This window comes from Polynucleobacter sp. UK-FUSCHL-C3 (assembly GCF_040409815.1).
Lineage (GTDB): Bacteria > Pseudomonadota > Gammaproteobacteria > Burkholderiales > Burkholderiaceae > Polynucleobacter.
In genome coordinates this window covers 805,028-862,698 of the sequence record NZ_CP099959.1, presented here as the reverse complement: position 1 = coordinate 862,698, position 57,671 = coordinate 805,028, and the positions used below count along the sequence as shown (strand labels likewise).

Annotated in this window: 58 protein-coding genes (2 of these 58 running past the window's edge); 22 read left to right on the top strand and 36 right to left on the bottom strand. The window is 48.7% G+C overall.

Annotated elements, in window-relative coordinates; genetic code table 11:
• The 3 genes in view from NKE59_RS04245 to NKE59_RS04235 are tightly spaced (at most 31 nt apart) and all read right to left on the bottom strand, a layout consistent with a single transcriptional unit that may run on beyond the window.
• On the bottom strand, positions 1-674 hold the 5' portion of the coding sequence (locus tag NKE59_RS04245; RefSeq protein ID WP_353439750.1) for a c-type cytochrome. It extends 415 nt beyond the left edge of the window; only the first 674 of its 1,089 coding nucleotides appear in the window; the start codon lies at positions 672-674; its stop codon lies off the left edge, out of view.
• 10 nt (positions 675-684) lie between these two features.
• Positions 685-2,058 carry a sulfite dehydrogenase gene (gene soxC / locus NKE59_RS04240; RefSeq protein WP_353439749.1) on the bottom strand — a complete coding sequence of 458 codons (1,374 nt, stop codon included), beginning with the start codon at positions 2,056-2,058 and terminating at the stop codon, positions 685-687.
• 31 nt (positions 2,059-2,089) lie between these two features.
• The gene (locus tag NKE59_RS04235; RefSeq protein ID WP_353439748.1) at positions 2,090-2,476 is read right to left on the bottom strand and encodes a metalloregulator ArsR/SmtB family transcription factor; all 387 of its coding nucleotides are present in this window, start codon (positions 2,474-2,476) and stop codon (positions 2,090-2,092) included.
• Positions 2,477-2,652: 176 nt separating this feature from the next.
• Between NKE59_RS04235 and modB the strand changes: the two genes are divergently transcribed.
• Complete coding sequence (gene modB / locus NKE59_RS04230) at positions 2,653-3,303, top strand: molybdate ABC transporter permease subunit (protein WP_353439747.1); 651 nt, start codon at positions 2,653-2,655, stop codon at positions 3,301-3,303.
• Positions 3,296-4,420, top strand: a complete 1,125-nt coding sequence (locus NKE59_RS04225; RefSeq protein ID WP_353439746.1) for an ABC transporter ATP-binding protein — start codon at positions 3,296-3,298, stop codon at positions 4,418-4,420. The genes modB and NKE59_RS04225 overlap by 8 nt, the downstream gene beginning before the upstream one ends.
• Positions 4,421-4,427: 7 nt before the next feature.
• Here the strand turns inward: NKE59_RS04225 and NKE59_RS04220 are convergent, their stop codons facing one another.
• From NKE59_RS04220 to NKE59_RS04110, 23 genes are all read right to left on the bottom strand, one after another.
• Positions 4,428-5,633 (bottom strand): O-succinylhomoserine sulfhydrylase, encoded by a 1,206-nt coding sequence (locus tag NKE59_RS04220; RefSeq protein WP_353439745.1) that lies wholly within the window; start codon positions 5,631-5,633, stop codon positions 4,428-4,430.
• Positions 5,634-5,704: 71 nt separating this feature from the next.
• Entirely contained in the window at positions 5,705-7,243 is a 1,539-nt protein-coding gene (gene purF, locus NKE59_RS04215) for an amidophosphoribosyltransferase (RefSeq protein WP_353439744.1), read from the bottom strand.
• A gap of 2 nt (positions 7,244-7,245) precedes the next feature.
• Positions 7,246-7,800, bottom strand: a complete 555-nt coding sequence (locus NKE59_RS04210) for a CvpA family protein (protein WP_353439743.1) — start codon at positions 7,798-7,800, stop codon at positions 7,246-7,248.
• On the bottom strand, positions 7,800-8,558 hold the full coding sequence (locus tag NKE59_RS04205; RefSeq protein ID WP_353439742.1) for an SPOR domain-containing protein: 759 nt from the start codon (positions 8,556-8,558) through the stop codon (positions 7,800-7,802). The genes NKE59_RS04210 and NKE59_RS04205 overlap by 1 nt, the downstream gene beginning before the upstream one ends.
• Positions 8,559-8,561: 3 nt before the next feature.
• On the bottom strand, positions 8,562-9,866 hold the full coding sequence (gene folC / locus NKE59_RS04200) for a bifunctional tetrahydrofolate synthase/dihydrofolate synthase (protein ID WP_353439741.1): 1,305 nt from the start codon (positions 9,864-9,866) through the stop codon (positions 8,562-8,564).
• A 3-nt stretch (positions 9,867-9,869) separates the two neighbouring features.
• Positions 9,870-10,772 (bottom strand): acetyl-CoA carboxylase, carboxyltransferase subunit beta, encoded by a 903-nt coding sequence (gene accD / locus NKE59_RS04195; protein WP_353439740.1) that lies wholly within the window; start codon positions 10,770-10,772, stop codon positions 9,870-9,872.
• Positions 10,773-10,794: 22 nt separating this feature from the next.
• Positions 10,795-11,592 carry a tryptophan synthase subunit alpha gene (gene trpA / locus NKE59_RS04190; protein ID WP_353439739.1) on the bottom strand — a complete coding sequence of 266 codons (798 nt, stop codon included), beginning with the start codon at positions 11,590-11,592 and terminating at the stop codon, positions 10,795-10,797.
• Positions 11,593-11,597: 5 nt separating this feature from the next.
• Positions 11,598-12,791 carry a tryptophan synthase subunit beta gene (gene trpB, locus NKE59_RS04185; RefSeq protein WP_353439738.1) on the bottom strand — a complete coding sequence of 398 codons (1,194 nt, stop codon included), beginning with the start codon at positions 12,789-12,791 and terminating at the stop codon, positions 11,598-11,600.
• Between the two features lie 40 nt (positions 12,792-12,831).
• Positions 12,832-13,506 (bottom strand): phosphoribosylanthranilate isomerase, encoded by a 675-nt coding sequence (locus tag NKE59_RS04180; protein ID WP_353439736.1) that lies wholly within the window; start codon positions 13,504-13,506, stop codon positions 12,832-12,834.
• A gap of 17 nt (positions 13,507-13,523) precedes the next feature.
• On the bottom strand, positions 13,524-14,348 hold the full coding sequence (gene truA / locus NKE59_RS04175) for a tRNA pseudouridine(38-40) synthase TruA (protein ID WP_353439907.1): 825 nt from the start codon (positions 14,346-14,348) through the stop codon (positions 13,524-13,526).
• Between the two features lies 1 nt (position 14,349).
• A complete protein-coding gene (locus NKE59_RS04170; RefSeq protein WP_353439734.1) occupies positions 14,350-15,720 on the bottom strand; it encodes a FimV/HubP family polar landmark protein in 1,371 nt (456 codons plus the stop codon).
• Between the two features lie 2 nt (positions 15,721-15,722).
• A complete protein-coding gene (gene asd / locus NKE59_RS04165; protein ID WP_353439733.1) occupies positions 15,723-16,886 on the bottom strand; it encodes an aspartate-semialdehyde dehydrogenase in 1,164 nt (387 codons plus the stop codon).
• 29 nt (positions 16,887-16,915) lie between these two features.
• The gene (gene leuB / locus NKE59_RS04160; RefSeq protein WP_353439732.1) at positions 16,916-17,986 is read right to left on the bottom strand and encodes a 3-isopropylmalate dehydrogenase; all 1,071 of its coding nucleotides are present in this window, start codon (positions 17,984-17,986) and stop codon (positions 16,916-16,918) included.
• Positions 17,987-18,050: 64 nt separating this feature from the next.
• Positions 18,051-18,698 (bottom strand): 3-isopropylmalate dehydratase small subunit, encoded by a 648-nt coding sequence (leuD, locus tag NKE59_RS04155; RefSeq protein ID WP_353439731.1) that lies wholly within the window; start codon positions 18,696-18,698, stop codon positions 18,051-18,053.
• Positions 18,699-18,908, bottom strand: coding sequence for a hypothetical protein (locus NKE59_RS04150; RefSeq protein WP_353439730.1), 210 nt, complete (start codon positions 18,906-18,908; stop codon positions 18,699-18,701).
• Positions 18,909-18,928: 20 nt separating this feature from the next.
• Positions 18,929-20,335, bottom strand: coding sequence for a 3-isopropylmalate dehydratase large subunit (gene leuC / locus NKE59_RS04145; protein WP_353439729.1), 1,407 nt, complete (start codon positions 20,333-20,335; stop codon positions 18,929-18,931).
• A gap of 35 nt (positions 20,336-20,370) precedes the next feature.
• Positions 20,371-21,684, bottom strand: coding sequence for a citrate synthase (gltA, locus tag NKE59_RS04140; protein ID WP_353439728.1), 1,314 nt, complete (start codon positions 21,682-21,684; stop codon positions 20,371-20,373).
• A 35-nt stretch (positions 21,685-21,719) separates the two neighbouring features.
• Complete coding sequence (locus NKE59_RS04135; protein ID WP_353439727.1) at positions 21,720-21,980, bottom strand: succinate dehydrogenase assembly factor 2; 261 nt, start codon at positions 21,978-21,980, stop codon at positions 21,720-21,722.
• Complete coding sequence (locus NKE59_RS04130; RefSeq protein ID WP_353439726.1) at positions 21,977-22,681, bottom strand: succinate dehydrogenase iron-sulfur subunit; 705 nt, start codon at positions 22,679-22,681, stop codon at positions 21,977-21,979. Before NKE59_RS04130 ends, NKE59_RS04135 begins: the two co-directional genes overlap by 4 nt.
• A gap of 16 nt (positions 22,682-22,697) precedes the next feature.
• Positions 22,698-24,473, bottom strand: a complete 1,776-nt coding sequence (gene sdhA / locus NKE59_RS04125; protein ID WP_353439724.1) for a succinate dehydrogenase flavoprotein subunit — start codon at positions 24,471-24,473, stop codon at positions 22,698-22,700.
• Between the two features lie 3 nt (positions 24,474-24,476).
• The gene (gene sdhD, locus NKE59_RS04120; RefSeq protein WP_353439723.1) at positions 24,477-24,842 is read right to left on the bottom strand and encodes a succinate dehydrogenase, hydrophobic membrane anchor protein; all 366 of its coding nucleotides are present in this window, start codon (positions 24,840-24,842) and stop codon (positions 24,477-24,479) included.
• 15 nt (positions 24,843-24,857) lie between these two features.
• Positions 24,858-25,283, bottom strand: a complete 426-nt coding sequence (sdhC, locus tag NKE59_RS04115) for a succinate dehydrogenase, cytochrome b556 subunit (protein ID WP_353439722.1) — start codon at positions 25,281-25,283, stop codon at positions 24,858-24,860.
• A gap of 174 nt (positions 25,284-25,457) precedes the next feature.
• Positions 25,458-26,192, bottom strand: a complete 735-nt coding sequence (locus NKE59_RS04110) for a GntR family transcriptional regulator (RefSeq protein WP_353439721.1) — start codon at positions 26,190-26,192, stop codon at positions 25,458-25,460.
• A 114-nt stretch (positions 26,193-26,306) separates the two neighbouring features.
• Here NKE59_RS04110 and NKE59_RS04105 point away from each other — a divergent pair, with 114 nt between their 5' ends.
• Both NKE59_RS04105 and NKE59_RS04100 read left to right on the top strand, forming a co-directional pair.
• Complete coding sequence (locus NKE59_RS04105) at positions 26,307-27,296, top strand: malate dehydrogenase (protein WP_353439906.1); 990 nt, start codon at positions 26,307-26,309, stop codon at positions 27,294-27,296.
• Between the two features lie 25 nt (positions 27,297-27,321).
• Entirely contained in the window at positions 27,322-27,702 is a 381-nt protein-coding gene (locus tag NKE59_RS04100; protein ID WP_353439719.1) for a hypothetical protein, read from the top strand.
• A gap of 1 nt (position 27,703) precedes the next feature.
• Here the strand turns inward: NKE59_RS04100 and NKE59_RS04095 are convergent, their stop codons facing one another.
• Genes NKE59_RS04095 through NKE59_RS04085 form a run of 3 tightly spaced genes read right to left on the bottom strand, consistent with a single transcriptional unit; the run spans position 27,704 to position 31,065 of the window.
• Positions 27,704-28,915, bottom strand: a complete 1,212-nt coding sequence (locus NKE59_RS04095) for a DUF2863 family protein (protein WP_353439718.1) — start codon at positions 28,913-28,915, stop codon at positions 27,704-27,706.
• 30 nt (positions 28,916-28,945) lie between these two features.
• Entirely contained in the window at positions 28,946-29,725 is a 780-nt protein-coding gene (gene yaaA, locus NKE59_RS04090) for a peroxide stress protein YaaA (RefSeq protein WP_353439717.1), read from the bottom strand.
• A gap of 50 nt (positions 29,726-29,775) precedes the next feature.
• Positions 29,776-31,065 carry a SulP family inorganic anion transporter gene (locus NKE59_RS04085; RefSeq protein ID WP_353439715.1) on the bottom strand — a complete coding sequence of 430 codons (1,290 nt, stop codon included), beginning with the start codon at positions 31,063-31,065 and terminating at the stop codon, positions 29,776-29,778.
• Positions 31,066-31,170: 105 nt separating this feature from the next.
• Between NKE59_RS04085 and NKE59_RS04080 the strand changes: the two genes are divergently transcribed.
• Genes NKE59_RS04080 through NKE59_RS04065 form a run of 4 tightly spaced genes read left to right on the top strand, consistent with a single transcriptional unit; the run spans position 31,171 to position 34,452 of the window.
• Positions 31,171-32,349, top strand: a complete 1,179-nt coding sequence (locus tag NKE59_RS04080; protein WP_353439905.1) for a pyridoxal phosphate-dependent aminotransferase — start codon at positions 31,171-31,173, stop codon at positions 32,347-32,349.
• Between the two features lie 53 nt (positions 32,350-32,402).
• Positions 32,403-33,113 carry a glutathione binding-like protein gene (locus NKE59_RS04075; protein WP_353439904.1) on the top strand — a complete coding sequence of 237 codons (711 nt, stop codon included), beginning with the start codon at positions 32,403-32,405 and terminating at the stop codon, positions 33,111-33,113.
• A 2-nt stretch (positions 33,114-33,115) separates the two neighbouring features.
• A complete protein-coding gene (locus NKE59_RS04070; protein WP_353439713.1) occupies positions 33,116-33,973 on the top strand; it encodes a 3-hydroxybutyryl-CoA dehydrogenase in 858 nt (285 codons plus the stop codon).
• A 5-nt stretch (positions 33,974-33,978) separates the two neighbouring features.
• Positions 33,979-34,452 (top strand): DUF3429 domain-containing protein, encoded by a 474-nt coding sequence (locus NKE59_RS04065; RefSeq protein WP_353439711.1) that lies wholly within the window; start codon positions 33,979-33,981, stop codon positions 34,450-34,452.
• Positions 34,453-34,457: 5 nt separating this feature from the next.
• On the opposite strand, the gene NKE59_RS04060 is transcribed toward NKE59_RS04065, so the two are convergent.
• A complete protein-coding gene (locus NKE59_RS04060) occupies positions 34,458-35,000 on the bottom strand; it encodes a TIGR00645 family protein (protein ID WP_353439710.1) in 543 nt (180 codons plus the stop codon).
• A 78-nt stretch (positions 35,001-35,078) separates the two neighbouring features.
• Between NKE59_RS04060 and NKE59_RS04055 the strand changes: the two genes are divergently transcribed.
• From NKE59_RS04055 to NKE59_RS04010, 10 genes are all read left to right on the top strand, one after another.
• Entirely contained in the window at positions 35,079-36,398 is a 1,320-nt protein-coding gene (locus tag NKE59_RS04055) for a replication-associated recombination protein A (RefSeq protein WP_353439709.1), read from the top strand.
• Positions 36,399-36,452: 54 nt separating this feature from the next.
• Entirely contained in the window at positions 36,453-36,899 is a 447-nt protein-coding gene (umuD, locus tag NKE59_RS04050; protein WP_353439708.1) for a translesion error-prone DNA polymerase V autoproteolytic subunit, read from the top strand.
• Between the two features lie 2 nt (positions 36,900-36,901).
• Positions 36,902-38,197, top strand: coding sequence for a Y-family DNA polymerase (locus NKE59_RS04045; RefSeq protein ID WP_353439707.1), 1,296 nt, complete (start codon positions 36,902-36,904; stop codon positions 38,195-38,197).
• 40 nt (positions 38,198-38,237) lie between these two features.
• Complete coding sequence (locus NKE59_RS04040; RefSeq protein ID WP_353439705.1) at positions 38,238-38,813, top strand: peptidylprolyl isomerase; 576 nt, start codon at positions 38,238-38,240, stop codon at positions 38,811-38,813.
• A 5-nt stretch (positions 38,814-38,818) separates the two neighbouring features.
• Entirely contained in the window at positions 38,819-40,627 is a 1,809-nt protein-coding gene (locus NKE59_RS04035; protein ID WP_353439704.1) for a chorismate-binding protein, read from the top strand.
• Positions 40,624-41,178: an NUDIX hydrolase gene (locus tag NKE59_RS04030; RefSeq protein WP_353439703.1), complete on the top strand. Its 555-nt coding sequence runs from the start codon at positions 40,624-40,626 to the stop codon at positions 41,176-41,178. The genes NKE59_RS04035 and NKE59_RS04030 overlap by 4 nt, the downstream gene beginning before the upstream one ends.
• A 16-nt stretch (positions 41,179-41,194) precedes the next feature.
• Positions 41,195-41,932 (top strand): leucyl/phenylalanyl-tRNA--protein transferase, encoded by a 738-nt coding sequence (gene aat, locus NKE59_RS04025; protein ID WP_353439701.1) that lies wholly within the window; start codon positions 41,195-41,197, stop codon positions 41,930-41,932.
• On the top strand, positions 41,929-42,690 hold the full coding sequence (locus tag NKE59_RS04020; protein WP_353439700.1) for an arginyltransferase: 762 nt from the start codon (positions 41,929-41,931) through the stop codon (positions 42,688-42,690). Before aat ends, NKE59_RS04020 begins: the two co-directional genes overlap by 4 nt.
• Positions 42,683-43,711 carry a quinone-dependent dihydroorotate dehydrogenase gene (locus NKE59_RS04015; protein ID WP_353439699.1) on the top strand — a complete coding sequence of 343 codons (1,029 nt, stop codon included), beginning with the start codon at positions 42,683-42,685 and terminating at the stop codon, positions 43,709-43,711. The genes NKE59_RS04020 and NKE59_RS04015 overlap by 8 nt, the downstream gene beginning before the upstream one ends.
• 101 nt (positions 43,712-43,812) lie before the next feature.
• Complete coding sequence (locus NKE59_RS04010) at positions 43,813-44,619, top strand: IclR family transcriptional regulator (protein ID WP_353439698.1); 807 nt, start codon at positions 43,813-43,815, stop codon at positions 44,617-44,619.
• Between the two features lie 2 nt (positions 44,620-44,621).
• On the opposite strand, the gene NKE59_RS04005 is transcribed toward NKE59_RS04010, so the two are convergent.
• The 3 genes from NKE59_RS04005 to NKE59_RS03995 form a co-directional block, all read right to left on the bottom strand.
• Entirely contained in the window at positions 44,622-45,656 is a 1,035-nt protein-coding gene (locus NKE59_RS04005; protein ID WP_353439696.1) for a serine hydrolase, read from the bottom strand.
• Between the two features lie 73 nt (positions 45,657-45,729).
• Positions 45,730-46,626, bottom strand: coding sequence for a DMT family transporter (locus NKE59_RS04000; protein ID WP_353439695.1), 897 nt, complete (start codon positions 46,624-46,626; stop codon positions 45,730-45,732).
• Between the two features lie 3 nt (positions 46,627-46,629).
• Positions 46,630-47,559 (bottom strand): histone deacetylase, encoded by a 930-nt coding sequence (locus NKE59_RS03995; RefSeq protein WP_353439694.1) that lies wholly within the window; start codon positions 47,557-47,559, stop codon positions 46,630-46,632.
• A gap of 168 nt (positions 47,560-47,727) precedes the next feature.
• On the opposite strand from NKE59_RS03995, the gene NKE59_RS03990 reads away from it, so the two are divergent.
• A complete protein-coding gene (locus NKE59_RS03990) occupies positions 47,728-48,279 on the top strand; it encodes a phasin family protein (RefSeq protein WP_353439692.1) in 552 nt (183 codons plus the stop codon).
• Positions 48,280-48,351: 72 nt separating this feature from the next.
• On the opposite strand, the gene lpdA is transcribed toward NKE59_RS03990, so the two are convergent.
• Genes lpdA through aceE form a run of 3 tightly spaced genes read right to left on the bottom strand, consistent with a single transcriptional unit; the run spans position 48,352 to position 54,199 of the window.
• Entirely contained in the window at positions 48,352-50,139 is a 1,788-nt protein-coding gene (gene lpdA / locus NKE59_RS03985; RefSeq protein WP_353439691.1) for a dihydrolipoyl dehydrogenase, read from the bottom strand.
• 9 nt (positions 50,140-50,148) lie between these two features.
• Positions 50,149-51,495, bottom strand: coding sequence for a dihydrolipoyllysine-residue acetyltransferase (aceF, locus tag NKE59_RS03980; protein ID WP_353439689.1), 1,347 nt, complete (start codon positions 51,493-51,495; stop codon positions 50,149-50,151).
• Between the two features lie 7 nt (positions 51,496-51,502).
• Positions 51,503-54,199: a pyruvate dehydrogenase (acetyl-transferring), homodimeric type gene (gene aceE, locus NKE59_RS03975; RefSeq protein WP_353439688.1), complete on the bottom strand. Its 2,697-nt coding sequence runs from the start codon at positions 54,197-54,199 to the stop codon at positions 51,503-51,505.
• 194 nt (positions 54,200-54,393) lie between these two features.
• Between aceE and NKE59_RS03970 the strand changes: the two genes are divergently transcribed.
• The 3 genes in view from NKE59_RS03970 to folD are tightly spaced (at most 8 nt apart) and all read left to right on the top strand, a layout consistent with a single transcriptional unit that may run on beyond the window.
• A complete protein-coding gene (locus NKE59_RS03970; protein WP_353439687.1) occupies positions 54,394-56,970 on the top strand; it encodes a PAS domain S-box protein in 2,577 nt (858 codons plus the stop codon).
• Complete coding sequence (locus NKE59_RS03965) at positions 56,933-57,565, top strand: response regulator transcription factor (RefSeq protein ID WP_353439685.1); 633 nt, start codon at positions 56,933-56,935, stop codon at positions 57,563-57,565. The genes NKE59_RS03970 and NKE59_RS03965 overlap by 38 nt, the downstream gene beginning before the upstream one ends.
• 8 nt (positions 57,566-57,573) lie before the next feature.
• On the top strand, positions 57,574-57,671 hold the beginning of the coding sequence (gene folD / locus NKE59_RS03960) for a bifunctional methylenetetrahydrofolate dehydrogenase/methenyltetrahydrofolate cyclohydrolase FolD (RefSeq protein WP_353439684.1). 772 nt of this gene lie beyond the right edge of the window; the window shows 98 of its 870 coding nt (coding positions 1-98); it begins with the start codon at positions 57,574-57,576; its stop codon lies beyond the right edge, outside the window.

Sequence of the window (57,671 nt, the reverse complement as noted above, 5' to 3'; positions counted from 1 at the left end):
GAGCCAATCGCAACGTGTTGAGCGCAGTTACTCATACAAGGAGTATTTTTTACATCCCCAACACCCTTCACGGTCCATAAGCCATGTTTTTGGGTCATGCCATTTCGGTTGGGCATGAGTGCTTGTGTGGCAGCGATATTTTTATTGGAGAGCACAAAGTCATCGGGCACCACTTCACCCAGATTAAGAATGAACGCCACCAGTGCATAGGTATCATCGGCCGATAATGAGCGTGGTGCATTCCAAGGCATTGCACGATAAATGTAATCCCATAGGGTGGAGATCGTGGCAACCTTCATCAGCGTGGTGCGTTGTGGTTGCTTATCGCTCATAAGGGATGCAACCTTACCGGTCTTAATATCATCCTTAGTAGTTCCACCCGCGATGGGTGTAAAAACTTCATTGGACTCACCAAAGGTCCCGTGGCAACTAGCGCATTGCTTCTCCCAAAGATCTTGGCCTTTGGCTACCGAGCCAGATCCAGCGGGGAGTCCTTTAAAGTCTGGGCGCACATCAATATCCCACGCGGCTACTTCTGCAGGGGTGGCATTACGACCGATATTTAAATATGTAGGCTTTGCCTTTGCTGCAGGCGCACTTTGCGCAATCGCACTGGTCTTCGCAGAAACTGCGAGTGCAACAAACAGGAGAGTACCCAGGATTGATCTAGACATTGTGATTGCATTAGCCGACTTGAACATTGCTGACCTCGCCATTGGTATCAACCTTCCACGATTGAATTGCATTGTTGTGATAGATCGAGCGCGTACCGCGTACTGCCCTTAACTGTCGTATGGTCGGTTGTACATAACCGGTCTCGTCAATTGCGCGGGATTGCAAGATGGTCGGTGAACCATCCCAGGTCCAATCGATATTAAAACGGGTAAGCGCTTTGGTAAGCACAGGGGTCTCTAAACGAGCAGTACGCCAGTTATTGCCACCGTCAACAGAAACATCCACCCTCTTAATCTTGCTACGTCCTGACCACGCCAGACCACTAATGTTATAGAACCCTTTGTCCAGGAGTTGTTGGCCACCCGATGGTGTGGTGATAACCGATTTACATTCTTGAATCGAGGTGTATTGACGATGCAGGCCATCGGGCATGAGATCGATGTAATGAATCGCCTCGTCCTTCGCGGCATAGGGCATATCGCCGACTTCAATACGGCGCAACCACTTCACCCAACTCACGCCTTGCACACCAGGCACCACTAAGCGCAATGGGAATCCATTCTCAGGGCGCAGCATCTCACCGTTCATACCCCACGCAACAATCACATCGTCCAAGGCCATTTCCATCGACATGGTTCGGGTCATGCCAGAGCCATCGCCGCCCTCTGCCAAAACATACTTCCCTTTTTTAAGATCTGCACCGCAGATATCGAGGAGTGTAGAGAGTGGGACGCCTGTGAACTCACAGCACGACAACATACCGTGGGTGTACTGCACAGTCGGTACGGCAACATTGCCCCATTCCAAACCGGTATTGGCTCCACACTCAATGAAGTGAATACGCGAGACCGACGGTAGGCGCATCAGGTCATTCATGGTGAATACCTTTTCGTTCTTCACCAAACCATTAATCATCAAACGGTGTTTATTTGGATCAAGGTTGTACCAACCCTGATGGTGACGCTCAAAATGCAAACCATTGGGGGTGATGATGCCAAAGAGTCCTTGCAAAGGTGTGAAAGCAACCGATGCTGCCGATACGCGTGTCAGACCAGGCGACTCTCGACGAACTAGATTCTTCTCATAGACCGATGGCATTCCATAAGGATCTGTTGCTACGTTTTTACCAAGCGTGGTTTGCCATTCTTGTTTCTCCAAAATAGCGGGATCGCCTTTGGGGTTCGCCATGGCCAGACCACCACCCATGGCACTGGCTCCACCAAGGGCTGCAACAAAACTTTTGCGCAAGAATCCACGACGTTCCTCGTTAGCACCATGCTGAGTAATGTCTGCAATGGCGTCTTGCGAGAGGAAGTTCTCGGGGGCCTTCTGAATACGACTAAAGGACTCAAGGGCCTGGGTGTTGGGGGAAGTTTTGTTCATTGCAGTATGGGGGATAGAAATTAAATGGGGATTAACTCTTTTCAGAAAAAAGTTCTTCGGCAATGCGCGCACAGATGTTTTGGCAGATCTCTAAGGTCGCTCGGTCTTCAATGGCATAAAAGACCGTTGTGCCAACCTTACGGCGGTTTAATATTTTGGCTTGATGTAATGCAGACAAATGGCGCGATACATTGGCCTGACTGGAGCCGCACGCCTCAATCACTTCAGTCACAGATTTTTCGCCTTCACATAGCGCGTATAAGATACGCAGGCGAGATGGTTCTGATAAGGTTGAGAAAAATTGCGATACGCCCACAAATAGAGATTCCATTTGCTGCTTGCTCAATTGTTTTTTTACAAACGCCTCACTGATCTCCAAGGATGGAGTCTTTTTTGAGGTCTTTGGAAGGCTAGCCATAAATATGCGTATTTGCGTATATTACACGAAATATTTGTCATTATGCATATACAGAGATACCCTAATCAGCATCCCGAAAGATCAACCCACAAGCATCGCCTAGAGCCTAAAATAGCCCATTATCCTAAATAACATATTTCTTAAGTAACTGATTTAATTAAATTAAATAAAGTAAATTGCTAGATACCCAAGCGATCGCCCTCTCACTAACATTGGCCTTTTGGACCTTAGTCCTTCTGATTCCATTAGGGATCTGGGTAGCGCATCGTCTTGCCGATGCGGGTCCCTGGAAATCTTGGGCTGAGGCTGCGCTTGCCCTGCCCCTAGTCTTACCTCCTACGGTCTTGGGCTATTACTTTATTGTGGCTTTTGCTGGTAAAAGTTTATTTGGCGAGCCCTTGGTGTTTTCGTTCACGGGCTTATTGGTAGCCTCTCTGATCATCAATCTACCGTTTGCGATTCAGCCAATTCAGCGTGCCTTTGAGGCAATCCCCCCAGAAATCAAGGAGGCCGCTAAGGTTAGCGGTCTCAATACCTGGCAACGCTTTCGTTTAATTGAATTACCACTGGCTTGGCGCGGTATTCTCAGTGGTGCTGCCATGACCTTTGCTCACACCTTGGGTGAGTTTGGTGTGGTGCTGATGGTGGGTGGTGCTATCCCTGGGGAGACCAAAACAGCCTCCATCGCAATTTATGACAAGGTCCAGACCTTTGATACGGCAGGTGCAGGATCCTTGTCTTTGATCTTGTTGCTGATCTCTCTCATTGCGATTGCGATCTCGTATGGTGTTCTCGGAAAACCCAAAGCAGGATCTCATCGTGCTTAAGTTACATATTCAGCAGACTGTACCCAATCCACTCTCTATTCATTTAGAGGTGGACTATGGCGAGATCCATGCATTGGTAGGACCTTCGGGGAGTGGCAAAACAAGTGTTCTGCGCTCGATTGCAGGATTGCATCACCCCGAGATGGGCAGCATCGAATGCGCTAATACAGTATGGCTAAATCGGGATCCTGCCCGCGGCCCTCGCATAGTCCAAGACGCCTCGGTACGATCATGTGGATTTTTATTTCAGCAATATGCTTTGTTTCCGCACCTAAGTGCTTTAGAGAACGTTCGTATTGCTCTGCATAACAATGGTGAAAGTCGTGCTGAGCAAATACGGTGCGCTTACGAATGGCTGGCGCAACTTAATATTGCTGAGCTTGCTGACCGCCTGCCTAGGCAAATTTCCGGAGGACAGCAACAGCGTGTTGCCCTTGCCCGCGCATTAGCGCGCTCTCCCAAAATCTTATTGCTCGACGAGCCCTTCTCTGCGATTGATATACCAACCCGACAAACTCTCTACCAGACACTTGCCGAGTTACGCAAGCAATTGCATATTCCGATTGTGTTGGTGACCCATGATCTGCGTGAGGCGCATTTGCTCGCTGATCGCATTACCGTGATCGATCAAGGAGTGGGTTTGCAAACAGCCAACGCAAATGATTTATTTGCGAAGCCCCGTAATCCGAGAGTTGCTCAATTGGTAGGTATCCCCAATCTGTTTCAGGGGGTATTTAATGCGGGGCGATTACAGTGGGGATCGAGCCCCTGGGCTTTCCAGATCACCGACAAGGGCAAGATCCCGCCGCAATCGCAAGTAGCTTGGGTCATTCCGCAAGCGGGCTTAAGTGTCCATTCCAATCGACTCGATGGACGCATTCCCTGTCGAGTAAAGCAAATAAGTACTCTCGGACAAATTGCAGTAATTGAATTTGTGATTGAAGCCATTACGGAAACACTTACCTGGGAAGCTTCAGCTGCTGAAGTTAGACGCCTTGGTTTAGAGCAAGATGCTTTGGTCTATTTAGAGTTCAACCGAGATTTAATCCACATCATGCCTCTACGCCCCATTAATGATCCACGTCGCTTTATGAGCGCAGCGAATGCGGCGCCCTAGCAGCTCATTATTTTTTGAGGCCGGCTTGTAAATCGTTTTTGAGATCTTCGATGTTCTCAAGCCCTACCGCAATCCGCACTAAGCCATCAACAATACCCGCCTCTTTTCTGGCTTGCGGTGTAATGCGACAGTGCGTTGTCGTTGCGGGATGGGTAATGGTTGTGCGAGTGTCGCCCAAATTAGCTGTGATCGAACACAGGCGTGTTTTATTAATGAGTTGGTAGGCCGCCTTCTTGCCACCCTTTAAGACAAAAGACACAATCGGACCACCAGCTTTTTGCTGACGCTTTGCCAAAGCATGTTGCGGGTGTGACTTTAATCCCGGATGAAATACCTTCTCTACTCCAGCTTGTTTTTCTAACCACTGTGCAAGTGCGAGTGCATTACTACTTTGCGCCTTCATCCGCAAATCGAGGGTCTCCAAACCTTTTAGGAATACCCAAGCATTAAAGGCTGAAAGTGTTGGGCCCGCAGTACGCACGTAGGGAAATACTTTACCCATCACAAAATCTGTACTGCCCACAATCGCACCGCCCACGACACGACCTTGTCCATCAAGATACTTGGTTGCCGAATGAATTACGACATCAGCGCCCAACTCTAATGGCTTTTGCAATGCAGGCGTACAGAAACAGTTATCCACCACGAATAAGGACTTTGCTTTCTTGGCCACTTTAGCAATTGCTGCAATATCAGCAATCTCAGTTAAGGGATTAGATGGGGTCTCTAAGTAGAACAAGCGAGTATTTTTTTGGACTGCTGCCTGCCACGCCTTGACATCATGAATCGCCACATAGGTCGTAGTAATCCCAAAGCGACCCAAGATCGATGAGAACAGTTGCGTAGTTGCCCCAAAGACAGACTTGGAGCAAATGACATGATCGCCCGCCTGAAGGTGGGACATTGCAGTTGTTAAGATTGCAGACATACCCGATGAGGTTGCAATACACGCCTCACCACCCTCGAGTGCGGCTAATCGATCCTGAAACATACTCACGGTTGGGTTTGTGAAACGTGAATAGATAAAGCCCTGATCAGCGTGGGCAAAACCATGCTTGGCTTCTTCGGCGGAGTTAAAGCAGAAACTCGAGGTTAAGAACATAGCTTCAGAATGCTCTTGATAATCCGAGCTGCGACGCGTCCCGGCCCGAACCGCAATGGTCTCAGGCGCCAGGGTGTTCATATTGGGTTTGGCGCGGATGGTTTTTTTCATAAGAACTCTAGTTTGACAGGGAATTACCGAACTGTCACCTCAGCGTGCCACACAAACCACAATGAGGAGGATTAGTCTCCGTTTGCTAATTGCAAATGCAATTGTGAGCGAGCAAAATCACTCGGATCACTCTTACGGTCTTCTTCGGTATTGGCAATATTGCGGGCCGCCTCGAGAGCATCCAAGTAAGCCTCGGTAATATCACCACTAATATAGACACCATCAAAGCAAGAGGACTCAAAGTTCTTAATGCTTGGGTTAATGTCTTGTACAGCTTTTTTCATATCCTCGACACTTTGATAGATCAGCTGATCAGCCCCAATTAATTGATTGATCTCATCGTGAGTACGACCATAGGCTACTAACTCACTACGAGTTGGCATATCAATGCCATACACATTGGGGAATCGCACTGGGGGCGCAGCCGAAGCAAAGATTACTTTCTTGGCACCCGACTCTCTAGCCATTTGCACAATCTCATACGAGGTCGTGCCACGCACAATCGAGTCATCCACAATTAATACCGTTTTATCTTTGAACTCGATGCGCATTGCATTCAGTTTTTGACGAACCGACTTCTTGCGCACTGCTTGTCCGGGCATGATGAATGTCCGACCAATGTAACGGTTCTTGAAGAAGCCCTCGCGATACGAAATCCCTAAACGTTTGGCAACCTGCATTGCTGCAGGACGACTCGAATCCGGGATCGGCATCACCACATCGATTTTGCTAACGTCGGCCTCTGCTCGGATTTTCTCTGCCAAGTAATCACCCATGCGCATACGCACGTTATAGACCGTGACCCCATCAATAGTGGAGTCTGGTCGAGCAAGGTAGACATACTCAAAAATACAGGGGTTAAGCGATGCATTACTTGCACACTGTCTAGAATGGAAATTACCATCCATATCAATATAGATCGCCTCACCCGGTTGCACATCGCGCACGACGGTGAACCCTAGGCCTTCCAATGCCACAGATTCAGAGGCCAGCATCCACTCGGGTCCTTGCGGTGTATCGATCCGACCAATACATAGTGGGCGGATACCAAATGGGTCTCTGAATGCTAAAAGCCCAAAGCCCGCAATTAAGGCCACGACTGCATAAGAGCCCTTAACCCGTTTATTAAGTCCTACTGCGGCCTTAAAGATCGAGTCATCGTCTAATGCAGCACTATTGGTTTCTTTCTGAAGCTCATCGGCCAAGACATTCAGTAGCACTTCAGTATCTGAGTTGGTGTTGATATGACGACGATCGCGGTAGGCCATCTCGCTGCGTAATATCGGTGCGTTAGTTAAATTGCCGTTGTGAGCGAGGATGATTCCAAATGGAGCGCTGACATAAAAAGGTTGCGCCTCTTCTTCACTGCTCGCTGAACCGGCCGTGGGATAACGTACCTGCCCAATACCAGCGTTTCCAACAAGACTGCGCATATTACGGGTTCTAAAGACATCGCGTACTAGACCATTGGCTTTATGCATCGCAAAGGAGTTACCGTGCATGGTTGCAATACCTGCTGCATCCTGACCGCGATGCTGCAAGAGCAAAAGTGCATCATACAAAAGTTGATTTACTGGTTGATGCGAGATTGTTCCAACCACTCCGCACATGTTTAGCTCCCCGGCGACCGAGTTGAATCGGTCATTGATATTGCATTTAACTGCTTAGCCCAGCTCTCTGGCAACCATGAGCGTATTAAGCCAGTTCCTTTTTCAAGGGTAGGCCGAATCGCGGCTGCTTGCCATGCTTGGGTTTGTTGTGCACCCGTTAATGCGCCTAATGTTGCTAGAACTACCAGAACCACTATGCCCCGTGCAAAGCCGAAAACGAGGCCAAAGAAACGATCAACTAAGGTTAAGCCGGCGCTTGATAATACTTTTTGCAGAGCTCTAGCCAATAAACCAAGACTGATGAGAACAATCACAAAGATTAACAAGAACGCTGAGGCTAAGCGGGCGGTTGCATTGGGTATGAAGGCAGACAGCCACTCACTCGCCAAATAATCACAGTAATGATAAGAAAGCCATGCAGCAATGAACCAAGAGGCTAATGCAATCACCTCTCTAAATAATCCACGCCATACGCCCACCGCTGCCGAGATCACCAAAATACCGAACGCAAAGTAATCGAGGGTGGTCAGGTGAATGGCGCTGAGCTGTTCCATCATTAATTCTTATTGAGTTCTACGATTCGAGGACTGAGCCCCAATGCCTTGATACGTTTCTCAGCTGCTTCTGCTGCTTCGCGCTCTACAAATGGGCCAGCACGCAAGACAAACAATTTGGTTCCCTCAGCATTATTGCGAGTGAGTACGTAATACGGAATCTTGTTATCTTTGAGTTTTGCAACCCAACCATTGGCGCGCTCTTCCGATGCAAACGCCCCAATCTGAATCACAAACTTACCATTGGCTGCGGCCTTCATCTCACCGCTAGCAGCTGCATCCTTACTAATCACAACCAACTCTTCACCAGGGGCAAGGCCAAAACCCTTATTCGCTGGATTAGTCCCTGGGGGTGGTGTTACGGGCTTGGTCTCGGGTTTGAGGTCAGGTTTTGGTTCAGCCTTGGTCTCGACCTTTGTCTCTAGTTTTGGCTCGGGGTTTGCTTTCTTGTCTGGCTCTGGGTTCAAGATACCGGCGGCAGGATTCGGGATGCTACTCACAATCTGCACCGTAATGTCATTAACAACGGGCTTGGGTTTTTTATCCAAGATCTGAGGTAAACCAATGACTGCAATCAGCACCAAAGTCGCTGCACCAACCAAGCGATGGCGCGCACGTTGTTTCTCGGGATCTTCGGTTAAGGCTGGATCTTCAGCCGGATCTTCATTGGCTCTGGTGCGTTTAGTAATTGGGCGCCTAGCGAGGGGCTCAATTTTTTGAGGGTCGGATTTACGTCGAAATAGATTCGATATGAAGGTCATGGATCAATGTGCCTGGTTATTTCGATAAGCCATTACGCCCGCAACTGTATAAAAGGATCCGAAGACCACAATTCTATCACCCTCACCCGCTTTATCCAAAGCCATTTGATAAGCGCTACCCGCCCCAGAAAATACCTCTGCCTCTTTACCCAGTCCCTGAATCTGTTTGGCGAGATCTATCCCTTTCGCTGCGCGCGCTGTTGGCAAATCGGTGCAATACCAATAATCCACCAAATCCATCATCGGCTTGAGCACCCCCTCAATATCTTTATCAGCCATGGCACCAAATACTGCATAGGTATAGGGGTGATAACCCATCTTATCCAAACTTTGTGCGAGGGTAGCAGCCGCATGCGGATTGTGTGCCACATCTAAGACGATGCTTGGCTTACCGGGTAAGACCTGAAACCGTCCTGGTAACTCTACTAAGGCAAAACCATTGCGTATATCTTGTGCACTCACTGGTAAACGATCGTGCAAGGCCATTAAGGCAGCAATTACGGCAGAGGCATTGAGTAATTGATTGGCACCTCGTAATGCTGGATAAGCCAAACCACCAAAGCGCTTTCCTCGTCCGGACCATCCCCATTGCTGCTGATCGCCCTCAAAACCAAAATCCTTGCCGATCAGCCATAGATCGGTACCCAAAGCCTTAGCGTGATCAATCAAACTTTGGGGCGGTACTGGATCACCACAAATGGCACTTGCGTTCTTGCGGAAGATGCCAGCTTTCTCAAAAGCGATGGCCTCGCGGGTGTTCCCCAAATACGCCATATGGTCAAGATCAATACTGGTCACAATGGCGCAATCCGCATCCACAATATTGACTGCATCCAAGCGACCGCCCATCCCTACTTCCAAAATCGCCACATCAATCCCAGCATTGGCAAAGAGATCCATGATGGCTAAGGTGGTGAACTCAAAATACGTTAAGGTCGGAGCATTCTCAATCCGACACCGTGCTTGCTCTACCCGATTGAAGGATTGCAAGAGCTCAGCATCCGTTGCTTCACGACCATGAATCCGAGCACGCTCATGAAAACGCAGCAGATGAGGGGAAGTATGGCAAGCGACTTTATAGCCGGCTGCTAAGAGAACACTCTCTAGAAATGCACAGGTGGAACCTTTACCGTTGGTACCGCCCACGGTAATGACGGGGCAGCAGAAACGCAAGCCTAAGGACTCTTTCACCTGATTAATACGGGTGAGTCCCATATCTATCCCGACTGGGTGGGCGGTCTCTAAATACGTTAACCAGTCATCTAGATTGGTAAAGAGAATGGCTTTGTTCTGGCTGTTCTCCGGCACGACTTAGCTCGAACCGCTGGAGTTGAGTAATTGCTTGGGGAGTTTATCGGCTGGAATACTTTGTAATAGAGCCAATAGGTGCGCAATTTCTTTACGCATCTCTCGACGATCCACAATCATGTCGATACCGCCCTTTTGCATTAAGAACTCTGAGCGCTGAAAGCCTTCGGGTAATTTCTCACGCACCGTTTGCTCGATCACGCGTGGACCGGCAAATCCGATTAAGGCCTTGGGCTCGGCCATCACTACATCACCCATGAAGGCAAAGCTAGCAGAGATGCCTCCCATGGTGGGATCCGTTAATACGCTGATGTAAGGTAGACCTGCTTGCGAGAGCTTGGTCAACATCGAATTGGTCTTGGCCATCTGCAAGAGCGAAAGTAGACTCTCTTGCATACGGGCGCCACCTGTTGCTGTAATGCAAATGAACGCGCATTTTTTATTAATCGCTTCTTGTACACCCCGCACAAAGCGCTCACCCACTACAGAGCCCATCGAGCCACCCATGTACTCAAACTCAAAGCAGGCAACTACAGCGGGGATTGACTCAATCTTGCCGGCAATCACTACAAGTGCTTCGGACTCTCCAGAAGCATCATTGGCTTGCTTCAAACGATCAGGGTATTTTTTACTATCTTTAAACCTGAGAGCGTCAACAGGAAAAACGGTGTCACCAATCTCGGTACGCGGTTTGGGATCCAATAAATGATCTAAGCGTTTGCGCGCATTAATGCGCATATGATGACTGCACTTAGGGCAGACCGAGAGATTGGCTTCGATATCGGTGTTATAGAGAACCGCTTCACAATCGCCGCACTTTACCCACAAGCCCTCGGGCACAGTCTTGCGATTAGCCGGATCACTTTGTTGGATCTGGGGCGGAAGAATTTTATCAATCCAGCTCATGGCGCTATTGTAACGATCTTAGTTAGTGATCTAATGCGTGGCGGATTTCATGAATAAAGCGCTCTAGAGAAGCAAGCTCTTCTCCTGGTTTGGCCTCCTCCAAGAGTTGCACAATCCGACTGCCAATGACCACCGCATCGGCGGTTTGCGAGACCGCTTTGGCACTCGCCGCATCCCGAATCCCAAAACCAACCGCTACGGGGATCGAAGTTTCTTGACGGATTAACGGTAGGACGCTGGCAACATCACTGGTATTTAGTGTATTGGCACCCGTTACGCCTCGCAAGGAGACGTAATATATATAGCCTGCTGCAATGTGCGCTGCATGTGCAATCCGTTGCTGATTGGATGTTGGCGCTAATAAGAATATGGGATCGATGCCATTGCTTCGCATTTGCTTAGCAAACTCTTCGCACTCCTCAGGCGGGTAATCCACAATCAACACACCATCTACACCCACAGCCTTCGCTTCTTTAGCAAACTCCGCATGACCCATTTGTTCAATCGGATTAGCGTAGCCCATGAGCACTACTGGGGTTTGCTGATTTTGGATCCGAAAGGTTTTAACGTTGTCTAAACATTGGCGTAGCGTAACGCCTTGGGCCAGCGCCCGTTCGGATGAGCGTTGGATCACAGGTCCATCAGCCATGGGGTCAGAGAACGGAACGCCTAACTCGATGATGTCAGCTCCGCCTTTTACTAAGGCATGCATCACATCCACGGTCATCTTAGGATGCGGGTCTCCAGCCGTTACAAAAGGGATCAAACCTTTTTTACCTTGTGCCTTCAGGGCTGCAAATACTGCTGCAATCTTCGACATGGTGTTTAGCCTTCAGAACCTGTTGCTTGTGCCACCGTATGCATATCCTTATCACCACGACCAGACAAGTTCACTAAGATCACTTTATCCTTAGGTAAGGTTGCTGCAAGTTTGCAGGCATAAGCAATTGCGTGAGAAGACTCCAAGGCAGGAATAATGCCCTCAATTTGGCAGCAATCATGAAATGCTTTTAAGGCATCCGCATCCGAGATCGCCACATACTGAGCTCGACCAGAATCCTTTAACCATGCATGCTCGGGTCCCACACCGGGATAGTCCATACCTGCAGAGACCGAGTGGGTCTCAGCAATCTGTCCGTTCTCGTCTTGCAAGAGATAAGTGCGATTGCCATGGAGTACGCCTGGCTTACCCGCACACAAGGCGGCTGAGTGCTCGCCAATGGTCATGCCACGGCCAGCTGCTTCTACTCCCACGAGCTGCACATTAGGAAGATCAATATAGGGATAGAAAATGCCCATGGCATTAGAGCCGCCGCCCACGCAAGCCATGACATAGTCGGGTTGACGTCCCACCATCTCAGGCATTTGGGTTTTGCATTCTTCACCGATCACACTCTGAAAATCTCTGACCATCATGGGGTAAGGATGTGGGCCTGCGACCGTACCAATGATGTAGAAGGTGTTCTCCACATTGGTGACCCAATCGCGCATCGCTTCGTTTAATGCATCTTTTAAGGTTTTGCTACCAGACTCAACGGGCACAACTTTGGCACCCAGAAGCTTCATGCGATAGACGTTTTGTGCTTGACGCGCCACATCGACCGATCCTTGATAGACCGTGCAGTCCAAACCAAAGCGTGCACAAATCGTTGCAGTTGCCACACCATGTTGTCCAGCGCCGGTCTCCGCAATGATGCGGGGCTTGCCCATGCGTTTGGCAAGCATTGCTTGGCCAATTACATTATTAATCTTATGGGCACCGGTGTGATTAAGATCTTCTCGCTTGAAATAAATCTGCGCACCACCGTGTTGCTCGCTCATGCGCTTTGCATGATAGACCGGGGATGGTCGTCCAACAAAATGTTTGAGCTCGTACCGGAACTCTTCTAAGAACTCTGGGTCATGTTGGTATTTAGCATAGGCTTGCTTGAGTTCTTCAAGCGCAAACATGAGTGTCTCTGAAACAAAAATACCGCCATAGGGACCAAAGTGTCCACGCGCATCTGGCTTATCGTACATAGGAACCTCGACTTAATTAAAACCTTGGGTTATTCAATGATTACGAATGACTATTACGATCAGCCACTCGTACAGCATCCACAAACTGCTGGATTAATGCTGGATCTTTTACACCCTTGCTAATTTCAACTCCACTGGAGATATCAAGCGCGCAGGGGTGCAGACGTGCAATCGCCTCGCCGACGTTGTGCGCGTTCAATCCACCACTCAAAACGACCCGATGCGCGTTTTCGTTTGCCCATGCTGTTGGTATTAGGTCCCAATTAAAGGTTGTGCCACCCCCGCCATAGCCCTCGATCAGGGCATCTAGCAAAAAGCCGGCTGCATCCCTATATTGTAGGGAAAATTCAGGGAAGTTGAAGGATTTCCCAATTCGGGCTGCTTTTAGCCATGGTAAACCGCCCGCCAAGCGTTTACATTGCTCTGGGGTCTCATCCCCATGAAACTGCCACATCGTAATAGCCGCATTCGCCCTAATCTCCTCAATCTGATTGGGGGTCGGGTTCACTACCAGGCCCACGGCATCAATCCCTTTGGGGAGTTGCCCAATCAGGGCGCCGGCATCTTCGGGCTTAATAGCGCGGGGGCTTGGAGGGTAAAAGACCAAGCCGATGGCATCAACATTGGCTTTAACTACTGTTTCGATATCAGCAGGTGTGCGTAGACCGCAGATCTTTATTCTGCTGGTATTGGGGGTGTAATCGAGTAATCCCATTGTTTTGTTCGTCTACCTTATACCGAAAGCATAAGCTCTTTTGGCAACCATGCATTTTGCCAATGGGGAGTTGGAATGGCTAGGTCCTTGGGGTAGCCCACTTCCATTAAATACAAACCATCGGGTGCAAAGGTGGGTGCTGCTAACTCCCGATTTTTTGCTTGCAAGATCGTCTTGATCCACTCGGGCTTTTGTTTGCCTTGGCCAACGACCAAGAGACTGCCCACGATATTACGCACCATATGATGCAAGAAGGCATTGGCGCGTATCTTGAAGTAGAGGAATGGTTGCTCGCTGGTGATACTGCATTCATATAAGTGTTTCATGGGTGTTTTACTCTGACACTCGGATGCCCGAAACGATGAGAAATCCTGCTCACCAATTAAATAGTCTGCAGCAATTTGCATCGCACTGGCATCAAACCACTGGCCACTGGGCATCATGTGATAGCCCACCCGTTTTGCTAATGTGGGTGACCGGGTTGGGCCTGCGACGATGGCATAGATATAGGTGCGCTCGTGGGCGGTAAAGCGGGCATCAAAATCCGGGGGCACTACCTTTGCCCAATTGACAACAACATCATTGGGTAAGAAGGTATTAATCCCCCTCACCCACGACCATGGATCGCGCTCAACATCGGCATCAAAGTGCACGACCTGACCAAGCGCATGAACACCGGTATCGGTACGACCGGCAGCAGTAACTCTCACCAGTTCTTTCTTGCCGATAAATTGTTGAATGGCTTGCTCAAGCGTGTTTTGAACCGTCGCTTGATCCGGCTGGATTTGCCAACCACAGTAAGCACTGCCATCATATTGCACACCCAAGGCAATGCGCATGATACTAAGAACTGCTACGTTGATTAATCTCGGACAATAAGCTCTTCGCAGAAATCGTCATTTGTGGGTCCACTTGATTACTCACGAGCAATATCTCTTCAATCGACTTACGAGCTGCGGCATAGTCTTCGATCGTAATATAGGCTTTGGCTAAATTGAGCTTGACCCGCAGCGACTCAGGGGCTGGCGTTTCTGTGGGTGGGCTTGACTCGAGATTGAGATCTAAATCCGCCAGAATAGCGGCGGCTCTTTGCGGTATCTCTCCCCCACCAGTTTGGGTATTTGGTTCACCCATTGCAGTTTCTGTTATAGCATCCGATGAAGCTTCACCACGTCTTGCATAACGCGCCAAGGCGAGCAGCAAAATACCAGTAATCGAGATAAATACCAATCCCATCCCAATGGTCGTCCACTGATCATTGCTTATCTTGGTCCCCGTACTGACTTCAGAGGAAGCGCTTTGTTTGCGAGCATCTAATAATTTTTGGAGGTCTGCAATATTCTTTTCTAGCTCAGCAAGTTTTGCTTTGGTCTGTGCAAGCGCCCGTTCTTGAACTACAATCTCTTCAATATAGCGGCGCGTGTCTGCATCAGGGCCCGCTCCAGGGCCAATTTTGAGGCGGTCGTCACCGCCCTTAGAGGTTTTACTAGCTGCCCCACTCGGTGCAGATCCCTGTCCTAGCTCTCCTTGTTGCTTAAGCCACGTTTGATTCGACTCCAGCACAAACTCTTTGGCCTCAGCGGATGTGATTGAACGAAGAATGCTAGCGTCGGGTTTCGTTAACTCGGCTCCAGCAATCAGACGATGAATACTCCCTCCAATGAATGCATCCGGATTTGTTTTATACAGGGCAAGGATTGCTTCGTCCATGTCCGCACCGCTGAGTTGTGGGGTCATTTGCAAGGCAATCTCGCTGAGGGTTTGGCCAGGCTTTACGACCACCTTGGTGACGTCACCAACCATCAGGGTGTATGGTTTTGCAATGGCTCCGGAGGCCCACTTCAATCCAATAATGATGTCGATGAAGGGATCTTGATCGACCACGATCGCCGTATCGGCATCGATCGTAATAATCTGTTGCCCTGGGCTTACTTTGCGTAAAGAGATGCTTGGTTTGTAATCCAATATCTTGCTAGAGATGCCCAAGCGTTCGTACTCCGATTTGGGAACCAGATCAATACTTAAGGTCTCAAGAATATTTTTATCATCTGCTTTGGCTTTGACCGGGATCTCGACTTTGAGAGGCTCACCGGGTTTTGACAACATCATCGGTGATCCCAGCGTTACTGCATGGACCGTGGTCCACATAAAGCAACTCACAATGGCGAATACGAGCCAATGGAATAGCGTTTGCAGATTACGAGACCGGGTCATTTTTATCTTTCTAGCAAAATCCGTAACATGCGACGCAATGGCTCAGCAGCACCCCACAATAGTTGATCACCTACTGTGAATGCTCCTAAATAATCAGGGCCCATCGCTAATTTATGCAAGCGCCCAATCGGTATGGTCATCGTACCACTTACCGCAGCAGGCGAGAGCTCTCGTTCTGTAGTCTCACGATCATTGGGCACCACTTTGACCCATTGATTATCCGCAGCAAGCATCGCCTCAATCTCGGGCAAAGGAATGTCTTTCTTGAGCTTGATGGTGAGACCTTGCGAGTGGCAACGCATTGCACCTACGCGGACACAGATCCCATCAATGGGGATACTACCGGGCGATCTAAATGGGGGGTTACCCATAATCTTGTTGCACTCAACTCCGGCTTTCCACTCTTCTTTGGTTTGGCCGTGCTCCACCGGCACATCAATCCACGGAATTAAGCTACCAGCTAAGGCAGTGTTCCTAAAGTTTGTTTTTGGGAACTGCGCCGAGCGCATGGTTTGCGCTACTTTGCGATCAATATCCAAAATCCAGGATGCGGGGTTGGCTAAATCACTGGCAACGCTCTGATGCAAGCTACCCATTTGCTCAAGGAGCTCACGCATATTGGCTGCACCTGCGCCCGATGCCGCTTGATAGGTCATGGCACTAATCCACTCAACCATTCCACTCTTTAAGAGGCCTCCCATTGCTAACATCATCAAACTGACAGTGCAATTGCCACCAATCCAGTTCTTACCGCCCGCCTTTAGCGCTTGATTAATCACGGGTCGATTAATTGGGTCTAACACGATCACTGCATCGTTCTCCATCCGCAGGGTGCTAGCTGCATCAATCCAATGACCTTGCCAAGCCTGTTGACGTAATGCCGGATAAATCGCTTTGGTGTAATCGCCTCCTTGACAGCTTAGGATCACATCGCAACGAGCGAGCGCCTTGAGATCATTAGCGTCTTGCAAACGGGTCTCTTGTTTAGATACCTTCTTACCATTAATAAGGGGTACTTCACCACCAGCATTACTGGTGCTAAAGAACACGGGTTCAATATAAGCAAAGTCGTCTTCGTCTTGCATGCGTTGCATCAAGACGCTGCCCACCATGCCGCGCCAACCAACTAGGCCAACTACAGGATTTACGAGAGGAGTGTGTGCCATAAAATGTGTACTTATCGATTAATCAATGACTACCCTAATGCTTTTACAACTGCATCGCCCATCTGCACAGTCGATACTTTTTGCGTACCTTCGGTATAAATATCAGCGGTTCGCAGGCCTTGTGACAAAACCTTCTGCACTGCGGTCTCAATCCGCTCCGCTTCTTTTGGAAGATTTAGTGAGAAACGCAACATCATTGCAGCCGACAGAATCGTAGCCAAAGGATTAGCAATCCCTTTGCCAGCGATATCGGGTGCAGAGCCATGACTGGGTTCATACAAGCCCTTATTGTTCTTATCTAAGGAGGCAGATGGCAACATGCCAATGGAGCCAGTAAGCATCGCCGCCTCATCCGACAAAATATCCCCAAACAAATTACCGGTCACGATCACATCAAAGGACTTTGGTGCCTTGACCAATTGCATCGCGGCGTTATCGACATACATATGGCTGAGCTCAACATCGCTGTACTCTTTGGCAATGCGGGTCATCACCTCGCGCCAGAGCTGTGAGGTCTCCAGCACATTTGATTTATCGACGCTGCATACTTTGCGATGACGCTTACGTGCTGCCTCAAATGCCACATGCGCAATCCGCTCAATCTCGGGTTCGCTATAGCGCATGGTGTCAAAGCCCTCACGGGCACCAGCAAACAATCCATCGGGTGCATTGCGGATTCCTTTGGGGGAACCAAAATAGATATCGCCGTTGAGCTCGCGCACAATCAAGATATCCAATCCACCCACAATCTCGGGCTTTAGGCTCGATGCTGCAGTGAGTTCTTTATAACAAATGGCGGGTCGGAAGTTAGCAAATAGAGCCAAGTGTTTGCGTAATCCCAAAATTGCTTGCTCGGGTCGCAGCTCACGTGCCAGGGTGTCATATTTCCAGTCACCCACCGCACCAAACAAAATTGCATCGGCGGCTTTGGCTAAATCTAAGGTTGCTGGTGGCAAAGGATGGCCTGCCACGTCGTATGCAGCCCCACCGACTGGTGCGGATTCCATAGTGAGTGGTAATTGAAGAGCTTTGAGAACCTTAACAGCCTCAGCCACAATTTCCGGGCCGATACCATCGCCCGGGAGTACTGCGATATTCATAAATAACCTTTGTTCATAGTGCTGTGATGAAGCATTAGCGCTAGCCCGCCACGGCTACAACAACTTAGGGTAGCTGGGTTGCAAGCCATGGCATTCGCAATAAGCGTTCTGCCTCAAAAGTCTTTATTTTATCGGCATGTCGTAGGGTCAGACCAATATCGTCTAGACCATTGACCAGGCAATACTTTCTAAAGGGGGTTACTTCAAACGAATAGCTTTGGTTATCCGGAGCAATGACCTCTTGACGCTCAAGATCAATAGTCAGCTGGTACCCAGGGAAGGCCTTGGTCTCATTAAAGAGGTGATCCACTTGCTGTTCGGTCAGAACGACGGGCAATAGGCCATTCTTAAAGCAATTATTGAAGAAGATGTCTGCAAAACTGGGGGCAATAATGGCACGAAAGCCAAACTGCGAGAGTGCCCAAGGGGCATGCTCACGCGAGCTACCGCAGCCAAAGTTCTTACGAGCCAAGAGAATACCGGCGCCCTGATAGCGGGTCTGGTTCAGAACAAAATCAGGGTTTACTGGGCGCTTAGAACAATCTTGCCCCGGCTCACCGTGATCCAGATAGCGTAATTCATCAAATAGGTTCTGCCCAAATCCAGTCTTCTTGATCGATTTCAGAAACTGCTTCGGAATAATGGCATCGGTATCGACGTTCTCTCGATCCAATGGGGCAACTAAGCCCTTGTAGACTGTAAATGCATCCATTTATTTAACCGGTGTGATCGTTACGTCTTTGTTGGGATTTGTGCTGGGTGTTCCAGAACTGCTATTGGGCGCGGTCTCTACGGGCTTTGCCTGTGGATCCATTTTCTTGCCAATTTCTTGTAAATCTTTTCCAACACCCGTCATGGTGTTTGAGCAAGCAACTAGAGATCCTGCGATGACGAGAGAAAGAATAAATGGGCTAGTTTTCATATGAACCTATTGTATAAAGATTAGGCTATCTTCCGAATATCGACAAAGTGGCCTTCAATCGCAGCAGCAGCAGCCATTGCCGGACTCACCAAATGGGTTCGACCGCCTGCACCCTGACGACCCTCGAAATTACGGTTTGAGGTTGAAGCGCAACGCTCTTGAGGTTCCAAGCGATCAGCGTTCATAGCTAAGCACATCGAGCAACCTGGCTCGCGCCACTCAAAGCCAGCTGCTTTAAAGACCCGATCTAATCCTTCACGCTCTGCCTGCACTTTGACAAGTCCAGACCCAGGCACCACTAAGGCCTGCTTCACGCTGCTGGCTACTTTCTTGCCTAATCGCTCAACCACTTTAGCTGCAGCGCGTAGATCTTCAATCCGACTGTTGGTGCATGAGCCAATAAATACCTTATCTACATAAATAGTATCTAAGGGCATATTGGGTTCAAGGCCCATGTATTGCAAGGCACGTTCCATCGCTTGGCGCTTGTTGGGATCGCGCTCGCGCTCTGGATCAGGAACCCTGCCGCTAATCGGCAAGACCATCTCGGGCGATGTGCCCCATGTCAGTTGCGGCACAATCTCTTCAGCCCGCAACTCAACCACTTGATCAAAGTGTGCATCGGCATCAGAATGCAGCCCTCTCCAGTATTGCAAGGCAAGGCGTAATGCCTCTCCTTTTGGAGCGTAGGGGCGTCCCTGAATGTATTCAATGGTGATCTCATCTACCGCCACAAGACCGGCACGCGCACCCGCTTCAATCGCCATATTGCAGATGGTCATACGCCCTTCCATCGATAAATGACGAATGGTCTCACCAGCAAACTCGATGGTGTAACCCGTACCACCAGCGGTACCAATCTTCCCAATCACCGCTAAGACAATATCTTTTGCTGAGGAGCCAGGTTGCAAACGACCTTCAACTCGCACCAACATGTTCTTGCTTTTCTTCATCAGTAAAGTTTGGGTAGCTAGTACGTGCTCCACCTCCGAGGTACCAATCCCAAATGCGAGAGCACCAAAAGCACCATGCGTACTGGTATGCGAATCACCGCACACAACGGTCATACCCGGTAAGGTAGCGCCCTGCTCAGGGCCAATGACATGCACAATACCTTGGCGCAGATCGTTCATCTTGTATTGGGTAATCCCATAACGATCGCAGTTTTGATCTAAGGTATCCACTTGCAGTTTTGATACGGGATCGGCAATACCCTCGCTACGATCGGTCGTTGGAACATTGTGATCAGAAACCGCTAAGTTGGCCGAGGTTCGCCACACGGGGCGCGTTGCCAAGCTCAAGCCCTCAAATGCCTGTGGGCTGGTTACTTCGTGCAGTAGTTGACGGTCAATGTATAGAGTCGCTGTGCCATCCTCTTCCGAGTGCACCACATGCTCATCCCATAGTTTGTCGTAAAGCGTACGCATTCAAAGTCCCTATCAACCCAAATCCATTAAAAAGCTTATTTTCGCTCAGAAATGGCTGGCACCTTGCGTGGCGTTGCGCCGGCAAATAATTGGCGGGGGCGACCGATCTTGTACTCGGGGTCAGTAATCATCTCTTCCCATTGGGCAATCCAGCCTACGGTTCTTGCCAAAGCAAAAATACAGGTGAACATTTCTGTGGGGATGCCAAGAGCACGTTGCACGATTCCTGAGTAGAAATCCACATTGGGATAAAGCTTACGTCCCACAAAGTAATCATCTTCTAAGGCGATCTTCTCAAGGGTCATGGCTAGCTTGAACAGAGGATCGTTCTCTAAACCTAACTCTTTTAATACCTCATGACAGGTCTCGCGCATTAACTTAGCGCGGGGATCGAAGTTTTTATAAACGCGATGACCAAAACCCATCAAGCGCACATTCGAGTTTTTATCTTTCACTTGAGCAATAAACTCACCAATCTTCTCAACCCCACCATTTGCCTGAATCGAGGTCAACATCTCAAGGCAGGCTTCGTTGGCACCGCCGTGGGCTGGGCCCCAGAGACAGGCAATACCAGCAGAAATTGCTGCAAATGGATTCGTGCCCGAAGAGCCGGCTAAGCGAACCGTCGAGGTGGATGCATTTTGTTCGTGATCTGCATGTAAGGTAAAGATGCGATCCAAGGCCTTTACTAATACTGGGTTAACTTTGTATGGCTCGCATGGGGTTGCAAACATCATGCGCATAAAGTTAGCGGTGTAAGACAAACTATTGTCTGGATACATAAAGGGCTGTCCAATCGAATACTTATAGGACATCGCCACCAAGGTAGGCATCTTTGCAATTAAGCGGATCTGAGCAATCTCGCGCGCCTTTGGTTCGCTGTAATCAATTTCGTCATGGTAGAACGCAGCCATTGCACCAATCAAGCCCGTTAATACGGCCATTGGGTGCGCATCGCGTCGAAAGCCACGCAGGAAGAACTGCATTTGCTCATGCACCATGGTGTGATGCATCACCAGATCTTCAAAATCAGTCTTTTGCTTAGCGTTTGGGAGTTCGCCACCAATTAAGAGTTGGCAGACCTCTAAGAAGTCGCATTTTGTAGCAAGCTCTTCAATGGGGTAGCCCCGATAGAGTAACTCGCCCTTATCGCCATCGATGAAGGTAATCTTTGAACTGCAAGAGGCCGTAGACAAGAACCCTGGGTCATAGGTGAACTTACCGGTCTGACCATACAACTTCCGAATATCAATAACATCTGGACCTTGTGTGCCCTTGTAAATTGGTAACTCGATATCGGGAGTGCCGTCCGAGAACGAGAGCTTGGCTTTGATATTCGATTCAATCATGATTCTGTCCTAATATCGATTAATTATTAATACATTCATTGTCGCTGACGCAACATACTCAACACCGCCCTACTTGTCTCTGTGTCTAGGTCTGGGTTTAACTCTTTCCTAGCGAGCAGCAAGTCGAGTAAATCGTTGTCATCTAGCTTTAACAACTCAGACAATGCTGCCCCTAAATCTTCATTCAACTCTGAGGCATAACGCTGAAAGAAACGTTCTAGTATTAAATCGTTTTCCAACAAACCGCGGCGTGCTGCACTACGAAGTTGATACAACTGTTTAGCATCTAGGCTCATACCGCCCGACGCACCATCAACTCTTTAATCTTACCAATTGCTTTAGTGGGGTTGAGATGCTTAGGGCATACATCAACACAGTTCATGATGGTGTGGCAACGGAACAGACGATACGGGTCTTCCAAATTATCCAAACGCTCGCCTGTTGCGTGATCACGACTATCAGCAATGAAGCGATAGGCTTGCAAGAGTCCCGCAGGTCCCACAAATTTATCGGGGTTCCACCAGAACGATGGGCAGGAGGTGGAACACGAGGCACACAAGATGCACTCATATAAACCATCTAACTCCTCGCGCTCAGCCGGACTTTGCAAGCGCTCTCTCTCGGGTGGCGGGGTCTCATTAATTAAATACGGCTTGATGGATAGATACTGCTTAAAGAACAAGGTCATATCCACAATCAGATCTCGCACTACAGGCAAGCCTGGTAATGGGCGCAATATGATCTTCTTAGGCAATGAGCGCATATTGGTTAAGCACGCTAGGCCGTTCTTCCCATTGATGTTCATAGCATCTGAACCGCATACACCTTCACGACAGGAGCGACGATAGGTAATGCTCTCATCAATTTTCTTTAAGGAGATAAGTGCATCTAAGAGCATGCGTTCGCCTTTGAGCTCGAGCTCATAGGTCTCCATCCGTGGTGCCTTATCGACATCTGGGTCATAACGATAGATTTCAAAGATACGGGTATCACTCATAGTGTTTATCCAAATATTAGAACGTACGCTCTTTGGGTGGTACAGAGTCCACCGTTAAGGGTTTTAGTTGAACGGGTTTGTACTCCAATTGATTACCTTCGTACCACAGGGTATGTTTCATCCAATTAGCATCATCCCTCTTTGGATACTCGTGGTGGGAGTGCGCACCACGACTTTCGGTACGCGCTGCTGCAGAGATCATCGTGGAATTAGCGGTCTGTATTAAGTTATCAATCTCCAAAGCCTCAATCCGTGCGGTATTGAAGATCTTTGATTTATCTTTAAGCCAAACATGCTTGGCACGCTCGGTGAGCTCAGCCATTTTGCGCACACCATCGGCGAGCAACTCTTGATTGCGGAACACACCCGCATAGGTTTGCATGGTCTTCCGAATATCGTTTGCGATATCTTGTGCGTTCTCACCGGAGCTACTTGTGTCTAGCTTGGCAATACGTTCCATCGTGTATTCACCGGCATCGACTGGTAAAGGCTTATGGTCTCTTGCTTTGAGATTAGCTTGCACCACATGGTTACCAGCGGCACGACCAAATACCAATAGATCTAATAGTGAGTTAGTACCCAAACGATTAGCGCCATGCACCGATACGCAAGAGCACTCACCGATTGCATAAAGACCTTCTACAACCGTGTTGGGGTTACCATTTTTGGGGACCACGACTTGCCCATGAATGTTGGTAGGAATACCGCCCATCTGATAATGAATTGTGGGCACTACTGGAATAGGCTCTTTGGTGACATCCACGTTAGCAAAGTTCATACCGATCTCGTAGACCGATGGCAAACGCTTCATGATGGTTTCAGCACCAATGTGGGTCAGATCCAGAACAATGTAGTCACCATTTGGACCACAACCACGGCCCTCTTTAATCTCTTGATCCATCGAGCGCGATACAAAGTCACGCGGTGCAAGATCTTTTAAGGTTGGCGCATAGCGTTCCATAAAGCGCTCACCATTTTTATTGCGCAGAATGCCGCCTTCACCGCGACATCCTTCGGTCAGCAAGACGCCAGCACCTGCAACACCGGTGGGGTGGAACTGCCAGAACTCCATATCTTCTAAGGGAAGGCCTGCGCGCGCAGCCATACCCATGCCATCACCTGTATTGATATAGGCATTGGTGGATGCAGACCAAATCCGTCCTGCTCCACCGGTTGCCATCAAGGTAATCTTAGCCTCAAGAATATAAACTTCACCGGTCTCCATCTCGAGCGCAGTGACACCAACCACATCACCCTGCGCATCCCGGATTAAATCGAGTGCTAACCACTCTACAAAGAAATGGGTTTTTGAACGAATGTTGCGCTGATACAGCGTGTGTAACATCGCATGTCCTGTGCGGTCTGCAGCAGCACATGCTCGTTGTACAGGTTTCTCACCATAGTTGGCGGTGTGACCACCGAAGGGACGCTGGTAGATCGTGCCATCGGCGTTACGATCAAAGGGCATGCCAAAGTGCTCTAACTCATAGACAACCTTTGGTGCTTCACGACACATGAACTCAATTGCGTCTTGATCGCCTAACCAGTCTGAGCCTTTGACTGTGTCGTAGAAGTGATAGTGCCAATTGTCTTCACTCATGTTTCCAAGCGATGCGCCAATACCACCCTGCGCAGCAACGGTGTGCGAGCGGGTTGGGAACACCTTACTAAGAACAGCAACACTTAAACCAGCCTCTGATAGCTGCAATGCAGCGCGCATACCAGAGCCACCTGCCCCCACAATCACCGCATCAAAGCGCCGGCGTGGAAGTGATTTTTTAATGGCTGTCATTCCTTACACTTTCCATAAGATTTGAATGGCATACGCAGCGCAACCTACAAGCCACAATACTGTGAGCACTTGGAGCGTTAAACGAATACCAACCGGTTTTACATAATCCATCCAGATATCGCGCACCCCAATCCAGGCGTGATAGAAAAGACTTAAGAGAGCTAAGAGGGTTAAGACCTTCATGAGCTGATTTGCAAATAAGCCTGCCCAACCATCGTAGCTGGGGTTGCCGTTCACGATGTAGGCAATCAGTAGCACGATGGTGAAAACCACCATTACTATGGCGGTTATCCGCTGAATCATCCATTCTTTTAAACCGTAATGCGCTCCAACCACTAAACGCTTTGGCCCAATATTATGTTTTGACATGTTCTGATCCTCTCCTTAGAACACACCAAAGAGGCGCAGACCCAAGATCGCGGTCAATGCCAAACTAACAATCATCACACTAATCGCTGAACGATTAGCGGCAGCTTTATCAACACCCATCTCAAGATCTAAGAAAAGATAGCGGATGCCAGCACAGAAATGATGGATAAATCCCCAGATTAATCCCAGACAAATTAATTGAATGATGGGATTGCCCATGAGATTAGCAAAGTAAGCAAAGCTCACTTCAGAGGCTAGGCTCTTATCGAATAAGAACAAAATAAATGGGAGAAACAGAAATAAAGCGGCACCGGAGATGCGATGCAGAATCGACACTTTGCCAGGCCAAGGGAGGCGATATTGCGCTAATTGTGTGATGCCAATATTACGGAAGACCGGCCGAGGCTGGGCTGTATTTGCGTCCTGATGGGAGTCACTCATAGCTGGTTGTAATCCTGACTTAATAAGGCCAAATTGTTAATTATTGCTGTGTTGCAACATATTCTAGTAGAAACGTAAGGTGAAGTGGACATTTTTTCAGTTGCGATCGTTAACATATTGATTCTATAGCTATTTATATTTTGTACATTAGGTATTTATGCGTAGTAATTAGCCCTAATTGAGGTCATTGGCATAGTGCAAATCCTTGGTCTCATAGTGCGCCAACCGAATCTCAACGGTCTTATTGCCATAGGTAAAGGTTCTACGCTCCACCTGTAATACGGGGGCTGACTCTTCGAGCAAAAGATGCTGAGCCACTAGCGGGTCGGCGCCTAGTGCTTTGATGCTTTCTTCTGCGCGCACCATATGGGTTGCAAACTCTGTTTCGTAAAAGCCATACAAGGGACCAGGCCAACTGGTGAGACGCTCAAGCGTAATACCTTTAAAACGCGTAGCTAGTAGATAAATTGACTCATAGACAACGGGCCTGCCTTGGAAGGACTGCACGCGCTTGATCAGAATAAGTGGATCTTTGTGCTTGATATTAAATTGCTTCGCAAGGCTTTCATTGGCAGGCACTTCCTTGCAACTTAAGAACTTGCTCTTTAGGATTAGTTCCTTGGCATCGTCCGGCACTAATCGTAAGAAGCGGTATTGCACTGCCTCTTCGCGATGGCTGGCTACAAATGTGCCTTTACCTTGATGACGCACTACTAGGTTTTCTGAGGCTAATGCGTCGATGGCCTTGCGGACCGTTCCCTGACTCACCTTATAGCGCTCTGCTAAGTCCATTTCACTCGGAATGGCTTGACCGGGTTGCCACTCACCAGCCTGCAAGCTTCCTAAAATCAGTTCTTTGATCTGCTGGTAAAGGGGGCTAAAACTAGCGGATTGCTCAAACGGTCGCATGATGAAATATTTTAATCATTTATCTTATAGAAGACTTAGTGCAAGTGTAAATGTAAACTACTGTTTTTGAGCGGTTCTGTTTCTCTTTTTAACGTTATTTATCCGGAGTTTGTAATGGCAAAAGCCCCTAAGCGTGTCGCTGTGACTGGTGCAGCTGGTCAAATTGGTTATTCCCTTTTATTTCGTATTGCCAATGGCGATATGCTGGGCAAAGATCAACCCGTTATCTTGCAGTTATTAGAGATTGCCGATGAGAAAGCGCAGAAAGCTCTTAAGGGCGTCATGATGGAAATCGAGGACTGTGCCTTTCCATTGCTAGCGGGTATGAGCGCGCACAGCGATCCAATGACCGCATTCAAGGATATTGACGTTGCCCTTCTGGTCGGCGCCCGTCCTCGTGGCCCCGGCATGGAGCGCAAAGATTTGCTCTCTGCCAATGCACAGATCTTTACAGCGCAAGGCAAGGCCTTAGACCAAGTTGCTAAACGTACTGTCAAGGTCTTAGTGGTTGGCAATCCAGCTAATACCAACGCATACATCGCCATGAAATCAGCGCCTAGCTTGCCTTCTAAGAACTTCACTGCCATGTTGCGCCTCGATCACAATCGTGCCTTATCGCAGTTGGCTAGCAAGACCAACAAAGCCGTTGCTGATATCGAGAAACTCATTGTTTGGGGTAATCACAGCCCTACGATGTATCCCGACTATCGCTTTGCAACGGTCAATGGCCAGTCGGTCAAAGACATGATTAATGATGCTGCGTGGAATAAAGATGTCTTTATCCCAACAGTTGGTAAGCGTGGTGCAGCGATTATTGAAGCGCGCGGCCTCTCCTCTGCAGCGTCTGCTGCGAATGCCGCCATCGATCATGTAAGGGACTGGGTCTTAGGTACCAATGGTAAGTGGGTCACGATGGGTATTGCTTCACATGGTGATTATGAGATCCCTGCCGAGGTTATTTATGGGTTTCCGGTTACCTGCGCCAATGGTGAATACACCCTGATTAAGGGCTTGGAGGTTGATGCGTTCTCACGTGAGCGTATGACCCTTACCTTAAATGAATTACTCGAAGAGCAAGCGGGAGTAAAGCACCTTCTGAGTTAAGATAGATTGGTCTAAGGGAGGTTCCATGCGTTTATTACCAAGCAAGTTTGTAAGCGGTCTAGGCCTTTGCCTTGCGCTGTGTTCACCAAGCTTGGTTCTGGCGCAAGAGAGCTCCCTGACCATTCCGCATATTTGGAGTTGTAGTAACAATGAACGCTTCATTACCAGTGGACCTGTCAATAAATTACAGGTGCAATGGCGCTCCAAGTCCTATGAGATGCAGAAAGAAATATCTTTACCTGGCAGCATGCGATTTAAACACCATGACAGCGGTCTCGATTTAGTTGTAATTGGTCCTAAGGCAATGCTCTTTAATATCAAAACCGGTAATCGACTCGCCGATGAATGCAAGACCGTAGCAATGAAAGAAGGTAAAGAAGCGCACCTTCTAGCGCTTGAGAAATAAATTAATGAAATAACGGTTGTTGCGAGGGGCTATCTTCTGGCATCTCAGCATGAACCACTTCACCCTGCCGATCTGGAAACAGCGGCGCCCCACAATCATCACACAGCTCTGGTGAGAACAATACAGCGTGACGAAATACATCTTCTACGCCAGCATCATGCAAGGCATCACAAATCCGTTTGATCGGACTCTCCTCATCTGATACATCACTCAAGCCATCGCTTGAGACGGTCTCGCGATCATAGAGCGGCCAGATCACTCCATAAATGACCTCAGAAGATCCTTTAAGACTAAATGCAATACGGTACTCATCGGCCTGCTCTTCCCCAAAAGCACCAACGACAGCGGATAAGCCAGCTGGTAGAACGCCGAGCGTGGATTCGAGGAAGTTGATAGCAGCCCGAATACTGAGTGGGCGCACGTGTTTATCTGCTAAACGACAGTTCGTGAAGTAAGCCTCGGGCAGAAGTAATTCAAACTCACAGCCAGGCAGTAAGCTCACCAGCGGCTCATACATCGCGGTCTGCCACTCAATCAAACTCACGCCCCGTTCTTGACGTTGTGGTCCATCCATTTGCCAACGGAAGATTGGCTGATCTTTAGGCGCTACGATCACTGCCAGAATAAAACGCGGGTCTGCTAATACAGCAATAGTCTCAGACATATCGCGCAACTCTAATTTCATATCACCACCCGATACGGCGGCGTTTGCTAAGGTCTCTAAGAGTGAGCGAGTTTGAGTATGCGAGTGCGGCATCTGGTCGATGCTATAGAGCCAAGGGATGATGGCGAGTTGTGTTCCCTCTGCCGCAATCGACTTTTGCATTGCCGCTGCCGCTGCCTCTACGATGCTTACTGGTAGGGGCCCCGATGGAATTTGATAACGCGTGTGTGCCACGATGGGCATCGCTAACAATAAGGCATCCCACGTTTTACCATCATGCTCAAGACTCATCGACTCCGCGAGGGTCTCTGCAGTATCAGCAAGAACCTCAAAGGCAACCGTATTAATCCGAAAGGTTTGATCAAGCGCTGTATCAATAATATTTTGATGATGGCTTTTTAAGAGCTTGAGTAAGCGATTGTGCAAACGCTCTTCCCAAAAGCGATCCTCGAGCTGACTACCCGAGGCTGCCAATGAGATGGAGTCAGCCACCAAGCGCTCAGACTCAGGAGAAATACGTTGTACGGATTTAGAACGGTGGACTGCCATAGCGTAATTACTCTCTTCGAAGAATCTACTTTACTTCTTTTGCTCTGCCCGACGAAATACGGGCTTATCGGGCTTAGACTCCGCAGCACTATAGCGATAGCCCTCGGTCTTGAAGTTCTTGAGATCGGCCGGATCGGTAATGCGGTTCTCCACTACAAAACGGGCCATCAAGCCGCGTGCGCGTTTGGCATAAAAGGAGATGATTTTGTATTTACCGTCCTTCGCATCCTGAAAGACCGGCGAGATCACGGGGTATCCAAGCTCATTGGCTTGCAGTACCTTGAAGTACTCTTCCGATGCTAGATTAAGTAAGAACGGTTTCTTTTGTTTCTTGAGGTCTTTATGAATTGCTTTGGTAATACGATCACCCCAAAAGGCATATAAATCCTTACCACGAGCGTTCTTGAATGCCGTGCCCATCTCAAGGCGATAGGCTTGCATTAGGTCTAAGGGGCGCAGTACTCCATAGAGACCCGACAGAATACGAACATGCTCTTGGGCAAAATCAAGGGCCTTGCTATCTAAAGACTTGGCATCAAAACCTTCATAGACGTCCCCATTAAAAGCGAGCAAGGCAGGACGGCTATTGCTACTCGTAAATGTTTTGGACCAATCCCGATAGCGACCAACGTTTAGAGCAGCGAGTGGGTCAGAGATGCCCATCAGTTTAGAGACCTGTTGCGGTGATAGCTTTTTAAGGTCAGCAATTAATTTGGCGGACTCTGCCACAAAATCTGGCAAGGTATGTTTCTTGGTAGAAATGGGCGACTCGTAATCGAGTGACTTCGCAGGCGAGAGAACAATCAACATAAATCAATCTTCATCAAAATGGGTAGACACCCTATTCTAGTCATCTGCGATTATTTTGCAGATTGGGGCCAGCGCTTAGCAATCGCAGCCACACAAATACCTACCAGCACAGCCCACTCCAGAGAAATCAGGATCGTGCCAAGCCCAGTAATCAACATGGGTATCCATTCGCGTGGCCCAGACCTAATCTCATGCCGAATTTGTTGTACATCAATCAAGTTCCAAGCCACTGCCAGCAGTAACGCTGCAACGACTGCATAGGGCAAGTACTCAGCCAAAGGAGATACGAAGGCTAAGATAATCACCAAGAACAAGGCGGCAGCGATTGCAGATAGTGGCGTTTGGGCATTAGCGGCAAGGTTTACACCCGTGCGATTAAAGGAGCCGCTCGATGGATAGGCGGAGAAGAAAGAACCGGCCACATTGGCAAAGCCCTGCCCAATGAACTCTTGATTAGCATCAAACGAATCATTACGTTTTAGTGCCATTGCGCGCGCAATGGCCATGGCTTCGGTTGATGCCAATAAGGTCATCACTAAGACGGGTCCAAAGAGAAGTTGAAGATGGTCGAGCGTTAGTTGTGGGAACGACAGTGGAGGTAATGCCCCTGGTATTGCGCTCACCCGCCGGATTTGATCAAAGACCGGAAAATATTTTTCGAGAACGAGAAGTGCTACGCTGCCCACAATCACCGCTACCAACATCGCAGGCACCCATTTGTTCAGTGGTTTCCATAAGCGCATCGCAACTAAGGTGATGAGCACCAGCAACAAAACCTCGGGGCGCCACTGGCCGTGCTGTATGGAGGTGAAAGTTTTGCTAATGGTATCGATCACCTTGGTACCACGCTCAATATCAATGCCTAGCAAAGTCCCCACTTGACTATTAATAATCAAGACCGCGGCACCAGCAGTAAACCCCACAATCACGGAATGCGGCACCTTCTCAACCCATTTCCCTGCCCCACCCAATCCTAATGCAATCTGTATTGCGCCAATCAAGAAACTCAGGGTGAGCACCAGCGCTACGTAGTGTTGACTCTCTGGAATGGCAAGAGGCGCGATCAAGGCCATGGTGGTGAGAGAAATAGCATTAGCAGGGCCGGTCACCATCAAACGGCTTGAACCAAATAAAGCAGCGATGATGCAAGGGACCATGGCGGCATAGAGCCCGTAGTGCGGAGGCATTCCTGCCAATAAGGCAAAGGCAATCCCTTGGGGCAAGACCACGATTGCACCCGTTAGTCCTGCCAATAGATCAGTGCGAACCACTCCAGGGCGTTGATACTCGGGTAGCCAGCGCAGAAATGGCAAGAAGGTGAAACGGCTCTTTACAGACAATTTATCAACGATCCTAACTCGTGAGCCTCTGCATGGCACAATTTAGCCATGCATCAGCAAGCAACACAGACCCCTCATTCTAGCGACAGTACTCGCGGGGGAGCCATGTTTCCGTCCAAGTTGCCCCATATCGGCACCACCATCTTCACAACCATGTCAGCTCTTGCACTGGAGCATGGGGCAATTAATTTGGGTCAGGGCTTTCCGGACTTCGCTTGCGAGCCACGTTTGCTCGATGCCGTCAACGATGCCATGCAGGCTGGTCATAACCAATATCCGCCTATGGCTGGCGTTCCAGAATTACGCCAAGCAATCTCCCATAAGATTGAGTCACTGTATGGTCATCACTACGACCCCAATACCGAGATAACCGTCACTGCGGGTGCAACGCAAGCAATCTTTACCACCATTCAAGCCTGCGTTGGTCGTGATGATGAAGTGATTGTGATCGAGCCTGCCTTTGATAGTTATTTACCCGCCATTGAATTAGCGGGTGGCAAAGCGATCTCCATACCGATGGAACTCATTCGGGATAGTAATGGTCAAGTGCAGTCATACGCTTTACCTTGGGCTACGATTGCAGCAGCGATTAATCCAAAGACACGTTTGATCCTAACGAATACGCCCCACAATCCAACGGCTAGCATCTGGACTGCAGAGGATCTTGAGACCCTCTACGATCTTGTGAAGAAGACGTCGATTTTGATATTGAGTGATGAGGTCTATGAACATATGGTGTATAACGGCGAGCCGCATCAGAGTATTGCCCGTCATGCAGAACTTCAGAAACGCAGTTTTTTGATCTCCAGTTTTGGTAAGACCTTTCATGTCACAGGCTGGAAGGTTGCTTTTGTGGCAGCACCTGCCGCTCTCATGACTGAATATCGTAAGGTGCATCAGTTCAATGTATTTACAGTTAATACCCCGATGCAATATGCCCTGGCTAGCTATATGCAAGAGCCCCAGCACTATCTCAACTTACCACGTTTTTATCAAACCAAGCGGGATCTCTTTAGAGAAGGTTTGGGGTCGACTAAGTTAAAACTACTACCCTGCACCGGTAGTTACTTTCAGTGTGTGGATTACTCAGCCCTACCTATAGCTGAGGCAAGGTTATCCGAGGCGGAGTTCTGCCGCTGGCTCACCATTGAGCTCGGTGTAACGGCAATCCCGAACTCTGCCTTTTATGCCAAGCAGAACGAGTCTGGGGTTGTGCGCTTCTGTTTTGCTAAGCAAGAGCAAACCTTACGAACTGCCCTAGAGCGTTTACAAGCTCTATCCTAAATAATTAACACCATTCATGACCAGAGACCAAGATGAGTAAACAAGATAAAGCAATGATTGATGTGTACAGTTGGGCAACACCGAACGGTCATAAGATCCACATCATGCTCGAAGAATGTGGCTATCGTTTAGATCGCGATTGGCGGGCAATCCCTGTTGATATTGGTAAAGGCGATCAGTTCAAGCCTGAGTTCTTAAAGATTAGTCCCAACAATAAGATCCCCGCCATAGTTGATCCGCAGGGTCCAGATGGAAAGCCTATTCATTTATTTGAATCCGGCGCCATCTTGTTGTACTTAGCGAATAAGACAGGTCGCTTCTTGCCCAAATCAATCCGGGGTAAGTACGAGACCCTGGAGTGGCTGATGTTCCAAATGGGGGGCTTAGGTCCGATGTTGGGACAAAACCATCACTTCCGCTTGTATGCTCCGGAGCAAGTCGATTATGCAATTAAGCGCTATACCAATGAAGCAAAGCGTTTGTACGGTGTGTTAGATCAACGTCTCGAGAAGAACAAATACATCGTTGGTAATGAATACACCATTGCTGATATGGCGATCTTTCCGTGGACACGCCGTTGGGATAAACAAGGAATGGACTTGGCCGACTACCCACACTTCAAACGTTGGTTCGAGATGATTGGGAAACGCCCTGCTGTTAAACGCGCTGTTGAGATCTTAACTAACTTGCGCAAGCCCGAGATGGACAAGAAAGATAAAGAGCAGCTCTTTGGTGCTAGCCAATACAAACGCAGAAAGAGTTAAGTATGGAAATACGATCAATCGGTATTATTGGTGCGGGCACGATGGGTAATGGTATTGCTCAAGTGGCTGCCGGCGCAGGTTTTGATGTCATTCTTTTGGATATCAACGATGCTGCCTTAGAAAAAGGTTTAGCGGCATTAAGTAAGAGCTTAGATCGTCTCATCAAGAAAGAATCGACTACCTCAGAGCAAAAAGCACAGACCTTGGCTCGTATTAAGACCACCACACTCTATACCGATCTTGCCGCGGTCTCATTGGTGATTGAAGCGGCGACCGAGAATCAAGCCATTAAAGAAAAGATCTTGGCACAGGTCGATCAGGTGGTGAGTAAAGAAACCATTATTGCTAGCAATACTTCATCGATCTCCATTACACATCTGGGCTCTCTTAACTCAAGGCCTGAGCGTTTTATTGGAATTCATTTCTTTAACCCACCTCCACTCATGGCCTTGCTCGAGGTCATTATGGGTAAGCAAACGAGCCCCGAGACCCTCAAAGCAGTCCTTGCTATGGCGACTAAGATGGGCAAAGAACCCATTACCGTTCAGAGCTCTCCGGGTTTTGTGGTGAACCGCATTCTTCTACCCATGATTAATGAAGCGTTCTTCGTCTTGCATGAGGGTGTTGCGAGTCCTGAAGATATTGATACCGGTATGAAGCTGGGTTGCAATCATCCTATTGGTCCATTGGCCCTTGCTGACCTCATTGGCTTAGATACCTGCTTAGCCATCATGGAGGTATACCAAGCTGAGTTTAAGGATGATAAATATCGTCCATCGCCGCTACTCATTGATCTAGTTGCCAAAGGGCATCTAGGTCGTAAGACCGGCCGCGGTGTTTATGTCTACGAACCCAAATAAATAATATGCAACTACCTTTTGTAATTCGAGCAATGGGTTATGCAGGACTGATTCCATTTGTGGGTCTTGCCTTGAGTGTTCAGTTTGCAGATAGCCCCAATGATTTAATTGCGCTGGAGTCTTTAGTGGCCTATGGCGCAGTGATTGCGTCCTTCTTGGGTGCTTTGCATTGGGGAGCATGCTTTAGAACCATTGGTCAGAACTCACACAATCGCTGGCTCGATCATAGTGTTTGGATCTGGGGAATCATCCCAGCCTTGGTCTCATGGTTGGCAATCCATATCTACATTCCACTCGCACTTCTGCTCTTAGCAATTACCTTGATTGTGCAGCGATTGATTGATCAAAACACCTATCAGAATTACTTTGCCAATGAGGAGACTGCGAATGCTTTCCTCAGGATGCGCACCCACCTTACGGTGGTGGCATCGATCAGTCTATCGTGGGCGGGTGTGGTTACCCTATTGGGGAACTACTAACTGGCTTAATGTTTCTTGTGCGCTGAGGCAATAATCTTCTCGGTATACGCAATGGCAACCGCAGAGATCACAAAGGTCACATGAATTAAGGTTTGCCAGAGTAAAGTCTTCTCATCATACGAGGCCGCATTGATAAAGGTCTTTAGCAAATGAATCGAGGAGATACCGATAATGGCCGTTGCTAATTTGACCTTAAGCACTCCCGCGTTCACATGCGATAACCACTCCGGTTGGTCGGGATGGTGGTGCAACTCAAGTCGAGACACAAAGGTCTCCCAACCACCCACAATCACCATGACCAATAAGTTCGAGATCATGACCACATCAATTAGCCCCAACACGACCAGCATCAGAGCGGTCTCGGTCATGTCCTTATCCTTCATCATGCTGATGAGGTGGACGAGCTCCATCCAGAACTGCCAGACATAAACACCTTGGGCGACGATTAGGCCGATATATAAAGGGGCTTGCAACCAGCGGGACATAAAAATCCAGCGTGGCAAGGGGCGTAATTTTTGTTCAATCTCAAACGGTTTGTTTTCATTCATAGATCAAATTGTAGCCAAATTTATGTAGCCTTGATGACAAATGAGTCTTCTGTATAAAAGTGCGAGAATACTTTGATCATGCCGGGTTTATTTGATTCCAAGCCAATACCACCTCTTGCGGAGGTATTACGTCCGCAGAAGATTGATGAGTTGATTGGTCAGACCCATTTACTCGGTGTTGGTAAACCCCTCTATCTTGCCTTTCAATCGGGTCAACCCCACTCCATGATCTTGTGGGGGCCTCCTGGGGTTGGCAAAACAACGATTGCGAGGTTATCGGCGCAAGCCTTTGCACGCTCATTCATTGCGATCTCAGCGGTCTTAGCGGGTGTCAAAGAAATCCGTGAGGCGATTGAGCAAGCGCGTCATGATATGGCGCAATCTGGCAAGCAAACTATTTTGTTTGTGGATGAGATTCATCGCTTTAATAAGAGCCAACAAGATGCGCTCTTACCCCATCTAGAATCCGGGCTCTTTACCTTGATTGGGGCAACGACTGAGAACCCGTCCTTTGAGGTTAACTCCGCCCTGCTCTCACGCGCTCAGGTCTATGTCTTACAGTCACTTGATCACAATGAGCTCGCCCAACTCTTAGAGCGTGCACGCAAATATGCTTTACCTAATACAGCATTCACCGCCGACGCACTTGAGACCATTGTTGCTTATGCCGATGGAGATGCGCGTCGTTTAATCAATTTGCTTGAGCAACTACAAGGTGCTTTGAGTCCTCCAAATAATCCTGTTACTGAAATTGATACGCGCTTTATTGCCAATACCCTGACTCTGAACGCACGACGTTTTGATAAAGGCGGTGATCAGTTTTACGATCAGATCTCTGCCTTGCATAAATCAGTACGCGGTTCTCATCCAGATGCTGCTCTGTATTGGTTGTGCCGCATGCTCGATGGTGGCGCTGACCCACGCTATCTCGCTAGGCGGATTGTGCGAATGGCTTGGGAAGATATTGGTTTAGCCGATCCACGAGCAATGCAACTAGCCAACGATGCAGCACAGACCTATGAACGCTTAGGCTCGCCTGAGGGTGAGCTAGCTTTAGGACAAGCAGTGGTGTACTTAGCAATCGCCCCAAAGAGTAATGCGAGTTACAAGGCATTTAATGCGGCGCGTGATTTTGTGGCGCAGGATCGCAGTCGTGATGTCCCCATCCATTTACGTAATGCGCCTACGCAACTCATGAAAGAGTTGGGTCATGGTCATGCTTATCGCTATGCGCACGATGAGCCACATGCGTATGCCGCTGGTGAATCTTACTTACCCGAGGGCATGAAGGAACCTCACTGGTATGAACCGGTTGATCACGGTCTTGAAAGCAAGATTGCAGAGCGTATGCGCTTTTTAAAAGAGCTTGACGCCAAGGCTAAAGGTCTTAAGGACTAGCTTTGGGCCTTTAGAAGCAACAAAATTACTATATACTGTATAAATATACAGTATATGAAAACTATCCCTTTTGACCCTAGCGTTCCCAATGTCCTGATGCCGATCGTCAATCGGCTTTGTCGCTTACCCTTGATTGCTGGTCGAGCCCCCGCCGGTTTTCCTTCGCCTGCTGCCGATCATTACGACAAGCGCCTAGATCTCAATGAGCATCTGGTCTTACATCCAGAGGCAACCTTCTTCTTGCGTGTGAAGGGCAACTCCATGATTGGGGCCGGGATCCATGATGGCGATTTATTAGTGGTCGATCGCTCCCTCGAAGCAAATCATGGTCGTGTCGTGATCGCAGTGCTCGATGGTGAGCTCACGGTCAAACGCTTACATCATCAACGGGGCAAGGTGATCTTACGTGCCGATAATCCTGACTACCCTGATATTGCGATCCAAAATGGGCAAGAGTTACAGATTTGGGGTGTGGTTGCCCACGTTGTTCATAAAGTGTGATCATGCGTACCGTGTTTGCATTGGTCGATGGCAATAATTTTTATGTCTCTTGCGAACGGGTATTTAATCCGCGTCTTGAAGGTAAGCCTGTGGTGGTTTTATCCAATAACGACGGCTGTATTGTGGCGCGTAGTCAAGAAGCGCGCGCCTTGGGGATTCGGATGGGAGCACCCTTCTTTGAGGCCAAGCACTTTGTGCAATCACATGGCTTAATTTGGTTAAGCTCTAATTACACCCTGTATGGCGATATGAGCGCGCGTCTCATGGCACTGCTTGGTGAGCTCTCACCCCATCAAGAAATTTATTCTATCGATGAATGCTTCTTAGATTTGAGTGGTATGCGCCTCGATCTAATTGCTCAGGCACAAGCGATGCGCAAGCGTATTAAGCATTACTTGGGTTTACCGACCTGCATTGGTATTGGTCATAGCAAAACCTTAGCAAAGCTCGCTAACCATATTGCCAAGAAGCGTCCTGATTACAAAGGTGTATTTAGTTGGGGGCATTGCAATCGCTTAGAAGAAGATGCCCTCATGAGCAGCATTGAGGTTGGTGAAGTTTGGGGGGTTGGGCGACGTCTCACAATTAAGCTCAATCAACTTGGCATCCACTCGGTCTGTGATCTGAAATACGCCTCCACTAGCCTGATTCGTAAACGCTTTGGGGTGGTCTTAGAACGTACAATCAATGAACTCAATGGCATTAGCTGCCTTGATTTAGAAGAATCTCAAGACGAGCATTTGGTACGTAAGCATCAAATTATCTCTAGCAAGAGCTTTGGTAAGCCTGTGCATCACCTTCCCGAATTACAAGAGGCGGTAGTGAGTTACGTCAGCCGTGCTGCCGAGAAATTACGTCACCAGAAATCCTTCTGCTCGCATCTCTTGGTCTACATCCGCACCAATCCATTTGCACAGCAGTCTGAGCAATACGCCAATAGCGTCACCATTCCCTTAATAACAGGAACGGATGACACACGTCATCTGGCCGAGCTTGCAAGCCTAGGGGTGCAACAAATCTATCGCTCTGGTCATGCGTATAAAAAGGCGGGGGTGATGCTACTAGGGCTCTACCCCGCAGACCAAGCCCAAGCCGATTTATTTTGTGCCAGCCCAGAAAGTGCCCGCTCGCGCTCTGTGATGCAAATCATGGATCGTCTTAATCACACCTATGGCTCCAATACCCTTAGGCTCGCCGGGGCCGGCCTGCGACCACGCTGGACCATGCGCTCTTTGCAGCGTAGCCCTAACTACACGACTGCTTGGAATGAACTGGCGCAGGCACAGGCCAATCGCTAATACAATCAATCATCAGCAACTTACTCAGAAGGAAAGCAATATGCGCAAACTATGGATGAGCCTGGGTCTAGCACTCAGCATCACGACCCTCTCTTCAATCGCTCAGGCGGGTCCTAAGGTAGAGTTCAAGACCAATCAAGGTAATTTTGTGGTGGATCTCGAGTCAGATCGTGCACCAAAGACCGTCAATAACTTTTTAGCTTATGTCAAAAGTGGTTTTTACAATGGGACGGTATTCCATCGCGTGATTAATGGGTTCATGGTGCAAGGTGGCGGGTTCACCACTGATTTAGTACAAAAGCCCACGCAGGCCCCTGTGGTCTCTGAGGCGCAGAATGGTTTAAAGAATCAGAACTATACGATTGCGATGGCCAGAACCTCCGATCCAGACTCAGCGACTGCGCAGTTCTTTATTAATGTCAAAGACAATCCGGGCTTGGATTACCCCAATGCAATGGGAAATGGTTACACCGTTTTTGGTCGGGTTATTTCTGGGCAGCAAACGATTGATAAGATTAAAGGGGTACCCACTGGTATTGCGTCTACGCCACGTGGTCGCATGGCCGATGTTCCCAATACTCCTGTTGTGATTGAATCGGCCACCATCCTGAAATAATCCAGATGGTTCTTCTAGATGATGTGGAGAGTAGCCGACAGCAAGCGACTAGTCGGCTCTATCAACACGTCAAACACGCTTGGCGCGTAGATCATACAAGCGAGCTAGACAACTGTTTTGCAGAAATGCAAACAGCTCTCAGCAACGGGGATTACCTCGTAACTCTGTTCTCTTATGAGTTGGGGTACTACTTTCAGCGCATTGCATGCAAATACAGTGAGCCCCTACCGCTCGTTCGTGCATGGTCGTTTACGGGAGTGCAAAAGTACTCCAAAGAGGAGGTCGATGCTTGGTTAAAAGATGCTCTATCAAAAGAAGATCCGTTGGTTGGGGTGATGAACCTGCGAGATTCAATTACGTCGGAGCATTTCAATCAAGATATTGAGCGCATTCAGGAATGGATCCGTAGCGGTGATACCTATCAAATTAATCACTCATACCGCATTACTGGAGAAGCCTATGGCTCGCCACTGGCGCTTTATGCCCAATTGCGTGAGCGTCAACCTGGTCGTTATGGTGCTTATCTCGACGATGGTCGCGATATCGTGTTATCGCAATCCCCCGAGCTCTTTATTAGGCGTACGAATGGTGTATTTGTAGCGCAACCCATGAAAGGCACTGCCGATGCCCGCCAACATGCAGCGCATGAGCTATCGGATGATCCCAAGAATCAGGCTGAGAACGTGATGATTGTGGATCTCTTACGCAATGATCTGGGGCGTATCGCAGAGCCGGGTAGTGTTGTAGTGCCTGCTCTTTTTGAGGTCAATCGCCATGGCAATGTTTTGCAGATGACCTCTACAGTTCAGGCCAAGGCGCGTCCCCATCTGAGCATGGCTGAGATTTTGCAAGCGGTGTTCCCCTGCGGTTCAGTAACCGGGGCTCCCAAAAAACGCAGTATGGAGATTATTCAGGATCTAGAAGAGACTCCGCGCGCTTGGTATTGTGGAGCGCTGGGCTGGTTTGATCCCAATGGCGACTTTGCTTTGAGCGTTCCCATCCGCACCTTGCAAATGGAGCATGACTCGCATTCGTCTGCATCGCAATTTATTTTGGGTGTAGGTGCTGGTATTACGATTGACTCGGATCCCCGTGCCGAGTATCAAGAATGCAAGATTAAGGCTGCTTTCTTATCCGATTTACCCAGTGGAGCTGGTCTCTTTGAGACCATTCGTTTTAATGCTCAGGAAGGTATAGGGCGTATCGCTCATTATCGTGAGCATTTGGCCCGTCTCTCCCATTCAGCCAAGGTATTGGGCATCCCTCTGAATATGAACGAGGCGTGTGCCTTGTTAGAGCAAACTGCTTTGGCTTTGGATGTAAATACGGTCTACCGTGTTCGTTTAGATCTTGGTCGCTTAGGTGAGCTATCCATCTCCAGCGCTGTCTTGGATGACCTACCATCATCGGTGCAGGTATTTTGGGCCCATCAGATTTTGGAGGGTGTGCCTGATTCTTTCAAAATGCAATCTACTAACCCTTTATTGCTCCACAAAACTACGCAACGCAAGGTGTATGACTTAGCTTGGCAAAAAGCGGTGTCTTTGGGTGGCTTTGATGCCTTGTTTATGAATGAGCGTGGCGAGTTGACCGAAGGGGGTCGCACCAGTATTTTTGTGCGCCCACCAAAATCGGATGAGTGGTTAACACCCCCTCTATCAGCAGGCGTGCTTCCTGGAGTAATGCGTGCAGCAATCTTGCACGATCCATCCCTCAAAGCCCGTGAGGCTAACCTGACTATTGAGGATGTGATCAGCGCCAATGAAATAATGCTAAGTAATGCCTTACGCGGAATGATCAAAGCCCATTTATGAACTACTGCCCCTCTTGCGGTTCGAGCATCGCACTCTTAGTGCCGGCTGATGACACGCGTTTACGGCATGTGTGTTCGCAATGCAAGGAAGTTCACTATCGCAATCCACGTAATGTGGTGGGCACTATCCCCATTTGGGAGAATCAGGTCTTACTCTGTCGGCGCGCCATTGAGCCAAGACATGGCTATTGGACCTTACCAGCAGGCTTTTTAGAAATTGGGGAGAGTACCGAGCATGGCGCAATCCGTGAGACCATGGAAGAAGCTGGCGCCGACGTTGAGATTCGGTCCTTGTTCTCGCTGTTAAATGTCGCTCACGTAGAACAGGTACATCTCTTTTATTTAGCGCAGATGCGTTCACCCCAATTTGCAGCCGGTACAGAAAGCTTAGAGGTTGCGCTCTTCACAGAGGAGACCATTCCTTGGAATGAATTAGCATTCCCGACAGTAAAGCAAACCCTCCAATGGTATTTTGCTGATGCACGTGCTGGGCTCTTAGGCGATCTTGGGGTTCGCTCTTGCGATATTCTGCCGGGCGAACGAATCGGATGATGGTGATAGTCTCTTCATGAGCACGATTCCATGGCTTGGACCAAGCGATCCTTTTCCGAATCCACAGACACAAAGCGATCCCGATCCAGAGGTTCCGGGTCTGCTTGCGGTAAGCGAACGGATCTTTGCAGGTCAGCTTGAGCGCGCATATCGCTCTGGGATCTTTCCTTGGTACTCTGTCCGTCAACCGGTCTTGTGGTGGTCGCCCGACCCCCGGATGACCTTAAATCCAGCTGATCTTAAGATTAGTCATTCGCTCAATAAATCCATCAAGCAGTTTTTAGACGATCCCCAAATGCAATTGCGTGTGGATCATGATTTTAATGGCTTGATGCGAGCCTGTGCGACCACCGAACGCGCGGGTCAAGATGGTACTTGGATCACCCACGAGATTATTGATGCGTACACCGCTCTACATGAGCAAGGTTATGCGCATTGCATCAGTATTGTGAGTCACTCGCAAACGATTGGTGGCTTGTATTGCGTTTGTCTTGGCAAGATGGTCTTTGGAGAATCCATGTTCTCGCGGGTTAAAGATAGTTCCAAGCTCGCTTTAGCAGCCTTATGTGCATGGTGCTACGATCATGGTGTGACCCTAATCGATTGCCAACAAGAAACCGACCATCTCCGTTCCCTCGGTGCTAAACCGATAACCCGGACTGCTTTTTTAGAGCATCTGCACCACGCTGTTGCTCAGAAAGATCCATGGGCTTGGGATTTTGATAAGATCGTTCTCCAGAAATACCTGGTATGAGTCGTATTCAAGAACTCCCCATCATAGCCATACAGTTTTATGCTACGGCGCCCTATCCCTGCAGTTATTTACCCGAACAAATTGCGCGCTCGCAGGTAGCCACCCCTTCACATGCGATTGGTGAGGATGTCTACAGTAATTTAGTGAACGCTGGATTTCGTCGGAGTGGCTTATTTACCTATCGACCGTATTGTGACGATTGCAAAGCATGCATTGCTACGCGCATTCCGGTGCAACACTTTGAGCCCAATCGGAGTCAGCGACGCAGTTGGAAACGTCATTCGGGTTTACAAGCACAAGTTCTGAGTTTGGCACACCATGAAGAGCACTATCGTCTTTACCAAGACTATCAAGCGCAGCGGCATCATGGCAGCCAAATGGAGAACGATAATCAAGAACAGTACATGCAGTTTTTATTACAAAGCCGAGTGAACTCACGCATTGTGGAGTTCCGGGATGGGCCAGACGATCCCCACCCAGGACGTCTTCGCATGGTCAGCATGATCGACGTGGTCGAGCAAGGTATCTCCTCGGTATATACCTTTTACGATGCCAGCATGCCTAACTCCAGTTACGGCACTTACAGCATCTTGTGGCAGATCAATCAAGTTCAGCAACTAGGGCTTCCTTATTTGTATTTGGGTTACTACATCGCACAGAGCCCTAAAATGGCATACAAGGCTAAGTTTGCTCCGATCGAAGGACTAATTGATGATCAATGGCAACTCTTGATGCCGCCAAACCTAGAGCATGATTAATACTTACCCCCTACTTCGCCCGCTGCTGTTCTCGATGGATCCTGAGGCGGCCCATGATTTCTCCTTCGCTCAACTTGATCGTCTAGAACGTTGCGGTCTTTTAAGTCGTTTTATAGATAAGCCACTAATTAAGCCTGTTCATGTATGCGGTATTGCATTTCGTAATCCCGTTGGCCTTGCTGCTGGTCTTGATAAAGACGGCAAGCACATTGATGCCTTAGCGACCCTCGGATTTGGATTTCTCGAGATCGGTACGGTAACGCCAAAGGCGCAGTCCGGCAACCCAAAACCTCGCATGTTTCGTTTGCCTGAGGCAAATGCTCTCATTAATCGCATGGGCTTTAATAATGATGGAGTTGATGCGTGCGTAGAACGTGTGAGGCGTTCACGCTTTTATCAAGAAGGTGGTGTGATTGGTTTAAATATTGGCAAGAACGCCAGCACAACTCTCGAGGATGCCAATCAAGACTATGTCATGTGCATGAAAGCAGTCTATCCAGTTGCCAGTTACATCACGGCCAATATCTCATCCCCTAATACCAAAAACCTACGCGATCTTCAGGGTGAGACTCTATTGCGACAGCTTCTGTCTGCTTTACATCAGGCACGTATCGCACTGTCCGATCAATATGGGGTTCGTAAACCACTCTTCTTAAAAATCGCTCCTGATCTACAGGCCAATGATTTCAAATTCATTGCCGATCTCTTGCTAGAGTTTGAAATTGATGCCGTGATTGCAACCAATACGACCATTAGTCGGGTTGATGTTGCTACTCTTCCCCATGGCAATGAGGCGGGCGGCCTCTCTGGCTCGCCAGTATTGAACTCATCCAATCAGGCCATCCATCACCTTTTTCAGTCATTACAAAATCGGGTTCCCATTATTGGGGTCGGTGGCATTCAATCAGGCAATGATGTCCGGCAGAAGATTGATGCAGGCGCCAGTTTGGTGCAACTCTATACCGGGCTCATTTATAAAGGTCCACAATTAATTAGGGATTGCGTTCGCGTCTTTAATTAGTCTCCCCCGTTTTTTGATTGCACTGGCTAAGGCGCCTATTTTTGGATTAATATATCGTTTCACAATATGCAATAAAGGCGATATTCGCTACAATCTAAAGCATGGATAGCAAAGCAAATAAGAACTCTGGGGAAGCTGGCAAGACCGCCATTCAGGTGGTTGAGCGCATGATGAACTTACTCGATTGCTTGGCCGATCATGAAGAGTCCAGTAGTCTTAAATTACTGTCACAGCAAACTGGTTTGCACCCCTCTACTGCCCACCGCATCCTTAATGATATGGTCGCGTGCCGGCTCGTTGAGCGTGGCGATGGTGGTACCTATAAATTAGGCTTACGTCTTCTAGAGCTAGGTAATTTGGTCAAGGAGCGCTTATCCGTGCGTGAGGCTGCTCAATTGCCCATGCGGGTCTTGCATAAGCTCACTGGAGAAACCGTTAACCTCTCCGTTCGTCAAGGCGATGAAATCGTCTATGTTGATCGTGCCTATAGCGAACGCTCTGGGATGCAGGTAGTTCGTGCAATTGGTGGTCGCGCACCCTTGCACCTCACCTCGGTTGGTAAATTATTTTTAGCGGCTGATGACCCCAACCAGGTCCGCGCATACGCTACTCGTACGGGTCTTGCGGGTCATACGCGCAATAGCATCACGCAAATTGCAAAGCTGGAGAGTGAGTTATCTAGCGTGCGCCATATTGGGCATTCGCGTGATAACGAAGAACTTGAGCTAGGAGTGTGTTGTCTAGCAGCGGGTATTTTGGATGACTCTGGCAAATTAGTTGCGGGTCTCTCCTTAAGCTCACCCACAGATCGGATGCAGGCAGACTGGCTCAAGGCTTTACAAGATACTGCTTTGCAAATCTCCAAAGGTCTGGGCTACAAAGCTCCTCTGGCTATTCCCAAAAAATAGAGTTACATCGTCAGACGACGAATGGGCTTAGGCTCACCAGACTGATAGCTCTCAATCCAATCCTTAACGCGCACTGCGTCTGCAAAACGCGATTGCGTTCCCACGGAGTCTAAGAACACGAGGAGTAATGGCATTCCATTAACCTTGGCCTGCATCACCAAACAACGCCCGGCGGCACTGATAAAGCCGGTTTTCTGTAAACCAATTTCCATATCGCCAGCACGCACCAAGCGGTTGGTGTTTAAGAACACCTGCGGTCTTTTATTAATCACCATGGTCATGTCTGGCCATACTGAGAACTCGCGGATTAATTTGTAGTTATAGGAAGCTATTAGCAGACGGGCCAAGTCCTCGCCGGTAGACACATTACTCGCCAATAATCCCGTGGGGTCTGTAAAGCTCGATTGGGTCATTCCTAAGGCATATGCCTTGTGGTTCATGGCCTCGATAAATGCGGATAAGCCGCCTGGATAATTAGTAGCAAGTAGCTGTGAAGCACGATTCTCAGACGACATAAGAGCTAATAAGAGCGCTTCCTCTCGAGTTAGTTTAGTGCCGAGAGATAAACGCGACTTCGCATAAATTTTGACCTCGGCCTGGGTGATCGTTAAGATCTCATCGAGCGGTGCATTAGAGTCAAGCACCACCATGGCGGTCATTAATTTAGTGATTGAGGCAATCGGCAAACTCACATCGGGGTTCTTCTCAAACAAAACCTCTTTGGTCTGTTGATCAATCACCATCGCCACACTTGACTTCAGACTGAGCTCATCCTGTTGATTACGCAAACCCATTGCGTTGGCAAACGATGGACGATCTGGAACCTCTTTTTTGCTCGTTCCTTTAGGACGATTAACGGTGGTACGAACCTGCTTCGGATTGGCCGACTTTTGTTTCTTGGCCTGCGTGTTTTTGGGGGGTGGTGAAGATTGCGCTGAGGCTGGCTCAATGGCACACAGAGTAATAGACAATGCAGCCAAGATCAAAATACGGAGGGGGAGTTGGGTCCTTCTCTGCCAATCAGATAAATTTGGCACTACTGGCTTAAGCAACACACGCAAAGCTCTCAATCAAAGTCCCGAATTTGAGTACTGACACATCATAATAAAGTTATTGGGTTTTGGGTGAACTATTTTGTTGGTAGTTGACCAAGATCACAGCGGTCATGGTCAAGCCCAGACCGGCAAGCATCATGAGACTCAAAGGCTCATCGAACAAGAGCCAGGCCATTAGTGCCGTAGTGGGTGGTGTCAGATAAAGCAGACTAGTTACTTTCGTGGCGGCGCCCTTACGAATCAGAATAAATAACAAACTAATGGCACCGATCGAGGTTGGTAAGATGCCCCAAAGCAAGGCACCAATCACCGGCGCATTCCAGACAATCTCGCGGGTCTCAAAGAGAAGTGCAACCAGCAGGCATAACAGCGTTGATATAGAGAACTGGATCATAGATCCTGCTCGCAAATCAAATTGGGGGCAGTATTTTTTTTGATAGAGAGTGCCAAAGGTAATCGAGAAAAAGGCAGCGAGTGCAAAGATATAAGCAGCCAAGGGGATGTTCATAAAACTTGTTTTCTCGGCCACGACGAGACCAACACCAGCGATTCCGAGTAGTAGTCCAAACCACTGTTGGTAGCTCACCCGCTCTGCTACCCATGAGGCGCTCCAAGCGGTTAGGATGGGCTGTAGACCCACAATCAATGCAACCAAACCGGCGGTCATTCCCAAACGCACCGCGCTCCACACACCCATCACATAGCCAAACTGTAGAAGCGCACCGGCAATAGCAATATGCATCGTTTGTGAACGATTTGGCCAAATGGGTTTCCAGAACAGGATGATGATGCCCATCACAATGAGTACACCGGTAAAGCGCAAGAACAAGAAAGTGGCAGGCTCCATATAAGGCATACCAAAGCGAGCGATGATAAAGCCCGTGCTCCAGATAAAAACAAAGATAGGCGCCGCTAGGGATTCAAGGGGGAAACGCTCCGACGCTAGACTCATTACTTATCGCTTCAATAAAGATGTCGCAATTGTATGCTGATGCGCAAGCGCGAGCCCAATTGTCTGCGCATGGATCTGAACGGTTTTCTCAATCGGATTGGCATACCCTCCTGCCATTGCTAATGCCATTGCAATTCCTTGCGTGCTAGCAAACTCCAATACTTTGTAATCGCGTAGTGCCATACCCTCTTGGCTAATTTGCAAACGACCTAAACGATCTTCGTAATAGGGATCGGCTCCCGCTAGATAAATTAAGAAATCAATTTTTTGCTCACTTAAGAAGATCAAAGCTTGTTCAAGCGCCTGCATATAAACCGAGTCTGTACTGCCATCAGCTAGAGCAATATCAAGATCACTTACTTCTTTTGCAAAGGGGTAGTTCTTCTCTCCATGAACAGAGACCGTAATCACTGCAGAATCATGCTGCAAAATGGCAGCAGTACCATCGCCCTGGTGCACATCAAGATCTAAGATCCCAATCTTACGTATGCCCCCTGCTTTAGCGCGCGAGTCTTTTAAAAGAACTCGGGCTGCAATGGCAGCGTCATTGAATACACAGAAGCCTGAGCCTTTATTGCGATATGCATGATGGGTGCCGCCGGCCAAATTGGCAGAGATGCCCTCTTCAAGTGCTGCTTTACACGCCGCAATCGTTGCCCCAGCCGAGCGACGCGAGCGCTCAACCATCTTAGGGCTCCAAGGAAAACCAATCTCTTTTTGCTGAGCCTCACTCAAGGTGCCATGGAGCACCTCTTGTATATAACTGGGGTCGTGTGCCAATAAGAGCTCAGAATCCGTGGCGCAGGGAGCCTCTACCAATTCTAGGTTGGGTAAGCCCTCTACCGAGTCGCGCAACATTTTGTACTTCGCCATCGGGAATCGATGACCCTCGGGTAATGGCAATACAAAGTGGTCGCTGTAGAAGGCTTTCAATCGGATTTTCTTGATTTATGATATTTAAGTTATTGATTATATTAGGTTATTTATATTAGCTTTAGGGTTAATAGTATTTGTTGCATTGCAACATAGTTATCGATATAATTCCTATAAGCTGATTCTAAAGATCAGGATCACTACCCTTATCACTCATCGGAGAACACCATGAACTTAACCCCAGAGCAAATCGCTGCTGTACAAAAAGCTAATTTAGAGACCTTGGCAGGTTTAACCAACCAAGCAATCAAAAGCGTTGAGAAATTAGTCGAACTCAATATGCAAATTACTAAGAACAGCCTCAGTGAGAGCATGAGTAATGCCAAAAAGACCCTTGAAGTTCGTGATCTGCAGCAATTGATTGCACAACAAGCAGAGATGGTTCAACCCATGGCTGAGAAGATGATGGCCTATGGACGTGATCTGTATGAGATCGCCCAAGACAATACGGCTGCATTTGCTAAGACTGCTGAAGCTGAAATGGCAGCAGGTCAGAAGAAGCTCCATGCGATGATTGATGACTGGACCAAAAATGCACCAGCCGGTTCTGATGCTGCTGTTCAAATGATGAAACAAGCCATTGCTGCAGCAAACAATAGCTACGAAACAAGCCAAAAGGCAATTAAGCATGCTGTAGAAGTTGCCCAAAGCAATGTACACAACGCTGTTGATACAGTTACCAAAGCTGCTACCAAGGCATCAAAGGCTTCGAAGAAGTAATGTTGCGTTAAGAACTAAATTAGTTCTTTAGACGACAAACCCCGCAATTTGCATTGCGGGGTTTTTTATTGCCTAGCGTTTCTTAGAAGGTGGTAAATCCGTACAGCTACCATGGTGCGCTTCAGCTGCCAAGCCCACCGACTCGCCTAGAGTTGGATGCGGATGAATGGTCTTCCCAATATCAACCGAGTCTGCGCCCATCTCAATAGCAAGACAGACCTCACCAATCAGATCGCCGGCATTAGTGCCCACAATACCGCCACCAATAATGCGATGGGTGCTGGCATCAAAGAGTAACTTAGTAAATCCTTCGTCGCGACCATTCGCTATGGCACGACCACTCGCTGCCCATGGAAACAAGCCCTTCTCATAAGCTATGCCTTGTGCCTTACATTGCTCTTCGGTCAAACCAGCCCAAGCAACCTCAGGATCGGTATACGCAACCGACGGGATTTGTTTTGCATCAAAGTAAGACTTTTGTCCGGCTGCTGCCTCGGCTGCAACATGACCTTCATGTACCGCCTTGTGAGCCAACATGGGTTGACCCACAATATCTCCAATAGCGAAGATGTGATTAATATTAGTGCGCATTTGCTGATCGACTGGAATAAAGCCACGCTCATCCACACTGACACCGGCGGCAGCTGCGTTAATCTTCTTACCATTGGGGGTTCTACCAACAGCCACTAAGACAAGATCATAGAGTTGTGGTGTGGCTGGTGCTTTCTCACCCTCAAAGCTCACTTCGATCCCATTGGGTTTTGCTTCGGCTTTGCTTGCTCGCGTTTTGAGCATGATGTTGTCAAAGCGATGGGCGTTCATTTTCTCCCACACTTTTTCGAAGTCACGATCTGCACCTGCCATTAAGCCATCCATCATCTCAGCAATATCAATGCGCGAGCCGAGAGCGCTATAAACCGTAGCCATCTCTAGACCAATAATCCCGCCACCGATCACTAACATCCGCTTCGGAATGCTCTTGAGGAGTAATGCGCCGGTACTATCCACTACCCGAGGGTCATTTGGCATAAACGGCAGAGCAATTGGTTGACTGCCTGCCGCAATGATCGCTTTCTGAAAACGGATGATTTCTTTCTGACCTGTGAGTTGCTGACCATCACCAGAACTTAAAGACACTTCTACATGATGAGCATCGATCAATCTACCAAGACCGCGCACAACCCCTACCTTGCGCATCTTTGCCATACCAGCAAGACCGCCCGTTAATTTTGCGATCACTCCCTCTTTATGAGAACGCAATAGGTCTAAATTAATTTTGGGTGCACCAAACTCGATACCGTGCTTACCCATCTCCTTCACTTCCTCCATCACCGCGGCGGTATGCAGCAATGCTTTAGATGGAATGCAACCTACATTGAGGCAAACGCCCCCAAGGGTGGCATAGCGCTCTACTAATATTGTTTTAGCTCCAAGGTCTGCGCTCCGAAATGCGGCACTGTAACCACCGGGCCCCGCTCCTAAGACCAAGACCTCACACTCGTGTTGAACCGGTCCTTGATAAGAACCAGCAGGTACTGGGATCGATACAGGTGGCTTGCTTGATGCAGTTGGTGCCGCCGCTACTGGTGCTGTTGCTGGTGCAGGTGCCGAAGGTGAAACGCTAGTGAGTTCAATCTGCGCAATCACAGATCCTTTAGCAACCTTATCCCCAATCTTCACGCTTATACTAATGACCTTGCCAGATTGATCGGCTGGCACTTCCATAGTTGCTTTATCAGACTCAAGAACAACCAAGGCTTGTTCTTTTGTAATCTCATCACCAGGCTTGACCAAGATCTCAATCACTGGGACATCGGTGTAGTCACCAATATCAGGCACCACGATTGTATGCTGACTCATCGCGATCCCCTATAGAACTGCACGACGGAAGTCGGCGAGTAGTTGTGCAATATAGACATTAAAACGTGTAGCCAATGCTCCATCAATCACTCGATGATCTGCTGTCAAAGAGAGCGGGCAAATAAGTCGGGGTGCAAACTCTTTGCCGTTCCACACCGGCTTCATAGCTGCTTTACTAACACCAAGGATTGCGACCTCGGGGGCATTAATGATGGGAGCAAAATAGGTGCCGCCAATACCGCCTAAGGAAGAGATCGTAAAGCTCGCACCTTGCATTTGATCGGGCTTGAGTTTGCCATCTCGCGCTAATGCAGCAAGCTCGGCGGTCTCGCGGGCGATATCAAAGATACCCTTTTGATCCGCATTCCGAATTACAGGAACTACCAACCCGTTCGGGGTATCTGCTGCAAATGCAATATGGAAATACTTTTTCAGTACGAGATCATCTCCATCTAAAGAGGAATTGAACTCTGGGAACTTCTTAAGTGCCGCGACAGACGCTTTGATCAAGAATGCCAGCATGGTGATCTTGCTACCTTGCTTCTCATTCTCTTTATTGGTTTGCACACGGAATGCTTCCAGATCAGTAATGTCTGCATCTTCGTGATAGGTCACTGCTGGGATCATCACCCAATTACGAGCAAGATTGGCGGCAGATAGTTTTTTGATGCGGGAGAGTGCTTGACGCTCGGTCTCCCCAAATTTACTGAAATCCACCTTTGGCCATGGCAAGAGGTTTAGTCCACCCAAACTTCCACCGCTAGTTGCAGCCGGTGCACTAGCGCCACTCATTACCGCCTTAACAAAAGCCTGGACATCGTCTTGCGTAATACGGCCTTTTGGTCCCGTTCCTTTGACACTAGTAATGGTGACGCCTAACTCACGAGCGAACTTGCGTACCGATGGGCTTGCATGACTACCGCTTTGACCTAGCTCTGCTGATGGAGTAGACACGGGTGCAGGGGCGGGTGCTTGAGTTGATACTGGCGCAGCGATCGGTGTTGGCGCTACTGGTATTGGTGCAGGTGCAGGTGTAGGCGCAGGTGCTTGAGTTTTTACAGGTGCTGGGGCCTGCGTTGGTGCAGGTGTATTCGTAGCTGTATTAATAGGCGCCTCAGAACCCTCTAGAAGCAGAACAACACTTCCTTCTGAGATTGAGTCACCAACCTTCACTTTCACTTCTTTCACTACCCCCGAGTGAGAGGATGGCACATCCATCGTTGCTTTATCAGACTCTAGTGTGACGAGCGACTGCTCTTTCTCAATGGTGTCACCTGGTTTGATGTGTACCTCAATCACGGGCACGTCTTTGTAGTCACCAATATCTGGGACCTTGATTTCAATTAGCTGGCTCATGATTCCCTTACACCTTCATTGGATTTGGTTTTTTGGGATCAATCTGATACTTCGCAATTGCCTCAGCTACTTTCTTGCGATCGATCTTGCCATCGTCTGCCAGCGCCTTCAGGGCAGCTACAGTAATCCAGCGACGATCTACTTCAAAGAAGTGACGTAATTGCTCGCGGGTATCTGAACGCCCAAAGCCATCAGTACCCAAGACCTCATAACGACGTCCTAGATTTTGAATCGGTGGCCGGATTTGTTCAGCAAACATCCGCATATAGTCTGTTGCAGCAATCACAGGACCTTTGGTATCTTTTAAGAGGCGCTCTACATGCGAGAGTTTTGGGGTGTTACCTGGGTTCAGCAAATTACTCCGGTTGGTCTCGTTCCAATCGCGTCCTAACTCGTTCATGCTGGGGCAACCCCACAGGTCGGATGCAATCCCCCACTCGGCTTGCAACATCTCTGCAGCAGCGATCACTTCGCGGAAGATCGTACCGCTACCAAGCAGTTGAACTCGTAGTGGGTTATTTGCTTCACCCACGGATTGCAAGCGATACATCCCTTTGATGATGTCTTGCTCTGCACCCTTAGGCATCGCGGGGTGTGAATAGTTCTCGTTCATTAACGTGACGTAGTAATACACATCCTCTTGTTCGGTGAGCATGCGTCGCATTCCATCTTGGATCACGACCGCTAACTCAAAGGCAAAGGTGGGGTCATAGCTAATGCAGTTAGGTACCGCCGATGCCCAAATCTGACTATGTCCATCTTCGTGTTGCAAGCCTTCACCATTGAGTGTGGTGCGACCTGCAGTGCCGCCTAATAAGAACCCGCGGCTACGCATATCGCCTGCAGCCCAAGCAAGATCACCAATACGTTGGAATCCAAACATGGAATAGAAAATATAGAATGGCAACATGGGTACACCATGTGTCGAGTACGATGTCGCTGCGGCAATCCAGTCGCACATACCGCCTGCTTCGTTGATGCCCTCTTGCAAGATCTGACCTGCTTTATCTTCTTTGTAGAACATAAGCTGATCATGATCTTCAGGCGTATAGAGCTGACCGAGTTGGCTCCAGATCCCTAACTGTCTGAACATCCCTTCCATACCAAAGGTACGAGACTCGTCAGGAACAATGGGGACCACGCGTTTGCCGATGGTCTTATCGCGCACAACGGTATTAAGTAGACGCACAAATGCCATGGTGGTGGAGATCTCGCGCCCATCGGTAGTGGCTTCGAGCAACGGTCCGAACGCATCGAGTGCGGGAACCGGCAAGCTCTCCGCTTTCGTTCTACGCTGTGGCAAATAACCACCGAGCTCCATGCGGCGGGTCCGCATGTACTCGAGTTCAGGACTACCTTCAGGGAACTTTACTAAAGGCATCTCTTCCAACTGATCATCGCTCACCGGAATCTCAAAACGATCCCGGAAGCGCACCACATCATCGTGGCTCATTTTTTTAGCTTGGTGAGCAATGTTCATGCCCTCACCTGAGCCTCCCATGCCATACCCTTTGATGGTTTTTGCCAAGATAACGGTCGGTTGACCTTTGTGATTAGCGGCAGAGTGGAATGCAGCGTAGACCTTATGGGGATCATGTCCACCACGGTTTAGGTTCCAAATGTCCTCATCACTCCAATCGGCCACGAGGGCTTTGAGCTCAGGTGTATTAAATACGGTCTCCCGCACATAGGCACCATTCTTCGCCTTCATCGTTTGATACTGTCCATCCACGATCTCAGCTAAGCGCTGCATCAAGATGCCTTTTTTGTCGCGGGCAAAGAGTGCATCCCAATGACCGCCCCACACCACCTTAATGACATTCCAGCCAGAACCACGAAATTCGCTCTCGAGCTCCTGAATAATCTTGCCATTGCCGCGTACTGGACCATCCAAACGTTGCAAGTTGCAGTTCACTACAAAGATGAGGTTATCGAGTTTCTCGCGCCCGGCCATACCGATTGCACCCAGGGACTCGGGTTCATCGGTCTCACCATCGCCTAAGAAGGCCCACACTTTGCGCCCTGCCGTCGTTGCAAGACCTCGATCTTGCAAGTAATGCATGAAACGCGCTTGATAAATAGCCATGATGGGACCAAGACCCATCGATACGGTTGGGAACTGCCAGAAGTCAGGCATGAGCCAAGGATGTGGATAGCTAGAGATCCCCTTGCCATTAACTTCTTGACGGAAATTATTGAGTTGCTCATCGCTAAGACGTCCCAGCATATAAGCACGGGCATACACACCGGGGGCTGAGTGGCCTTGCACAAATATTAGGTCACCACCATGCTGTTCAGAAGGTGCGTGCCAGAAATGGTTGTAGCCAACGTCATACAAGGTGGCTGCCGATTGGAACGAAGAAATGTGTCCGCCTACGTTCGTATCTTTATTAGCACGTAACACCATCGCCATCGCGTTCCAACGCGTGTATGAACGAATGCGATGCTCAATGTTTTGATCACCAGGAATACGTGCTTGGATCTCTACGGGTATCGTATTGATGTATGGGGTCTCTGCATGAAATGGTTGATCCACTCCATTCACCCGTGCATGCGCAATTTGTTGGTCGATCAGAAATGCGGCTCGATCGGTTCCCTCATGCGCAATCACGCCATCTAAGGCCTCAAGCCATTCTTTTGTTTCGATTGGATCAAGATCATTTTGGTTCACTTGACCCGCCATTTGCTCTGGTACAGCTGCCATGGTTTGTCTCCGGTTTTAGTTACGGCAAATTTTGTTTGCCTTATGGTTAATATTTTAAGAATAGGTGTTGAATATGACAATTAATTTTCCACATAACGATAATCTTTTTCGCAATATGGAATTATATTGCAGTGCAAAGCCCTTTATATTAGGGTGTTCAAGAAAAAATAAGACTATTTAAAAGGATCTCTAGCTTGTCCAAGACCAGCACCCTGCAATTAAGACTCGTAGAGGCATTCAAAAGAATGCCTTCGCTACGTCGTTTTATTGGTTCACGCTTGGTCTACACCCCATTATTAGCGATCGTGATTTTTTTGGTGGTGATGGCGATCATTTTGGGCGTCCTTCAAGTTCAGGAGCGTCAACAGCACGAAGGCTCCCTCTTTCGTGAACTGAGTTTAGTAAAGCAGCGTATCCAATTACGCTTTATTAATAATAGCGAGACTTTGCAATCCTTCAGTCGAGATTTGGCTCAAACTGAAAATAATCGTGCAGCACGGGACAAGATATTGAGCCAAGTTCAATCCTTTGTATTAGGCAACCCTGAAATCTTGCAACTCATTTGGCTCAATGACAGTGAATGGCGTCAGTGGATGGTGCCACCACCCAGTCGCAATACCGAATGGTTCGATACCGTGCCACAGGCCAATGAGATTGATCGTGAACTCAAGAGAGCTATATTCCTGAGTCGCGAGACCAACCGGCCTGCTTACAGTCAAGTAATTAGTCTTAATGTTGCAAAAGATGATCCGGTGATGGCAGAACGTCAATCTATCTTTTGGGAGGTCATTACGATCTTCAAGGATGGAGAAGCAAAGGGTGCCCTAGCGGTGCTGTACTCAACCCAAGGGATCTTGCAATACATTATTCCGCCAGAGCTAAAGAGCCAGCATCGCTACTCACTAATTGGTCGTGATAATCGGGTCTTGGCGATTTCATCAGATCGCGACACCCCAACCCGGTCTCTCAGCAATGAAACCAGTCTCGATTTCGGTGCTCTAGGTCCTAATATCACCTTGCGTGTTGACACCTACCCACCGCCGACCGACCTAACCTTTCGGATGCTGCTTGGTGTGGTCATTGGCTTGTCTGCCTTCGTGGTCTGGAGTCTATGGTCTGTTCTCAAACAAATGCAGGTGCGACAACTGACCGAAGCAAACTTGCGGACCGAGAGTAGCTTTCGTCGCGTCTTGGAAGACTCGATGCCTGTTGGTATTCGGGCGCACGATCTAGACAAACGCATCACCTATGTCAATCGTTCGTTCTCAGAGATGACCGGTTGGGCTCAAGAAGAGTTATTGGGTCTTACGCCCCCCTTCCCGTTCTGGCCTGCAGAGCTTCATGAGCAACTGATGCAAAAGATGAGCGGTGCCCTAGACGGTAATCTCAAGAGCGGTATCGAGGGCACGATCATGCGTAAAGATGGCTCGCGGATCTCCACACGGACCTTCATTGCCCCTCTGATTGATGACAAGGGGCAACAATCGGGGTGGGTAACTTCTGTGATTGATATCTCAGAGCCTAAGCGTATTCGGGAAGAATTAAGCGCAACGCAAGAACGGTTCGTGACCGTACTAGAAGGACTAGATGCGGCAGTATCGGTGGTCTCGATTGAAACGGGTGAGCTCTTATTTGCGAATCGATATTACCGCGAGCGCTTTGGTGATACCGCCAAGGGTCATATTGATTTAGCCGGTCATGAGATGGATCCCTCCTCAATCTTTCATTTTGAGGGAGACAATGTGGATGCGTTAGCCGGTCTTCCCGCAATGGCACTGAATCAAACGACTGAAATTGATTCCGAAGAAATCCAGCTTCGGGGCGATACGACCCATTGGTACGAAGTACGGCGACGTTATATCTCTTGGGTTGATGGTCACTTGGCACAACTTCTCATTGCAACCGACATTACCCTCAGAAAAACAACTGAGGATCTAGCGCGCCAACAAGAGGAGCGGATGCAATTTACCAGCCGTCTCACCACCATGGGCGAGATGGCGTCCTCACTAGCACACGAGCTCAATCAGCCTTTATCGGCGATCTCTAATTACTGCATGGGAATTGCCAAGCGTCTTAGCGGTACCAATAACCCACTCTCTTCGGAATTGCTTCCTGCCCTGCAAAAAGCCAGCGATCAGGCTCATCGTGCCGGCACGATTATTCAGCGAATCCGGGGTTTTGTGAAACGGAGTGAGCCACAAAGTAAGCCTTCGAATATCGCCGATATCGTGGCCGATTCGGTTGGTCTAGTGGAATTTGAGGCCAATCGCCATCGACTCAAGATCGTTTCCGAGGTAGCCGGCAATCTTCCGGCGGTTGAACTCGATCCAGTCTTAATCCAACAGGTCTTGGTCAATCTCCTGAAAAACTCCCTAGATAGCCTGCGAGAGGTCTACCCCCTTTCCTCGCGCTGGTCAGCCCCACCCGTCCGAATCACTGCCGATCTTGAGACCAGCACCTTCCCAAGCATGCTTCGTATCCAAGTCACCGATGCGGGCGCTGGAATTGCAGAATCCGTGATCTCTAGGATGTTTGAGCCCTTCTTCAGTACTAAAGAGGATGGGATGGGGATGGGCCTCAATATTTGCCGGTCCATTATTGAGTCTCACCACGGGCGTTTGTGGGCCAAAAATCATACGGATACCGAACATACCCGTTTGGTCGGCTGCACCTTTACAATTCTGTTACCTTTGGAATCTGGTCATATATCGAAGTCGTCAATAGGAAATACCGATGAATCTAAGCAATCCACCGAAAACAGTACAAGCTGAAGTTGTCTATGTTGTTGACGACGATGAGGCAGTCCGCGACTCCCTCACTTGGTTATTAGAAAGTAATGGCTACACCGTTCGTTGCCATGCAAGCGCTGAACGTTTTTTGCAGTCTCTCCAAAATACGGACAAGTCCACCATTTCGTGTTTGATCCTCGATGTGCGTATGCCCGGTATGTCGGGTCTTGAGTTACAAGAACGTTTAATCAGCGAAGGCTTGCCGATGCCCATCTCATTTATTACTGGTCATGGTGACGTCTCGATGGCGGTCTCGACCATGAAACGGGGTGCCGTCGATTTTGTGGAGAAGCCCTTCAAAGAGAATGAGCTATGTGCTCTGGTTGAGCGCATGTTAACCAAAGCACGGATTGATTTTGCACAGGCCGATCAACGTAAGAGCACCCAGAGTTTATTGGGCAAGTTAACGGGTCGTGAGCGTCAGGTGCTCGAGCGGATTGTCGCTGGGCGTTTGAATAAACAAATTGCTGATGATTTAAGCATCTCCATTAAGACTGTTGAGGCCCATCGCGCCAATATTATGGAGAAACTCAACGTCAATACCGTTGCCGATCTCCTACGCTTAGCCCTCTCTTAATTAACCCTATGCCTGCACAACTGCTTGATGGCAATCTGCTCTCCAAGAAATTACGGGCTGAGATTGCTACACGCTCAGCGATTCTGACCGCCAAAGGTGTGCGTCC

Coding starts and splice junctions, on each gene's coding strand:
- umuD (WP_353439708.1), top strand. CDS start 36,453: ATGAAAACTATCCCTTTTGACCCTAGCGTTCCCAATGTCCTGATGCCG.
- NKE59_RS04150 (WP_353439730.1), bottom strand. CDS start 18,908: ATGAAAACTAGCCCATTTATTCTTTCTCTCGTCATCGCAGGATCTCTA.
- NKE59_RS04045 (WP_353439707.1), top strand. CDS start 36,902: ATGCGTACCGTGTTTGCATTGGTCGATGGCAATAATTTTTATGTCTCT.
- NKE59_RS03990 (WP_353439692.1), top strand. CDS start 47,728: ATGAACTTAACCCCAGAGCAAATCGCTGCTGTACAAAAAGCTAATTTA.
- NKE59_RS04060 (WP_353439710.1), bottom strand. CDS start 35,000: ATGAATGAAAACAAACCGTTTGAGATTGAACAAAAATTACGCCCCTTG.
- NKE59_RS04010 (WP_353439698.1), top strand. CDS start 43,813: ATGGATAGCAAAGCAAATAAGAACTCTGGGGAAGCTGGCAAGACCGCC.
- NKE59_RS04220 (WP_353439745.1), bottom strand. CDS start 5,633: ATGAAAAAAACCATCCGCGCCAAACCCAATATGAACACCCTGGCGCCT.
- sdhC (WP_353439722.1), bottom strand. CDS start 25,283: ATGAGTGACTCCCATCAGGACGCAAATACAGCCCAGCCTCGGCCGGTC.
- NKE59_RS04105 (WP_353439906.1), top strand. CDS start 26,307: ATGGCAAAAGCCCCTAAGCGTGTCGCTGTGACTGGTGCAGCTGGTCAA.
- trpA (WP_353439739.1), bottom strand. CDS start 11,592: ATGTCGAAGATTGCAGCAGTATTTGCAGCCCTGAAGGCACAAGGTAAA.
- NKE59_RS04075 (WP_353439904.1), top strand. CDS start 32,403: ATGATTGATGTGTACAGTTGGGCAACACCGAACGGTCATAAGATCCAC.
- NKE59_RS04095 (WP_353439718.1), bottom strand. CDS start 28,915: ATGGCAGTCCACCGTTCTAAATCCGTACAACGTATTTCTCCTGAGTCT.
- NKE59_RS04235 (WP_353439748.1), bottom strand. CDS start 2,476: ATGGCTAGCCTTCCAAAGACCTCAAAAAAGACTCCATCCTTGGAGATC.
- NKE59_RS04055 (WP_353439709.1), top strand. CDS start 35,079: ATGCCGGGTTTATTTGATTCCAAGCCAATACCACCTCTTGCGGAGGTA.
- NKE59_RS04100 (WP_353439719.1), top strand. CDS start 27,322: ATGCGTTTATTACCAAGCAAGTTTGTAAGCGGTCTAGGCCTTTGCCTT.
- NKE59_RS04000 (WP_353439695.1), bottom strand. CDS start 46,626: ATGAGTCTAGCGTCGGAGCGTTTCCCCCTTGAATCCCTAGCGGCGCCT.
- NKE59_RS04040 (WP_353439705.1), top strand. CDS start 38,238: ATGCGCAAACTATGGATGAGCCTGGGTCTAGCACTCAGCATCACGACC.
- gltA (WP_353439728.1), bottom strand. CDS start 21,684: ATGATTGAATCGAATATCAAAGCCAAGCTCTCGTTCTCGGACGGCACT.
- trpB (WP_353439738.1), bottom strand. CDS start 12,791: ATGTACGATAAGCCAGATGCGCGTGGACACTTTGGTCCCTATGGCGGT.
- NKE59_RS04205 (WP_353439742.1), bottom strand. CDS start 8,558: ATGACCTTCATATCGAATCTATTTCGACGTAAATCCGACCCTCAAAAA.
- accD (WP_353439740.1), bottom strand. CDS start 10,772: ATGAGCTGGATTGATAAAATTCTTCCGCCCCAGATCCAACAAAGTGAT.
- sdhA (WP_353439724.1), bottom strand. CDS start 24,473: ATGACAGCCATTAAAAAATCACTTCCACGCCGGCGCTTTGATGCGGTG.
- leuD (WP_353439731.1), bottom strand. CDS start 18,698: ATGGATGCATTTACAGTCTACAAGGGCTTAGTTGCCCCATTGGATCGA.
- aceE (WP_353439688.1), bottom strand. CDS start 54,199: ATGGCAGCTGTACCAGAGCAAATGGCGGGTCAAGTGAACCAAAATGAT.
- aceF (WP_353439689.1), bottom strand. CDS start 51,495: ATGAGCCAGCTAATTGAAATCAAGGTCCCAGATATTGGTGACTACAAA.
- NKE59_RS04170 (WP_353439734.1), bottom strand. CDS start 15,720: ATGACCCGGTCTCGTAATCTGCAAACGCTATTCCATTGGCTCGTATTC.
- purF (WP_353439744.1), bottom strand. CDS start 7,243: ATGTGCGGAGTGGTTGGAACAATCTCGCATCAACCAGTAAATCAACTT.
- asd (WP_353439733.1), bottom strand. CDS start 16,886: ATGGCACACACTCCTCTCGTAAATCCTGTAGTTGGCCTAGTTGGTTGG.
- NKE59_RS03965 (WP_353439685.1), top strand. CDS start 56,933: ATGAATCTAAGCAATCCACCGAAAACAGTACAAGCTGAAGTTGTCTAT.
- NKE59_RS04180 (WP_353439736.1), bottom strand. CDS start 13,506: ATGGGATTACTCGATTACACCCCCAATACCAGCAGAATAAAGATCTGC.
- sdhD (WP_353439723.1), bottom strand. CDS start 24,842: ATGTCAAAACATAATATTGGGCCAAAGCGTTTAGTGGTTGGAGCGCAT.
- leuB (WP_353439732.1), bottom strand. CDS start 17,986: ATGAATATCGCAGTACTCCCGGGCGATGGTATCGGCCCGGAAATTGTG.
- aat (WP_353439701.1), top strand. CDS start 41,195: ATGAGCACGATTCCATGGCTTGGACCAAGCGATCCTTTTCCGAATCCA.
- NKE59_RS04065 (WP_353439711.1), top strand. CDS start 33,979: ATGCAACTACCTTTTGTAATTCGAGCAATGGGTTATGCAGGACTGATT.
- NKE59_RS04080 (WP_353439905.1), top strand. CDS start 31,171: ATGTTTCCGTCCAAGTTGCCCCATATCGGCACCACCATCTTCACAACC.
- lpdA (WP_353439691.1), bottom strand. CDS start 50,139: ATGAGTCAGCATACAATCGTGGTGCCTGATATTGGTGACTACACCGAT.
- NKE59_RS04015 (WP_353439699.1), top strand. CDS start 42,683: ATGATTAATACTTACCCCCTACTTCGCCCGCTGCTGTTCTCGATGGAT.
- NKE59_RS04110 (WP_353439721.1), bottom strand. CDS start 26,192: ATGCGACCGTTTGAGCAATCCGCTAGTTTTAGCCCCCTTTACCAGCAG.
- NKE59_RS04210 (WP_353439743.1), bottom strand. CDS start 7,800: ATGATGGAACAGCTCAGCGCCATTCACCTGACCACCCTCGATTACTTT.
- NKE59_RS04020 (WP_353439700.1), top strand. CDS start 41,929: ATGAGTCGTATTCAAGAACTCCCCATCATAGCCATACAGTTTTATGCT.
- NKE59_RS04070 (WP_353439713.1), top strand. CDS start 33,116: ATGGAAATACGATCAATCGGTATTATTGGTGCGGGCACGATGGGTAAT.
- NKE59_RS04030 (WP_353439703.1), top strand. CDS start 40,624: ATGAACTACTGCCCCTCTTGCGGTTCGAGCATCGCACTCTTAGTGCCG.
- NKE59_RS04035 (WP_353439704.1), top strand. CDS start 38,819: ATGGTTCTTCTAGATGATGTGGAGAGTAGCCGACAGCAAGCGACTAGT.
- NKE59_RS04135 (WP_353439727.1), bottom strand. CDS start 21,980: ATGAGCCTAGATGCTAAACAGTTGTATCAACTTCGTAGTGCAGCACGC.
- soxC (WP_353439749.1), bottom strand. CDS start 2,058: ATGAACAAAACTTCCCCCAACACCCAGGCCCTTGAGTCCTTTAGTCGT.
- NKE59_RS04130 (WP_353439726.1), bottom strand. CDS start 22,681: ATGAGTGATACCCGTATCTTTGAAATCTATCGTTATGACCCAGATGTC.
- leuC (WP_353439729.1), bottom strand. CDS start 20,335: ATGCGTACGCTTTACGACAAACTATGGGATGAGCATGTGGTGCACTCG.
- yaaA (WP_353439717.1), bottom strand. CDS start 29,725: ATGTTGATTGTTCTCTCGCCTGCGAAGTCACTCGATTACGAGTCGCCC.